Consider the following 57,671-nt stretch of genomic DNA (forward strand, 5'->3'; position numbering starts at 1 on the left):
ACCTGAATGCCGTTAATTTCTTTGGTAACATAAAAAACATTATCATGTTTGGCATTACCCAAACGATTCAAATGCTTAACATAAGAAGCCACGCCACCTTCAAAGTAAAAAGTGTGCTCTTTAAAATCACTTTTTACTCGCTGGTCCTTAACTACTATTTTTACACCTTTGGTTAAATAAGCCTGCTGTCTTAAATGATCCAAAATATACTTCCAATCAAAATCCAAAACCGAAAAAATTTCCGGATCTGGTTCAAAAGTTATGGTCGTACCAGTACCACGAGCCGGGCCGACAGCCTTTACCTTAGTTTCTGGTTTACCTCTTTGATATTCTTGCATCCATAATTTGCCATCTCTTTTAACTTCAGCTTTAAGATGGGTTGATAAAGCATTAACTACTGAAACACCCACGCCGTGCAAACCACCAGAGACTTTATAACCTTCGCCGCCGAATTTACCACCGGCATGCAATTTGGTTAAAACTGTTTCCAAAGCCGAAACTTTAGTTGTTTTGTGAATATCTACCGGTATACCACGTCCATCGTCAAAAACCGCTACCCGCGAATTAGGCAGTAAAGTTATAACTACATTAGTGGCGTAACCAGCCATAGCCTCGTCGATACCGTTGTCCACCACTTCCCAAATTAAGTGATGCAAACCTTCTTTGGCGGTATTACCGATATACATACCCGGGCGTTTGCGCACCGGATCCAAACCTTCTAACACGGTTATTTGTTCCGCTCCATAAGCGGCACCTTTTTTCTTTTTATCTTCCTTTTTAGTCATAATAAATTATCTATCAAAAAATATAATTAAATATCAAATTTAGCTTTAAATTTTTCCTGCAGTAATTTAACAACCTTCTTTTCCACCATGTCTGCTTCGGTCGAAGTTAAGGTTTTAGCCTGACTACGCAAAACAAGTCGCAAAGTCAAAGCATTTTTAAGCTGATAATAACCAAGATAATCCACGCTTTCAATTAATTCATCAGCCTTAATAAGCAAATCATAAATTGTTTGCCAATTAATTTCTGTCGGATACTCTGCCACATTAAAAGTTATATCCCTATCTATAGCTGGATAGGCTGGAATTTTTTTATACAATACAGTTGCTGTCTCAGCCGGCAATAAATCTAAATCTATTTCACAAAAAGCCATTGTATAACCAGCTTTTTGAATTTTACCACCCTGAACCACTTTTTTATCTGCTAAAAGTACTTCGAATCCTTCCAATGAATCCATTTGTTTATTGGCCCATTTAACCAACTCACCTAATTCTACCAAATTAAATATTTTTTTAACTGCCCCTTTTAATTCTTCAAAAATATCTTTATAGGTCTGTTCTGTTGAGCTAATTAAACAAAGAACTAAATGATGGGATTGAATTTTTGTTATGTCATCTGTTTCTATAGTTTTATTAAAAACTCGACCCATCTCGTACATTTTTATTATTTTATTTTCACCCAATATTTTAAAATTATTAGTCACTTGGTCTAAAACCAACCCGACTAACATCTGTCTTAAATAAGGTTGTCCAGCATCTACAGGATTAACTAATTCCAACCTAGCTTCTTTAACAGCTCCTAATAAATCTTTTTCCCCCACAAACGAATAAGTCATTGTTTCGTGCCAACCTAACGAAGCTAACAAATCTCTTATTTTCCAGCGCAGTTCTTGTTTAGGATCTTTAGGCGGTGGAGTAATGGGAAACTTAGGTAAAATTTTAGGCAATTTACCATAGCCATAAATTCTAGCCACTTCTTCCACTAAATCTTCAGGAATCGTTATATCGCGCGTGGCCCTAAAACTGGGCGGCGTAACAATTAGTTGGTCCCCTTTATCTTCCACTTTAAATTCCAAACGGCTTAAAATTCCTATAACTTCTGGTTTGCCAATATCGGCTCCTAACCTACGCCACAGCCATGGTAAAGATAATTCAATTGGTTTTATTTTTATGGGTTTAGGATATTCATCCACCACCCGACTTACCACCTTGGCGCTCGGTATTATTTCCATAATCAATTTAACCACTCGGCGCAAAGCTATTTCAGATAATTCTGGATCCAAAGATTTTTCAAATCTAACCGAAGCCTCGGTCCTAAGGCCTAGTTTAGCCGAAGTTTGCCGAATATTTATAGGTTCAAAATTAGCGCTTTCTAAAACTATGGAAATGGTATTATTATCTACTTCACTATTATTGCTGCCCATTACACCGGCAATCGCTATAGCCTTTTTTTTATCAGCAATCACCAGCATATCTTCAGTTAATTTTCTCTCCACACCATCTAAAGTAATTATTGTTTCGCCTGACTTAGCCGGGCGCACTAAAATATCCGGACTGGCTAGTTTGGCTAAATCAAAAGCATGCAAAGGCTGCCCCAATTCCAATAAAACATAATTGGTAATATCCACAATATTATTTACAGACCGCACACCTAAACAAGTTAAAATTTGTTTAAGCCATTTGGGTGACGGACCGACTTTTAAACCAGACATTACCACGCCCAAATAACGCTTAGCTTTGGCTTTATCTTTAAGACTAACCCTTAAAGCTACTTCTTTAACTGTTGACTCTATTGCTGGCGGCTCGGGTAAATTAAAAGGCACCTGCCAAATAGCGCTAAGTTCTCTAGCTAAGCCAACATGCCCCCACAAATCCGGCCGATGGGTTAAAGATTTATTTTCTATATCTAAAATAACATCATCATAAGCCAAAGCTTCTGCTAGCGGCGTACCTGGTTTAGCTTCCAAATCTGTTAAATCCATAATACCCTGCTCCACTGCCTGATCATCGGGTAAAGCTAACTCCTCGGCCGCGCAGGCCATGCCTTGGCTAGTCTGACCCCGAATAACTGCTTCTTCCAATTTTATAAAATCGCCTTGGCCATGCCACTTTACCATGGCACCAGGTTTGGCTAAGGCCACTTTCATACCTTGACGCAAATTCACCCCGCCGCAAACTATAGTTACGGATTCTTTACCAATATCCACTTGAGCCATTTTTAATTTGTCTGCCTGAGGGTGGCTATAAACTTCCGTTACCTGCCCCACCACCACGTTTTGCAATCTTTGCGACTGATTAACCACCTCTTCTACTTCCACCACGCTCATAGTTAAAGCCTCCATTAATTCCTGATCGGATAATGGTTTGGGTGGTTGAACAAATTTTTGCAATAATTGCCAGGAAATTAACATGTTATAAAAACAAAATTAAAATTGTTTTAAAAATCTTAAATCACCGCTTAAAAATAATCTAATATCATCTATTTTATAACGCATCATAGCTAAACGAGATAAACCTAAACCAAAGGCCAAACCCGAATACTTTTTAGGATCAATACCGCCGGCCTTTAAAACATTAGGATGAACCAAACCACAAGGCAAAAGCTCTACCCAACCGCGCTGTTTACACACACTACAACCTTGCCCGGCACAAATAAAACATCTGATATCCAATTCAAAGCCGGGCTCCACAAAAGGAAAATAACCCGGCCTAAGCCGAACCTCTACCTGACGTTTAAAAATACCAGCCAATAATTCAGACATAACAGCCACTAAATTAGCAATGGAAATATCGGTATCTATAACCAAACCTTCCATTTGCCAAAAAGTATGCTCGTGCGAAGCATCAGTAGCTTCGTACCTAAAAACTCGCCCCGGCACCACGGCTCTAAGTGGTGCTCCGTATTCCTTCATGGCCCGAATTTGCACCGGCGAAGTATGTGTCCTTAATAACCAACGATTAACTGGCTGACCGCCTTTAACATAAAAAGTATCTTGGGTATCGCGCGCCGGATGCCAAGCAGGAATATTAAGTGCTTCAAAATTATGATATTCGTCTTCCAACTCCGGACCATCCAATACCCTAAAACCCATAGACCTAAAAATATCTTCCAAGTCCCTTTGCACCTGCATTAGTGGATGAATTGAACCTACTGGCAATTTTTTACCCGGCACAGTTACATCAATTGCTGATTTATCTAAAGATTCACCAGTTAAGCCCTGAAGTAATCCCTGATAAGCTGTTTGCAATTCATTTTTTATCTGATTAGCTAATTGACCTAAAACCGGCTTTTCTTTTTCTATAGTGTCTTGGAGTAATTTTAAAAGATGACTTAATTCACCCTTACGACCTAAATATTTTTGTCGCCAAACTTCCACCTCGGCCGAGGATTTTATTTTAGCCACTTCTTGAAGAGCAGTCTCTTTTAATAATAAAAAATTATCGCGTAAGGACACAATTTTAATCACTAACCGTCGAGCGGCGGCCGGTTAAAGCCAAAAATTCCAATAAACTTAAAGTCAAAATCAACAATAATAAATTCCACCAAGTAAGCAAACCATTAACTTGCAAAAATAAAGAAATAATAACTATAACCGACAACCACACAGCTTGCCTAAAAGAAACCGAAATCTGTCTGAATAAAACCTCATCTTGGCGCCTAAAATAACGCCAAGTAAACCCCAACAAGGTTAAACTACCAACTAAACTTAAAAATAAAGCCAAATAAAAGAAAACCAATCCCATGGTGCCCGCCACCTCGGGATTAAGATAATTTATGACCAGGAGAAAAGCACCCCAGGAAACAAGGGTGCCTAACGACATCCATATAAGATAATACTTAAGCTTCATATTTGGCTAAAAATGCGAAAAAAGTATCTAAAGAACACTACTTAATTATAGCATGTTTTAGGCTTTGTTACAAGCTATGATTAAGTAACTAAAATTAGTTGCTTTATGGCTAAAATTAGGCAAAAATCCTTAATCGATAAACCTTACCATTAAGCTTAGATCTTAAACTGTCTATAATATCAATTTCTAACATTCTTAATTCACTAGCCAAGCCGGGCGAAGACAAAGAAACTTCCAAAGTATCACCCCTTAAAACAGCTCGGCGAACCGCCTCAGCCGCGCTTTTACCAAAGCGAGTAGCCACCTCTTGTTTAAAGGCCTCCGCCACCATAGAAGCCTCTACCGCACCAGCCACTCCTTGCTGACGCAGTCTATCGGCTAATAATTTCTTAATTTCTTGAAACATAATCAATTAAAAAAGACTATCTCTTATCGTTTTAAGATAACCCTATTTTACGATAATGACAATCATGATTTATTTTTTCATCTAACTGGGCAAAAGAATCATTTTTTATAGTGGCCACAACAGAATCAATCAAAGTTACATATTCTTCTTTAAAAGAACTAAGCTGTTTAGGGCTAGCCAAAAAGAGTTCAGTTAATTTATCGGGCTCTAAATACCAATACTGCCCACCGACTACTTTTTCCTTTAAAAAACTTTCAGCTGCCAACTGATAAATTATCAATTGATCGCGATCTACTTTTTCTAAATTTTTTATAGCGCTACCACCAGTTTTATAATCAATAATCACCACCCCATCGTCCACCCGATCCAAACGATCTATTTTACCAGTAAATTTATAAGGCCCCATACCCACTTTAAACATTTTTTCTAAATATTTAAGGTGAGGTTTGGTTTTTAAAAAATTTTGATAAAAATTATCCAACTGTTTGGGACCGCGCTGATTTCGATATTTTTCTTTATCTGTCTTATTATCATACCAATCATCTATCCAAGATTGCTGGTAATAATCCAATAATTGCTGCTTGGTTGGCAAAGCCGCTGGGGTAACTTTTCCTTGGGAAAACAAATCGCCCTGCTGTAAACCTTGACTTTGCCTATAAAAACGCAAAAACTTTTCCAAAGTATTATGAATTGTTATACCAAAACTCATAGCCCCAGAACCTGGCAAAGGTAAATTAAATAAATATTTATATTTGTATTCCAAGGGACACTTTCTAAAGGTAGACAAAGAACTGAAAGAATGACTTTTGGGCAAACGATAAGTTGCTTTGTTTAAACCAGCTAAATTAACCACCTCTAAGCTTTTATCTAAAGTTTTATTAATTACTTGTTTAGTCGGTTCAATTAACCCCAATTCATAAAGAAAACAAGAAGGCTTACGAACAATTTTACCAAAGTAATCCTTAGCCTGGGTTAAAAAAACTCCCTGCTTGGCCCTGGTTAAAGCTACATAAAATAAACGCCTTTCTTCCTGCAAATGCACATCCCCGTCCGGTAAAGTTTCTTTAATAAATTCCACGGGCAAAGCAATTGATTCCCGCCGCTGAGTACTGGGAAATCGACGATCAATCAGTTGAACAACAAAAACATACTTCCATTCCAAACCTTTAGCCGAGTGAACAGTAATTACTTTAACCGTATCGGGACCTTCTTCATAATCAGCTGGCAATTCGCCTTCTTCCCCGGCTTCTATTTCCAAAGACAAATAATTCAAAAAACCAATTAAGGATTTGTCGCTACTAGCTTCTTCAAAATTTTGTAACCGCTTATAAAAAGTGCCCAATAAAGTAGCTTCCCGTTCTGGGGAATCTATTTTAGCTAAACGGGTATTATAACCTAAATCATTTACTAAATTAACATATAGCTCGGCCACGCTTTTTTGTTTAGCTAAAGAACTGTGTTTGGCTAAAACGTCTAATAAGTTTTGGCAAATTGTTTCGGCTGCCGAACTTAAAGACAAGGTTTGCCTAACCTCTACAGCTTGGTACAAAGAAATCGTTTTCTTCTTGGTATAGGACAAAAGTATAGCCAAGTCGGCTGGCGGCAAAGAAAAAAACTGAATAGTTAAAACACGATACAAAGATTCACTGTCTTGATAATTACCTAACAACCTTAAATAACTAATAATTTCTAAAATAATCGGCTCTTGATACAAACCCTTGCTGGCCACATAATCAAAAGGCAACTGACTAGCTTTTAATTGTCGTAAAAAAACACCAGCCGAAGAATTGGCCCTGACTAATATGGCAAAATCACTCCAATTAATCTGCTCCTGCTTTTTTAAGTCTAATATTTTTTTAACCACCCCCTTAGCCTCATCATCGGCCGTCATAAAACTTAAATATTCTATATGACCTTTATCCAGACTGACGGATTTTAATTTTTTAGAAAATTTAGTTGTTTTATTACTTAATTTAGCCTCCAATCGATAAGGGTTATTTAACTGAATAAACTTATAAGCCAAATCCAAAATATTTTGTCGGCTACGATAATTGGTATTTAAAAATACTTCTTTAGATTTAGGATAATCCTTTTTAAATTCTAAAATATTAGACAAAGAAGCGCCTCGAAATTTATAAATAGACTGATCGTCGTCACCAACCATAGTTATATTCTGATGGGCGGCTAGTAACTTAATTAATTCATATTGAGAATGATTGGTATCCTGAAACTCATCCACCAAAATATACTTAAACTTTTTTTGAAAATATTCCAAAACTTTTGGCCGCCTCTTAAATAACTTAAGGGTGTAATTAATTAAATCACCAAAATCCAAATAACCCTTAGCCAATAAAAGTTGCTGATAAGTCTGATAAGCTCGGGCCACCTCCAAAAGTCGAGCCGCTTCCGCTTCATCGCCGGAATTTTGCTCATTAACAGTTTTTATTTTTTGTTTTTTAATTTTTGTTTTTTTGGCCTTTTTTAAATACTCTACTGAACCACTGTCTAAAACCCTATTCTGAGCTAAGTCCAAATATTGCTCCGGCCAAATTTCTTCATCCTTGGCCCGAGAAAAATGCTGCAATAAAGCATGAATAAATCTGGTAGGGTTACCCAAAGGGCGATAATAATCCAAATTAAACTTATCCAAATTATTCCTAACCAAAATCCACTGCTCAGTCTGATTTAACAATTTAAAATCACTCGGCAAGCCTATTTCCAAAGCGTAATCTTTTAATACTCTCTCAGCAAAAGCATGAAAAGTCATTAACCAAACATCCACATAACCCAAAGGCAATAACTTATCTACTCTTTCTTCGGTTTCCAAAGCTGCCTTGTCGGTAAAAGTTAAAGCTAAAATTTCATCTGATTTAGCTAAGCCCTGCTGAATTAACCAAGCCACTCGCTTAGTAATAACAGTTGTTTTACCCGTACCGGCCCCGGCCACAATTAACAACGGGCCGGACTTATGAGTTACCGCTTCAATTTGCTGATTATTTAAACCCACTAATAATTGATTATCAGACATTATTTATTATAAAAAACTGTGCCACTCCTGTAGTGTAACACAGCCAAAAATATATTTTAATGGCAATTATACCCTTTTAACCAACAACTGCCGACTGGTACCTGTTTCTTGCCAAAAAGCGTAATAATTTTCCACGGCTAAACCCAATAACTCAACCTCTAACACCTCCTGAGCAATTTCTAAATCAATCAAATGAGCTGTTTGTTCGGCTAATTGATCTTTAAAATTATTCTGCTGCCCATAAGCTGAACAATCGCTATGATTAATCAACGACACTTTACCGATTTTATCTACCTCCCTAGCCTTAGTAATTTGTTTCAAAACTTCTTCCCTTTGTCCTAAACCTTCTCTAGCTAATAATTGCCCGCCACCAGGCAAACTAAAACGACGGCTATTAACCAGCCAACCCTGCTCACTTAACCACTTATCTAAACCCGGCTGAATTTCTTCATCCGAACAATGAATAATAACTAGCTTCTTATCCACCATTTTGTCTATTGATAAATTATTCAACTTTTATACTCGGTCGCTTAGTATCATGATGACGACGAGCCACCTTAAGCCTAGCCAACTCTTTTTCCAATTTAGCAGCTAAAGCCGTGTAATCAGTAGCTTCGGCTGTACGAGATTGCTCCATAGTCTGTTTGGCTCTGTGCCTAGCTTCTTCAGCTCGCTGAATATCTATTTCATCGAATCTTTCGGCTGTATCGGCCAATACCACCACTTCTCCGGGACGAATATTTATAAAACCACCCGAAACTGCCAAAAATAATTCCTGATCTTTAATTTTTATCTTAACTTCTCCTGGTTGTAAATTAGCCACCAAAGGTAAATGGTTGGGTAAAATTGTTATTTCCCCCATTTGGGTAGGCAAAGTAACCGCTTCCACAGCTGGCGCGTCAAAAACTACTTTTTCTGGAGTGGCTATTTGAAAATGAAAAGTTTTCATAAAAATTCCTGATTGATAATTCCTAATACTATTTTTTATTCACCAACTTCCTCTATACCGCCTTTCATATAAAAAGCCTGCTCTGACTTACCATCGTGTTGACCAGCTAAAATTTCCTTAAAACCACGAACGGTTTCTTGCCGACTAACATATTTACCAGGTGTACCGGTAAAAATTTCCGCTGTAAAGAAAGGCTGAGAAAGAAAACGTTGAATTTTACGAGCTCGAGCTACCGTTACCTTATCTTCTTCCGATAATTCATCCATACCCAAAATGGCAATTATATCTTGTAAATCTTTATAACGCTGCAAAACACGCTGAACCTCACGAGTCACTTCATAATGCTCCTGACCAACAATAGCGGGGTCTAAAATGGTAGAATTAGAATCAATCGGATCAACTGCTGGATAAATACCAGATTCAGATAAAGCACGGGACAAGACAACTGTGGAATCTAAGTGAGAAAAAGTGGTCGCTGGAGCCGGATCAGTTAAATCATCAGCCGGCACATAAACGGCCTGCACTGAAGTAATTGAACCTTCTTTGGTGGAAGTAATTCTTTCTTGTAGTTCGCCCATTTCTGTGGCTAAAGTCGGCTGATAACCAACCGCTGAAGGAATTCTATTAAGCAAAGCTGATACTTCGGAACCAGCCTGAGTAAAACGGAAAATGTTATCAATAAACAACAAAACATCCTGTTTGGCCGAATCTCTAAAATACTCGGCCATAGTCAAAGCCGTCAAAGCCACTCTAGCTCTTACTCCGGGTGGTTCATTCATTTGACCAAAAACTAAAGAAGTTTTTTCTAAGACACCAGAGGTTTTCATTTCATAATATAAATCGTTACCTTCGCGCGACCTTTCACCGACGCCGGCAAAGACCGAAAAACCACCATGCTCTGAAGCAATATTCCTAATTAATTCTGTTATCACGACTGTTTTACCTACACCAGCACCACCAAACAAACCAACCTTACCACCCTTAACAAATGGACAAATTAAGTCAATAACTTTTATACCAGTCTCAAAGACTTCGGTTTTAGTGGATTGATCGGTAAATTTAGGCGATGGCCGATGAATCGGTTGGGTCTCAGCCGATTTAAGAGCTGGTTTATTATCCAAAGGGGCACCCAAAGCGTCCACCATGCGACCTAAAGTTTCCTTACCAACCGGTACCTGAATGGATTTACCAGTATCGATAACTTCCAAATTACGCGCCAAGCCGTCAGTCGAATCCATGGCAATCGTACGAACTAAACCCGAACCTAAATGTTGTTGGACTTCCAATACTAAACTGTGACCGTCCGCTTTAGTAACTTCTAAAGACTGGTAAATCGGTGGCACTTCTTTGCTAAAAAGAACATCCACCACCGGCCCAATAATTTGTGAAACTTTTCCTTTATTCATATAAGTATCCTTAATAACTAGATTTTAAATTAAATTATAAACTAACCAGCAATAGCCACTCGACCGCCGGTAATATCGGCTAATTCAGCTGTAATAGCCGCTTGCCGAGCTTGATTAAAGATTAAAGTTAAATCATCCATCATATCTTTGGCTGCATCTGAAGCATTACGCATGGCCATCATCCGAGCCGAATGTTCCGAAGCATCCGATTCTAACAAAGCTTGATAAAGTTGGGTTTCTAACAAACGAGGCATCAATTGATTCAAGACCTGTTCGGGCGACGGTTCAAATAAATATTTGTAATTAAAAGTCGCTGGTGTTTTTTTAACAGACGACTGAAGCGATTCTTTGGCTCCCACCTGGCCTAAATATAAATCGTCGGTTTCAATTTCTATGGGCAAAAGTTGTTTTAATCTAGGTTTTTGATTAATTGGAGAAATAAAATCAGTATAAGCCATAATTATTTTATCATAGCGACCGGATAAAAAATCGCTTATTATCATTTGGGCAATCGGTCTTATTTCATCCAACCGAGTGGTTAAATCAGCTTTAACAAATTCAGCCACTATAGTATGTCCGCGACGAAACATTATATCACGACCTCTTTTACCAACAGCAATTAAATCAGCTTCCAAATCAACCGACTGTTTTTTATGATTAGCTAAATACTGATGAACTTTATAAGTTAACTGATGGTTAAAGCCACCACATAATCCACGGTTAGAAGTTATCAAAATCAAACCAACTCGTTTTACCTGGTCAGTCTTTTTTAACAGGGGGTGATGAGACGATTTAGTGCGCTTAATAAGGTCACCTAACAATTCCCAGCCCAAATTAGCATAAGTTCTGGTAGCCAAAACATTAGCCACCGCACGCCTCATTTTAGAAGCTGACACCAATTCCATTGCTTTGGTTATTTGCCTAGTGCTTTTGATTGACCTAATTCGTCGTTTTATTTCTCTAGTTGCTTGGGGCATAAATTTACTACTAATCTATAGCTAACAGCTATAGATTAAATTACATTTTTTTAACATCAGTAATAACCTGTTTTAATTCGTTTTCTGAATCAGCTGTTAATTCTCCCTGTTCTTTAATCTTTTTTAAAACTGACTGATCTTTCAAATAATCAAGTAGCTTATTCTCCCAAATCCTAACCTCTTCTACTGGAATATCATCCATATAACCATTAACCAAAGCGTATAAAACTGCCACCTGGCATTCTACCAGCATAGGTTCATACTGACCTTGTTTTAAAATTTCAATGGTGCGTTTGCCTCGTTCAATTTGTTTTTTAGTAGCTTCATCTAAATCCGAACCAAATTGAGCAAAAGCGGCTAATTCTCGATACTGGGCCAAATCCAAACGCAAGCGACCAGCCACTTTTTTCATAGCTTTAATTTGAGCAGCCGAACCCACACGCGAAACAGACAAACCGGAATTAACAGCTGGTCTAATACCTTGATAAAATAAATCACTTTCCAAATAAATCTGCCCATCGGTTATGGAAATTACATTGGTTGGAATATAAGCTGAAACATCACCGGATTGAGTTTCGATAATCGGCAAAGCAGTTAAACTGCCACCCCCATTTTCTTTGGACATTTTAGCGGCCCGCTCTAACAAGCGGGAATGCAAATAAAACACATCACCCGGATAAGCTTCTCGTCCAGGCGGGCGCCTTAACAATAAAGAAATTTCCCGATAAGCCACGGCATGCTTAGATAAATCATCGTAAACTACCAAAACATCCTGGCCTTTATCCATAAAATACTCACCAATAGCACAACCGCTATAAGGCGCTAAATAAGACAAGGCCGCTGGATCCGAAGCACCAGCTAACACCACGGTGGTATAAGCCATAGCGCCGGCCTCTTCTAATTTAGCAACCAAACGAGCGACTTTAGATTCCTTTTGGCCAATGGCCACATAAATACAAGTTACACCAGCTCCTTTTTGGTTAATAATAGTATCAATGGCCACAGCTGTTTTACCAGTCTGCCTATCACCAATAATTAACTCCCTTTGACCGCGACCAATGGGAATCATTGAATCAATGGCCTTAATACCGGTTTGCAAAGGCGTATTAACTGACTGTCTAGTGATAACACGAGGAGCAATTCTTTCTACTGAATAAAAATCCTTAGTGTTAATAGTTCCTTTACCATCCAAAGGCTCACCCAAAGGATTAACTACCCGACCGACTAAAGATGGACCAACCGGTAAAGATAAAATTTTGCCAGTTGACTTAACTATATCACCTTGTTCAACAGTTAAATAATCACCCAAAATCATTACACCAACCTGATCAGTTTCCAAATTCAAAGCCACACCCATGACACCATTACCAAATTCTAACATTTCCGCAGCCATACAATCACTTAAACCAGCCACCTTGGCTATACCATCACCCACTTCCAAAACAGTACCAATCTTTTCCACAGTAACAGTTGATTGGAAATTCTTTAACTCCTCTTCTAAGGTCTTTAACAAAGTATCCTTAGTTGAATTTTTAATCGCATCTTTCATAAGCTTTTATAACAAATTAATAGAAAATTATTTAAGACTAATTATTACTCTGTCCAGATAAATTAAGGTACAATTTGTCTAATTTACCCTTTAAAGAGGCATCAAAACGAGTATCATCTATTTTCAAAATAGCGCCGCCTAACAAATGAGGCTTAATAACCGTTTTTAATTCCACTTCTTTATCTAGTTTCTTAGATAACTCTTGGCTCAACGATTCCAAAATTTTATCAGTCGTTGGACGACCCAAGGTTAATTCAATCGGTTTAATATTTTGGTGCTCATTCCATAACCGCTCAACTTCTTTAATAATTCTATCCCGCCAAGTAAAATGCTTATGGCGATAAACCAATTGCCAAAAATTTTTGGTCAACTTTATTAAACCAGTTGGCGACTGATTTTTAGACAATTCCAAATAAGTTTCAGCGTAATGACGTGGGGTGTATCTCATAAAAATTATTTCTTTTTTCCAGCCTCTTCCACTGCCTCTTTAATTAAATCGGCATCTACCGCCTGAGCCGGCGCCTTGCCCACAATTTTAGCTAAAGCCGAAGTTACTAATTTGGCGGCCTGCTGCCTTAAAACTTGTATTTGAGTTTGCTGTTCGGTGGCAAAAGCTTGCCTAGCTGATTCAATAGCCAAAGCCGCCTCTTGCTTCACCTTGATCATAACTTCTCGGCCTTTATCCACAGCTTCTTTTTCCGCTTGACTAATAATTAATTGAGATTGCTTTTTAGCTTCAATAATCATTTCTTCTTTTTTGGCTTCCAATTGTTTTAAATTTTCTTCCATTTGACGAGTTTGTTCTAAACTTGAACTTATGCGATCTTGACGTTTATTTAAAAAATCCATCAAAGGTTTATAAACAAATTTATACAAAACCGCCATGATTACCAAAAAATTCACTATCTGAGCGACAAGTAATTTCCAATCTATACCCAAAGCATTTAATAATTCCATAAAAATTCTTAGATTAAATTTATCAGTGTTTAATTCACACTTGTGGTCTACGGTTATAAAACAAAAACCGTAGACCAAAAACTATAAACTAAACAAACTTTATTATCAAAGCCATTACCAATGAATAAATAGCAATAGCTTCACAAAAAGCCACAGCCAAAATCATTGGGGTTTGAATTTTAGAAGCTGATTCCGGATTACGACCAATTGATTCCATGGCTTTAGCAGCCAATTTACCAATAGCTACAGCCGGAAACATACCCCCCAAAACTATGGTCATACCGGCGGCAATACTCTTGATTACTTCCGGTGTCATAGCTACAACGGTTTGAACCGCTTCGACTTCTGCTGACATATGTTTATTCCTTTCTAGTAGATTAAGAACCGCTACGGCTAATTATTTTTTTATTTTGGCCGTCAGTTAAATCTACCTGAACTAATTATTAAGTACTTAGCCTTTACTTTATTTAAAAAATAAACCAAAGGTCAAATACCTAGTGGCTGTGCTCAGCCGTAGCAATTGTTAAAAACACCAAAGTTAACAACGAAAACACCAAAGCTTGTACTAAACCAACAAAAATTTCCATAAATAAAAAAGGCAAGGGAGCAAAATAAGGAACTAAAGCCGAAACAACTATTAATAAAACCTCACCAGCAAAAATATTACCAAATAAACGGAAGGAGAAAGAAACTACTTTAGCCACTTCGGAAATTAACTCTAAGATGCCCACAAAAAACATTACCACTTTTTCCACACTAAAATGTTTTATTAAACCAACAAAATCCAAATATTTACCAACATGTTTAAAAAACCCTAAAATAACTATGCCAAAAAATTGGGTCCCCAGAACAGAAATTAAAGCGATCGCCAAGGTACCATTAAGGTCGGCCGAAGCTGATCGCAAAAAAGGTACTAATACCCTCTGACCATGATGAACTTCATAAATACCAATACTACCTACGCCGGGCAACAAACCAAACCAATTGGACAATAATACAAAAAAGAAAATAGTCGCCACCAACGGAAAAAACTTTTGGGAATTTTTTTCGTCACCAGTTACACTAGTCACAAACTTAACACCAAATTCAACTATACTTTCTAATAAATTCTGTAAACCTGTCGGCACTTCGCTTAATTTTCTAATTCGCAAAGAAATACTTATTACCAACAAAAAAATAGTCACCAAAACAGCCACTATCAACGAATTCGTTACTGCGAAGGACCCGATATGAAAAATTGGTTCAGCGGCCAATGAAATGTTCATAAACTAGGTTTAATTATGACTGCTATCCTGTTTATTATCAACTTTATTTGCTAGTTCTTCATCTTCTTCATAATGCATCAACTTTACTAATTTCTTATAAATCATCCAGGAAGTTACAAACATGGAAAGTACTACACCAATTAACATAAAAATCGGCGTTGAATCCAAAGCTTTGTCTAACCAGCGACCGCCTACCGCCAATATTATTAAAGGTAAAGCTATAGCATAACCCAATTCCCAAGCTAAACCTAAAGCACTGGCAAAAGATTTATCAGCTAAGGGCGCTTTGTTTTTCTGATTTTCCATAATTTAATATTTTTTACTGATTAATCGTTATTTAGTCAAACTAACGATGAAACATTATAGGCTTAACTGCGCCCAAAGTCAATGGTTAAACTTTTTATTGGCTAATACTAAACAAAAAAAGGCCTAAGGTAACCCTTAATTCAAATAAAGACTTTTTAAAAATACTGTATTATTCTTCTGTTTTTGGCTTTTCTAACAAGGTCGACTCTAAACCAACCGCTTGGCCGGAAATTCTTAAAATATCTTTATCAATTTTAGCCAGTTCTTTTGAAGCAAAATTATAAGCATTAACCGTGGTGCCCAAGTGTCCGCCCAATTTTTTCATATATTCTTCGTAACTTAACAAATGTCGGCCCAAATCTTCCACGTTCTTTCTTATTTGTTTAGCCGACTCTTCTATTTGCAAAGCCTTTAAGCCTTGCAAAACTGTTTGCAAATAAGCCAAAAAAGAAGTTGGCGAAACTATAATAACGTGCCGATCTTTAAAAGCATACTCAATTAAATCTCTGGTATTAACTTTAACTGTGCCGACTTGAGCTACCAATAAATCATAGTAAATCGCTTCGTGCGGTATAAACATAAAAGCGAATTCCATAGTATTCTCGCTGGGCTTTACGTATTTGGAAGTTTCATCAATTCTATTTTTTAAATCAGATTTAAATAGCTTTTCCAAACGTTCTCTTTCCACAGTATCCCTTTCTTCAGCCAAACGATTATAATTTTCCAAACTAAACTTGGAATCTATAGGAATTATTTTATCTTTAACAAAAACAACTGCGTCCACAATCGTCCCGTCTGCAAAAGCATATTGCATTTGATAACTACCTGGCGGCAACACATTTTTTAGTAAAGTTTCCAAATAATACTCCCCTAAAACCCCCCTTTGCTTGGGATTTTTTAATATATCCTGCAAACTTTTTAATTGATCAGCAAAATTTACCACCTGACGATTAGTCTCATCTAATTTAGTAAGTCTTTCCGTAACATCACGGATAATTTTAGCTGATTCACCAAACTGACTTTGGATAGCTCGAGCTGATTCACCCAATTTACTATCTAAAGTACGGGTTAATTCATTAAGTTGATTCTGCAACAACAACATACCACCATTATCGATTTTGGCTTCTGCTTTTAAATTATTTTTTATAAACCAAAATAAGCCAACAAACCCGGCTATTACTATAACTAATAAAACTATAAATTCTAGACTCATATCAATTATTTTAACATAAACTATTAACTACCGATAGATGCTTATTTAGACAAGTTAAATAAACCTTGAGCATTTTTTGTAGTCATTTTATCCACTTCTGCCAAACTTATTCCTTTAATGTCGGCTATTTTTTTAGCAACTTCCACCACATAAGACGGCTCATTGCGTTTACCGCGATAAGGCATCGGCGCTAAATAAGGAGCATCCGTTTCCACCATTATTTTATCCAGCGGCGTTATCTTAACAATTTCTAATAATTCAGTAGCCACATTTTTAAAAGTTATAATACCGGTAAAAGACAATAAATAACCTAAATCTAAAAAAATTTTAGCCTGCTCTTTATTACCTAAAAAACAATGGGCTACGCCTTTAGGCAAACAACCTTGGCGCTTGGCTTTTTCTAAAATATTAAGCAAATCATTGTAAGCTTCTCGGCAATGAACTATTAAAGGCAAATTAAGTTCATAGGCTAATTCCAATTGCTGCCAAAATAATTCAGCTTGCTTAACCTTCAATTCTTCTAATAACACACCTTTAGGACAATGATAATAATCTAACCCACACTCCCCTATGGCCACCACTTTAGAATAAGACTTGGCCAAATCAAAATATTTTTGTTTATTAAAAATTTCGGCTCTAGTAGTAAAATGATCTTCTTCCTCGTCCACCTCCTGCTCGTAAAGATGTATAGGATGAAGACCTACGGCAGCGTAAAAATTATTTTTGTCGTTTGTCATTTGCGCAGCCCGTAAACTGGTATCCCACTGACTGCCAACATTAATTATTTTGTCTACCCCGGCCTTAAGCGCTCGAATAATAACTTGATTTAAATCATCCTTAAAGGCCCGAAAGTTTAAATGACAATGGGTATCAATCATAAATAATAAAATTATGAAGCACGAATCAAGGATTAAGAGTGAAGTGCTAACCCAAACTTCTAATTCTTACTTGTTTATTCTAATTTATTTTGGTATTGGTAAATTTAAACTAGGTACGTAAGGCTGAATTTGTTTAATTATATCCGGCAACAAAGGCACCAACACGCTAGCAAAAGCAATCAACCTGGCAGCTACACCAGAAGCCGCAATAGAATTTTCCACTAACAAAGGTAAAGGCAAACGACTGGCAAAATAAAGAGTTAAACCTAAAACTAAGGCTCCTTCCAAAAACCCCAAAACAGCCCCGGCTAACCGGTTAACAGTCGCCAAGAATGGTATAAAACGCAAAAAATTAAAAGTTCGGTCCAACAAATAAAAAATAAAACCCACCAAACGATTAACTACTATAAAAATTATCAAAAAGCTGGCCAAGGTTACCCAACCACCACTAATACCCAACCAACTATTAAGCCAGGCGCTAAGCACGTCATAATAATGCCCAGCTAACCAAGCGCCGGCAATAGTGCCAAGTAAAGAACCGGCCATATGAATTATACCGAACCAAAAACCAAACCAAATAAACCCAAAGACAGTTAATATTAAAAGTAAGTCAAGAAGGGTCATAGAAGTAAAAATTAAAAAGTTAAAATATGAAATTAAAAAGTCTATTTTTTATCTAGCCTCGGAAATAATGGTTCGGACTTAACAATTTTTTCAGCTTTAAATACGTTTATAATTTTTTTGCTAGTTTCAGGCATAAACGGCTCAAGCAAACCAGAAATCATAATTAAAATACTAACCCAATTAGACAATAATAATTTAACGTCTAATAATTTACTTTCTTTTGCCAATTGCCAAGGTTTTCTTTCTTCTATTTCTCTATCTATTCTTCTAGTTTCAGTCATAATATAATCAAGGGCATCGTTAAAACGGAAATTATTTATAGAGTTAATTATTTTCTCCTTGGTGAGAGATAAATTTAAATTTTTATTTATAATCTCTTCACTATAGGGTTCAAATTTATAGTCACTAAAATATCTCTCCATCATATTTGTCACTCTAGAGAAAGTATTACCTAGCCCATTAGCTAAATCAGACTGATAACGTTGCCTGAACCTGCTTAAAGAAACATCTCCATCACTAACAAAAGGAACTTCGGCCATTATCAAGTATCTGGCCGCTTCTACGCCAAACTCTTTTACCAAATCGTTAGGGTCTATAACATTACCTAAAGACTTGGACATTTTTTGGCCGTCAATAGTAAAGAATCCATGGGCGGCAATAGTGCCGGGCAGGGGTAAATCAGCCGCCATTAACAAGGCCGGCCAAATAACCGCGTGAAACCATAAAATATCCTTGGCCATTAAATGCAAATTAGCCGGCCAAAACCCTTTACCTTGATGGGTAAACTTGGTGGCGGAATAATAATTTATTAAAGCGTCCACCCAAACATAAATAGTTTGCGATTTATCCCATGGCACGGCCACCCCCCAACTAACACCGACCCTAGAAATAGAAATATCTTGCAAACCCTTTATTATTTTACCAACCACTTCATTTTTTCTGGTTTCCGGAACAATAATATAATCTTTGTTATCCAAAGCCTGTAGTAATTTATCGCTAAAAGCGGATAATTTAAAAAAATAATTAGTTTCTTTTTGTTGAATAGGTTCGGCATTAGGATGTAAGGGACACTTTCCATTAACCAAATCATCTTCTTGCAAAAACTTTTCACAACCCACGCAATATAAACCCTCGTACTTATCTTGGTAAATGTAACCATTATCAAAAATCTTCTGCAATAACTCTTTAACAACTGACTCATGGTTAGAATCAGACGTTCTTATAAAATAATCGTAAGAGATATTCAAATTGGACCAAGCGTTTTTAAATTGCTCGGCATTTTGATTAGCAAATACCAAAGGCTCTAAATCGGCTTGAATAGCTGATTCCTGAACTTTAGCACCATGCTCATCTGTACCAGTTAAAAAGAAAACCTCTTCTTCTTTTTGCTTATGCCAACGCGCCAAGACATCAGCACATAAAGTCGTATAAGCGTGACCTAAATGTGGTTTATCATTAACGTAATAAATTGGCGTGGTAACAAAATATTTAGTCATAAAATTAATGGTTTCCTTCTATAACAATAACAAATTCTCCCTTAGTCGACGAATTTTTTAACTGCTCTATTATTGCAGCGGCTGAACCGCGATAAATAGTTTCAAACATTTTGGTTAATTCACGGCCGACCACCAACTGCCTATCCGGCATTATTTCCTGCAAAGCTGTTAAAGCTTTGATAATACGATGAGTGGATTCAAAAAAAACAATTACTGACGAATAATTTTTTAATTCTTTAAAAAAAGTCTGCCGACCTTTTTTGTGAGGTGGCCAACCCAAAAAAATATAAGATTGAGTGTTAAAACCGCAAACTGACAAAATAGTTGTAACAGCCGAAGGTCCGGGAATCGGTATTACTTTTAATCCTTGGGCGGTGGCAGCGGCCACTAGCTGTCCACCTGGATCCGCTATCCCCGGCGTACCCGCATCGCTGGCATAAGATAAAATATCGCCCGCTTGCAAACGCTTAATTATTTCCTCTGTTTTACCAGCAGATGAATGATGGTGCCAACTCAACAACGGTTTGTTTATTCCGTAATGATTTAATAATTTCTTAGTTACTCGAGTATCCTCACAAATAACAGCGGACGAAGCGGTTAATAACTTAAGAGCCCGAGCCGATATATCATCTAAATTACCTATAGGAGTGGCTACCAAATAAAGTGTACCAGCCATAACCATAGTAAATTTTAAACCTGCCCCTCAGCTTCAACTTTTTTGGCGGCCGCCCGCTTATCAAAAACATCAGAAAATATTAAAGCGCCAATCGTAGCCAAAGGAATGGAAATTATAGCACCCATTACACCACCTAAATTAAAACCAACCATAATAACCAGAATTGATACTATGGGGTTAAGACCAACCGACCGCTTCATTATCGTAGGCACAATAATATTATTTTCTAATTGTTGAACTATGATATAAAGAACCAAAACCATTAAAGCTTGAATAGGTGACACAGCCAAAGCAATAAAAACAGCCGGAATACCGCCTAAAATAGGCCCTAAATATGGAACAATCTCGGTTAAACCAGCCCAAAAGGCCAACACCAAAGCATATTGCATTACTGAACTAGACAAACCAATAAAATTCAAAATCCAAAATCCAAAATAAGTCATTAAACCGATTATTAACATTAGTAGTAATTGTCCGCGCAACCAGGCGCTCACCTTTACCCTAATGCGATTTATTAAATCAGCTGCGTAAGCTTGTTTAGCTTGAGGTGTAACAGAATAGATAAAACGTCGTAAACCCTGCTCATCAACTATTAAATAAAAAGTTATTACCAAAGCTATAATAAATTGAGCTAAACCGCCGAATAAACCAGCTACAGAAGATAACACTGAATTAGTGCCGCTAGCCAAAGTTGAACCTAATGATTGCAAAGCTTGCTGCAGAGCAGCAGCCACTTCGTCATGACTATTAGTTTGCAAAGCCGCCAAACCAGAAGCAATTTTATTATAGTAATAAGGAAAACTGCCAGCTAATTGAGTAAGTTGAGTAACTAAGGCTGGTACCAATAATAAAACTCCCAAAGAAATTATGGATAATAAAGCAATATAAATTATTACCACGCCTAAAGACCGAGGTACGCGATAACGATTCATCCAATCAACCCAAGGATCCAGAGCTGTTGACAAAACAATCGACAAAAGAATAATGCCTAAAATATCCAATACTTGATAAAAAACGTAAATCAAAAAAACTACCAAAACTATCCGCCATAAGGACATAAAAGATATATCTATAGTTCTTCCTTCGTTGATTGCTGTCATAAAATTATCGGTTAAATTTAAACAAAATATTTTAACATTTTTTGGCTTGATTTAAACGGCCCAATCAAAGCCAAAGTTAAACGCTTAAAATCAATTATTTTAAAGGCTGCTCTCTTAATATCCATAGTAGTCACTGCGTCGAATTCACGCAAATAATCCGGCCAAGTTTTTAAACTGTTTTCTAACAAATATTGGTGAGCCGACCACTCAGCCTGACGAGCCGAGTTTTCCATTAATAAAGTAATACTGCCCTTACCATACTCTTTAGCCTTGTTTAATTCTGCTTGGCTAACACCTTTTTTTAAAACTAACTCTAATTCTTCTTTTATTAAAGTTAGAGCTTTAGATAAACGACTTTTATCCAAACCGGCCATAATAGCAAATACCCCAGTATTATGATAGCGTTCCAGGTCCGTCCTAATGGAATAACACAAACCTTCTTGTTCCCGTAAACGCATAAATAACCGAGAACTCATGTTACCGCCCATAATAACCGATAACAGCTTAACAGCTGGTAATAATTTGTGACCAGCGCCCACGGAAGGAAAGCCCAAAGCCAGCTGGACCTGGGCTGTTTCTTTGTAATTAACCGACCAACGTGGCGAGCTATAATTAGGCTTAAAATTATTATAAACCACTTTTTTCCCTTGGGCCGATAAATGATTCAAATTGTCAGCCAACATTTTTTTTAAATTAGATGGCAAACGACCAGCTACTACTACCACCATGTTTCTAGGATTATAATTAGTCTGCCAATAATTCACCAACTGCCGACGATTCAGATCATTCACTGATTCTTTACTACCACTTACCAAAGGCGCCAAACTAGAACCCTTAAATAATTCCTGCTCTAATACGTCACCTATAAACATAATGGGATTATCTTGGTACATGTTTATTTCTTCAGCCACCACTTTTTTTTCTTTAACCAATTCCGCTGATTCAAAAATAGGACGAGTTATCATATCAGCCTGTACTTTCAAAGCCAAGGGTAAATGTTGGGCAGCAGTTTTAATATAATAACCAGTATATTCCTTACCAGTAAAAGCATTATATTCCGCGCCCACACTGTCCAAAACCTGAGTTAAATCTCGCGCCGTTGGATAATTTTTAGAACCCTTAAATAACATATGCTCCAACAAATGCGACAAACCCTGCTGATTTTTAGTTTCCAAACGGGAACCGGCTTTTACCATTGTCAAAACAGTGGTGGTGGCTGTACCCGACATCGGTGCCAACAAAATAGGTAAACCGTTTTTTAAACGGCTGTATTTTAATAAAGCCATAAATTAACTAACCAATTTGGCTTTTAAATAATCAACTAATTTTTCCAAAGTAATTCTCTCCTGCTTCATATTGTCCCTTTCTCTAACAGTTACCGCCCGATCTTGCAAAGATTCAAAATCAATAGTAACACAATAAGGCGTACCTATTTCATCTTGCCGGCGGTAACGTTTGCCAATGGATTGTGTTTCATCGTACTCTACCCGAAAATTAGGCCTTAATAAGTTTTCAATTTCCTGACTCAAAGGAGCCAGCTCCGTATTTTTAGAAAGAGGTAAAATAGCCACCTCAATCGGAGCTAAAGACACTGGTAATTTAAGAACAATTCTGGTTTCTGTAACGCCTTCTTTAGTTGTAGGCACTTCCTCTTCACAATAAGCTTCTAATAAAGTCACTAAAACAGTTCTCTCTAAACCCATAGAAGGCTCAACCACATGCGGCATTAAACTTACCTTAGTCACCGGATCGGTATAAGTTAAATCTTGATTGGCATGTTTAGCATGCTGGGATAAATCATAATCCGTCCGGTAAGCTAGCCCATAAAGCTCCTTTAAACCAAAAGGATAATGATATTCAATATCTACCGTACGTTTGGAATAATGTGCTCTTTCACCATCTTCTATTTCATGAAAAACCAACTTATCAGACCGAACGCCTAAAAACTTTAACCAATCTTTCATAACCTCAAGCCATCTGTCAAAAGCTTCGGCCCAATCTTGAGGATTCACAAAATATTCTAATTCCATTATTTCAAACTCCCGGGTTCTAAAAATCCAATTACCGGGCGTTATTTCATTACGAAAAGCCTTACCTTGTTGAGCTATACCAAAAGGTAATTTTTTTCTTAAAGTCTGCTGAATAATTTTAAAATCAGTAAACATACCAGCCGCTAATTCCGGGCGCAAATAAACTTCCGTACCTTCTTCGGCTACCGGACCCATATTGGTTTTAAACATTAAATTAAACTGCCGAACTGCTGTTAAATCGCCATTGCACTCCGGGCACTTAATATCCGACCATTCCACTGGCTTTTCTTTACTATAACCTGGCTCCAAACTTTTACCTTCTAACAAATTATCAGCCCTAAAACGCTTTCGGCATTTTTTACAATCCACTAAAGGATCCGTAAAATTCTGCAAATGTCCCGAAGCTTCCCAAACTTGGCTATTCATTATGATACTACTCTCTAAAAAAACCATATCGGCCTGTGAATAAACAAAATGTTTAAGCCAGGCCTGACGAATGTTATTTTTTAAAATCGCGCCGTAATGTCCCCAATCCCAACTATTAGCCAGTCCACCGTAAAGCTCGCTACCGGCAAAAATAATGCTCCGCTGTTTACAAAGCTGCATTACTTTATCTAACAAATTACTATCCTTTACCTTTTGATTATTAACCATAAAAATATCCGCCAACTAATGTGAATTATGGCTATACTGTAATAGATTTTCAGCCTTTTGGCAAGTTAATAAATTTTCAAATCACTTTTTTAAAACTCTCGTTTTAATCAAAATTTAAACCCAATTTAAAAATCAAAATATTAGTCAAAATAAACAAATAATATATACACCAATAACGTAATTATTATAAAAAGTACCTATTAAGAATCTGCTCTTAAAGGATACTTTTTGTGTATGCCAATCTGTTTATTTAGCCATAATTCATAAATTACGGTCAATATTTTGCCACATGGAATAAACTGCCTTAGTTTATAATTCTTAATTAAAAATTTTACTTCCCTTACAACTCCACGCCTTTTTCCACTCGGACTACGCCGCCCGGCTCCAGTACCACCACATCACGACGACGTAATTTACCAGTTAATAGATATTTAGCCAACGCACTATCCACATTATCTTGAATAGCCCGCTTTAAAGGACGAGCACCATATAACGGATCAAAACCTTTCTTGGCTAATTCTTTAATTGCTTCGGGTGTAGCCTTAAGACGAATATTTTTAACCTCTAACTGTTTGGCTAATTTATTAAGAAGTAAAACAGTAACTTTCTCAATCTCCTCTAGACTTAAAGGTTTAAAAACGACTATAGCATCAAAACGATTCAAAAATTCCGGCCTAAAATAATCTTTTAACTTTTGGCGCACCAACTGCTCCCGAATTTCTGCCAAAGATTGTCCAGCGCCCAAGCTATCTTGTATAAATTCCGTACCAGCATTAGAAGTGGCAATAATTATAGCATTACTAAAATCCACTAAACGACCATTAGCATCTTTAACCCGACCTTCGTCCAAAATCTGTAAAAAAATATTAAGCACATCGGGATGAGCTTTTTCTAATTCATCCAACAACAACAAACAATAAGGATTCCGCCTAATACTTTCCGTAAGATACCCTTCACCTTTCTTACCCTGCGGAGCGCCTAATAACAAATGAATACTATCCGAAGCTTGATACTCCGACATATCTAATCTAACCATTTCTTTATCACTACCAAAGTATTCACCAGTAACTACCTTGGCCAATTCAGTTTTTCCCACACCAGTCGGCCCCAAAAATAAGAAAGAGGCTACCGGTTTTTTATCGTCCCGCAGATTAACCCTGGCCCGACGCAAAGCTTCGGCTACCAAACGCACCGCCTCGTCTTGACCAATAATTTTACGATGCAATATTTCTTCCAAATTAATTAATTTGGCGCTTTCTTGTTCTGTTACCTGAGTTAAGGGCACATGAATCTTACCGGCTAATAAACTGGCAATATCCTCACCTTTAATGATTGATTTTTTACCACGTTGCTCCCTAATAAAAACCGCTGTTTCATCACATAAACTCATAGCCTTTTCTGGTAAGCGCCGGTCGGGCAAATAACGCTTGGTCAACTTAACAGCCGTTTCCAAAGCGCCATAACTAAAATAAACTTGGTGTTTATTTTCTAAACGAGGCACATATGATTCCAAAACCTGTATAGCCTCATCATCCTCTTGTTCATTAACTTCTATTTTTTGCAAGACTTGTCCTAAGGCACTATCTTCAAAATTATTATTCCAATCAGTCTGACCAATGGTCGCCACCACCAGTAAACCATATTTAGTAATAGCGTTAGCCATCATATCAGCCAAACTAACCGCTTCCGACCCTTGGCTAGTAGACCCCAACAACTGCCCAATATTTTCCACCACTAAAACAATATTACCAGCATGAACTGCCTCCATTAAAGCCTGCCATAAACGTTGAGCCGCTTGATCAGCTGAAGTATTGCCCAAAAGTTGTGGTAAAGATAAGGTAACCAACCTTTTATCTCGCAAAATAGGTGGCACCTCATCCGCCGCCATAGCTTGAGCCAAACCTTCCAACAAAGAAGTTTTGCCAACTCCAGGATCACCAGTTAAAACAACGCTATGCGACCCGCCTTCTATTAAACGGTATATTTCCTCCACTTCTTTTTCCCGACCAACACAAGGGGCTAAATAACCTTGAGCGGCTAAATAGGTTAAATCCCTACCTAAATAATTCAACAAGGGCGTAGCCACAGCCAAATAAGCCCTGTCCAAAGATTTTTTAGGTCTTAAACCAGCTAACTTCAACTGCCTTTGTCTTAATAATCTTAAGCGGCGCCGTAAGCTAAACCAAGCTGTAATATTAATAATTGATTGAGTAGTTACTGACATTTCTTCCCAAACATCACGGATATTACTTTCGCTTTGCGATAAAGCCACTAACAATTCCGTAACCTCTATTCGCCGACTGTGTCTAGTCAGGGCTAAAGTAGTGGCGGCCTGCCAAACTTTTAAACTATCAGCTGACAAACCAACCGCCTTGGAACCAGCAGTCGGACAATCATTTAAAACTTTTTTTAAAACAGATACAAATTTTACATTATCTAAACCTAAACGTCCTAACACCCGACCAGTCGTTGAATCCTCCAGCGCCCCAGCTAAAAAATGAATCGGCTCTACTTGCGAATGTTTTAATTTACCAGCATAGCGATAGGCTTTTTCCATAACACGCCAACAACCTTCACTTAAATATTTATCAACTTCTATTAAACTGGCCGAGGCTGGCAAAACTGGATACCAAGTATTTTCTCTGTCTATCCTGTACCAAACGTAACAAAATAACAAAATAGCCGCCCAAAAAAACTTAGCGCCAGTAGCCGGTGGCAATATAATTTGCCAACTAATATAACCAACAACAGCAATAATCGATTGTAAAAAAAATCCCAAACAAACTAAAGCGGCTAATAAAATTAATAAAACAACCAGACGATAAATTAAAATCTTCCAACGCCGGACTGTTAAAGCGTTCAAGTTATAATTTTTTTGCCAGATTATTTCTAAAACAGACATAATTAAATTAACAACCAATAAAAGGAAACGGGTAACAGTAAAAGCCAAAGTAATATCAATAACAAATACCAAACCACTATAACAACCAAGCGGATAATCTTAACCAACAAAATTAAAAAACGAGCCAATAAACTGATTAATCGACCCTGCCAGGAATAATCTTGATACATTGGCTTAAAAAAACTACGAACAAAAAGACCAAGGGCTAATTTTTGTCGATTAATCCTAAAAGATCTCCAACACCAAACTGCCACCTTAACCAAACCTTTTGAATACCACCAGACGGGAAAACGAATAACATCCAACAAAAATTCCAGCGGGATACTCATAAGTTGTCTAGCGGCCATATAATCTGCCATATGTTTCAGTGTAACTAGTTTTATACCTCAAACTAATAAATTTTATTATTTCTTTAATCTTGATTTTTAATTTTATCTAACTACTACCCCCTTACCTTGAGCAGCCAAATCATCTTCTAAATCAGTTGTAACTAATTTACTAGTGGCTATAACATCGGCTCCAGAAAAAGAATCCCGCCCGCTAGCTGTGCTAGTTTTAATAAGTACTAATATTTTATCAGCATCATACTCAGCCGGTGTCACAGCCACCTCAAACGAAGCCTCTGGCGCTGGTGATATATTTCCCGCCCAAGCTACTACCTTATCCAATCGCCAACTTACTTCTCGAGTATTCGGATTATAAGCCACATTACCTAAACTAGCCGTTGTTTGGCCGGTCCAACTAACACCTAAAGGTAAGGTAGCGGTTATTTCCGCTTTTTCTAAATCATTAAGGCTGTTGTTTAAACGCCAAAATAAAACATAAGTGGTCGTTTGATTCACCTGAGGTGGTAAGGGTCCCGAACCTAATTTAATAAGCTGGTCAGTATAATACCGCCCCTCAGCCGATAATTTTAAAACCGTATTAATTTTAGTGGTAATTACATTAGACTCAGATAAAACCGGCTGTAAATCTTTATCCCTTAACTGTTGTCCGGAAGCTTTAGCCTGGGTATTAAAACTAGCAGCTGTTCTTATGCCTGCTGGTAAAACCGATTTCAATTTTATACTCCATTTCAGAATAGCCCGACCGCCTGGCTGTAAAGCTTGTAAACTGGCTAATTCCCGTCCGGTCCAAACTATGGTTCCCTCGGCTCCCTCTGGCCGACCACCGCCTTCATCCTTCAAAGTAAGCCAATCCAAATAATTACCATCTATTTTTATTTCTACATTAAGATCGGTTACCGGCTTATCACTTTCGTTGGCTAATAATAATTGATAAGACATTTCCTGGCCTAAATCAGCCGAGCTTTTTAAAACTACATCGTTAACCGTTAGACTCACCTTAAGTTGCGGTTTAATAACGTTAACTTCTAAAATTTTTTCTTCTTGAACTATAAACTCAGACTGTTGACCATTTACACCCACTGCCAAAGCAAAAGGTTGTTCGCCAGGTACAGCGCTTAAGGTAAAACGTCCTTTAAATTCCACAATTGATTCTTGATTAGGCTCTAAATCGGGTAACAACCAAACATTATTACTGTAATCAGTTTTAATTAATTCTGGAATAGTTAATTCAAAACCACCAGGCGAAACAAACCTAATTAATAAACCACCAATCTCTTCTGAAGAACTATTACGATAAGTGGCTTTAAACAAAGCTTCTTGATCCAAAACCAACTCTTTAGGACCGGTTACTTCTAAATTTATAACTGAAGCTATTAACTCCGTGCCAAAACTTAAACTTTTAGAATATTGCGCCCGAACATTATCCGGCTCATAAGACAACAAAACTCCAAAATTTTTAGTTTCACCAACCTGACCAACTAATTGACCTTTTATAATTATTTCGCCTTTAGTTTTACCAGCAATCGTTGGTAAAATAAAATTAGTTCCTCCTTCGTTAACCGCCATAGGTTCAGACGCCATAAAAGTAAAACCATCCGGATAGCGTAAGTTAATATCAATAGCTTTAAGACCAACTGTTTGGTTATTATTATAAGTTAAACGATATTCCACTGTTTGCCCGGAAGGCACAGCCGAAGGACCAATTAATGCAAAATCTATCGCTTCTTCACCAAATTTATCAGCCCCACTAAAAACAAAAAAACCCGCCACAGCTAAAACTAAAGCGGTTGTTAACAAACCAATTAAATACCACCAAAAACGACGGCGCTTAGCTTCTTTTAAAGCCTCCGGCAAATCAACTTCTCCTGAGCGATTATAAAAATTACCTAAAGCCTGTTCAGCTTGTTTTAGGTCTTTAGCTTTGCTAATAGCCGACTGATTATCAGCTGGCGAGATGGTAAAATCGTTTACTCTACTAGGTTTCATAGCGTAATAAATTACGTAACACTTTTAGTGTAGCAATTTCTCGACCAACTTGGCCAGAAATATAATTAACTAAAAAAGGCAAAATGCCCGCCGCCGCCTTATCCTCAAAATTGGAATTATTACGACTAACCAGACCTTGTAAACCACTAACTGATAATAAAACATTTTTTTCTCCTTTACTTAAACAACTTTGATGATAAAAACCGTGCTGGACCCAGTTGTAAACTACTGGATTAACCAATTCTTTTTTACATTTATCACAACGGCTTAAGGCCACAGCTAAACCTTGGTGCTTTAACAAATGTAAAATATAACCAGCTAAAAGTTCTTTAGCTGCCGGACGCCAAAGCTTAACTTGTTTAGGTAAATAACTAATTAATTTAAAATATTTTTCCAATAACTCCAAAAGATAAGGATCACTTTGTCCCGGCTCGGTAAAAATATCCACTAATTCTAAAAGAGTCTGGCTCAAAATTAAACTAGGTAAATAATAAGGTGGCTTTAAATAAATTTCTTCCAAGCGCACCGAAGCTAAATGGTCGAATTGTTTACCATGCGCCCCCATTAAATAAATCTTATGACCCGGCCACAAATGTCCAGCCATTTTAGAAATAATTTTTTGGCTACCAGTGGCTAATAAATTTATTTTTCCCTGCTTTTCGGTTAAAATCGTATAAAGCCTATCCCTTTCTTTAAAGGGTCGCATTTTAATAACAAAAGCAGAAGTTAAGTAAGTGGACATTTTATTTAAAAAATATTTTAGGCAACTTCCGACTTAATAACCAAACTAAACGAGGCACCTTTAACATTAACTCATATTGATAATTAAAAAATATATCAAAAGCATCTGCTGGAGATAGTTTACCCAAACCCTCTATTAAACTATCCCAATCATCGTCAGTAAACTTATGATAAACTAATTTTGAAATTAAATAAGATTGATACCAACGTCTAGCAAAAATTTCTTGCCATTTAGTTTGATAAATATTCTTTAAAAAATTATTATCTTGCTTATTTTTAATAACTTCATTAATACTTTGAGCCGCTAAACGACCGGCTTTCATGGCATGACGAATTCCCTCATAAGCCAAAGCATTAGCTGTAAAAGCGGCATCACCTATTAAAATAATATTTTTCTGCCCATGATTTTTAACACCCGAATTCACATATCCACCACCACCATGTATTTCAATTGGCTCTAATTTTTTGGTATGCTCAAACTTCCTTAAAAAATTTTTTAATACTTCCTTGGTATTGTATTGCTTATCTAACTGCCCAATGGAACCAATCCCTATTTTAGAAGCTTTATTATCTTCCATAGGAAATACCCAACCATAACCCTGAGGCGCTTGGCTACCAACAAAAAAAGCCAACGTCTTTATAAAATTTTTCGGAATAGCAGTCACTTGGAGCTCAATTCCGCTAACTATATCATCGGCCAACCGATTATTAATATTTAATTTACTGTTTACAAAACCCCAATGACCGGTCGCATCCACAATAAACTTGGCTCGAACTTCTCCTTCTCCCAAAACACCTTTGTATTTAATCCCCACATAATTATCTTCCTCCTTTATAATTTCCATAGCAGCTGTTCCAACCATAACATCCGCCCCAAAATTAACTGCCTCGTTAACTAAAAATCTCTTCAAATCCGCAAAATTAAAAACATAACCTCTCGGATCATCATATTCCCAAATCGCTTTTTTATTTTTTGATTCAAAATAAATTTTATTCCAACTAGCCGATAAAACCGACTGCGGCAATTCAAACTCTGAAATAGTTTCTTTAGTGGTCCCTGCTGTAGAATAATTAGGTTCACCAATTTCTTGAGAATGTTCCAATAATAAAACTTTATAACCCATTTTGGCTAATTCTCTAGCGCATTGACCACCAGCCGGACCGGCACCAATTACTATAACGTCTATATTTTTTTGATCAACAGCTTCAGACATTTTAATAAAATTAAATAAATAACTGTTACAATACTACATTCTAAGAATTATTTTTTCTTTTTTCTAATATTTCCTTGAGCGCTGCCCGCAACATTTGCTCACTATTTCTGCTTTCTAATTTATTACTTAATTCATGAATTTCGGCAAAAGCCCCAGGCCTTTTTCTATCAAAATTTTCCAAATCTTCTATTTCTTGTTTAATAAACTCGTCAGACGCATTAGCGTACCTGGCTTCCATCTTACTAACATAGTCTTCCCACTCCTGTTTAATTTTTTTAATTTGTTCAGCTGTTGGCTCTACTCCAACACTACCATTTTCCTGAAAAACCAAACCAGCTCCTTCTTTTAACATTTTTCTCTTGTTAACTTCTCTGTCAATTTCCATCATCTGCTCCTCAGTATACGGCGCCGACCAGGCCTTTTCTTTTCTAACCTGTTTAAGTAAAACTAAATCCTCAGATTCTTCCTCCTTTTTTATTTCTGGTTGATTGATTGTTGGTTTTTCAAAATCCATAAAACTAATAACTAATGATAAAAAATTATTTTTTAATTTCCACGGTAATAATCTGTCCCTCAACTTCCACTTGCTCTGACAAAGGTTGGTCAGTAAAAAACACGGCTTTAGCCAAAATAGAACGTTTTAACCATTCTTGATCAGCCTTACTAACAACTTCTTTTAATTCTATTGAACAACTAATTTTAATTTCTACCAGATCATTTATGGTTAATTTCAGTTTCTTTCGCAAAGCATTAATCTGCCTAATAAATTCCCTTTGCAACCCTTCTGCTTTAAGTTCAGGGGTAATATTGGTATCTAGATTGACTGATAATTCCCCAACTGAAGTAAGGTCCACTTCTTTAACATTTATTTCGTCTTCTATTATATAATAATATTCTGATGATAAATCAAAACCAGTGATAGTAAGTTTATTTAGGGGCTGACGAATTTTTATTTTAGCCTCAGCTCGTTCGGCCAAAGCCAATTCTACTATTTTCCTTAAACCCGACATTTTGGTTAACATTTCATTATCAAACTTGGACAACTCATTACTTTGAGGCCAAACCGCCAAATGAACAGACTCTAAATCACCCTTTATTTTTTGATAAATATTTTCCGACAAAAACGGCGTAAACGGCGCTATAAGCAAAGTAAGCTGGTACAAAACATAACCCAAAGTACTAACAGCCGCTTGTTTATCCGGGCTTTCTTGCTTAAACCGATCGCGACTTCTACGCACATACCAAGTAGACAACTCGTTGATAAACAAGGACAAACTGCGACCAGCTTCGGTAACCTCGTATTTTTCCAAATTATCCGTGACTTTATTTACCAACTGCTGTAATAAGGCCAAAATCCATTTATCCAAAATATTATCAGTTGTTGGTTTAACTTTGGACAAAACCGCCTCAGCCGAGTACAACTGATAAAAAGACACTACGTTAAGCAAAATTAAAAAATTCTTTTTTATCACTTCCGCCACGGCCAGCGGGTCAAAATTCTTGGGTTCACCCGGCTGGTTCATAGTGTAAAAATGCCAACGCACCGCATCAACTCCGAATTTTTCTATCATTTCCCAAGGATCCACAATATTGCCTTTGGATTTAGACATCTTTTGCCCGCGCTTATCGTTGATATGGCCTAAACAAATAACATTTTTATAAGGCGGAGTTAAATTATCTTCCTTTAATTCTTTTATGGCACCGGATTTTTTAAGCAAAGTAGCCACCGCCAGCAAAGTGTAAAACCAACCTCGGGTTTGATCAATCGCTTCGGCAATAAAATCAGCCGGGTAATGGTTCTGTAAAGCCTCAGCACTTTTAGGTTTATGCGGATAACCCCACTGAGCAAAAGGCATACTACCGGAATCAAACCAACAATCAGCCACTTCTGGCACCCGTTTCATAATTCCGCTACCGCATTTTTTACAAGCCCAAGACACCTCGTCTATAAACGGCCGATGAACATCAAAATCAGCTGCTAAAGATCGACTGGATTTTTCGCTTAATTCCGCCAAACTACCTATTACTATTTTATTTTTACAATTCAAATTATCGCACAACCAAATAGGTAGTGGCGTACCCCAATAACGTTCGCGCGAAATAGCCCAATCCTTTATACCTTCTAGCCATTCACCAAAACGACCGGATTTAATATGCTCGGGTTGCCAATTTATTTTGGCATTGGCTTGTTTTAAATCTTCCCGCAAAGCCGACATCTTAATAAACCAAGACGGCTTAGCATAATAAAGTAAAGGCGTAGAACAACGCCAACAAGAAGGATAATCATGTTTGTATAATTCCTGTTTAAACAATAATCCTTTATCTGACAAAAAATTGATAATACTTTCTTCAGTTTTATTATCTTTAACAAATTGCCCGCCTAACCCAGGTACTTCTTCAGTAAATAAACCATTATCATCTACGGTATGATGTTTAGGTAACCCTACTTGATTGCCCAAGTTAAAATCGTCCTCACCGTACATAACAGCTGTGTGCACTACACCAGTACCATCGGTCGTGGTAACAAAATCAGCTGCGTAAACCTGATGCGACTTATCATTTTGCAAAGCTTTAACATTAAACAATGGTTCATATTTTAAATTAATCAATTCATTACCTTTGTATTCATGCACTTTTTCAATGGCTTGGCCAACTAAAACTTTATCTACCAAATCCGCAGCCAAAATTAAAAGCTCTGGCTGGTTATTTATTCTTACTCCCACATATTTTATATCTTCCCCCACCGCCAAAGCTACATTTCCTGGCAAAGTCCAAGGCGTAGTGGTCCAAGATAAAATATAAGTATTATCATCAGCTGTAAAATTGCCTATTTTTTGCCCAGACTCAACTTTAAATTTAACATAAACCGATTTGTCCTCAACTAACTTATAACCCTGGGCCACTTCGTGGCTAGACAAACTAGTACCGCATCTGGGACAATGGGGCACCACTTTATAATCCTGATATAAATAACCAGCCTTATCCACCTGCTGTAAAATCCACCACAAACTTTCTATATAACTGTTATCGTAAGTAATGTAAGGATTGTCTAAATCCAACCAAAAACCCATGCGAGTGGTTAACTTTTCCCATTCGCTTTGATATTTCCAAACATCTTCCTTACATTTAGCATTAAATTCTTTAACGCCGTATTTTTCTATATCCGGTTTGCCCTTAAAACCCAATTCCTTTTCCACTTGCAATTCCACTGGCAAACCTTGTGTATCCCAACCAGCCTTACGCTCCACCAAATAACCTTGCATGGTCTTAAATCTGGGTATTAAATCCTTAAATGACCGGGCCAATACATGATGAAGCCCAGGCTTACCATTGGCCGTAGGTGGACCTTCAAAAAAAACAAAACTGCCTTGAGGGCTGTCTTTTTGCAGGGTTTTTTGAAAAATTTTATTAGCCTGCCAAAACTTTAAGATTTCTTGTTCAACTTGGGAAAAATTTAACATAATTAAAGATATTATACTTATTTTTGCTAATATTAGCAAACTAAAAAACCTTAACCCATTTAAAATGGCTTAAGGCCTAATAACCAACCTTTTTCTTTATTTTAAATTCTGCTACATTTTTTCCACTACATTAATACCCAACAAAGACAAACCTTGCTTTATAATATCAGCCGACGTCTTAACTAACTTTAATCGGCTCTTTTTTAAACCAGCTGGCGCCTGTAAAACTGGCGCTTGTTGATAATAAGAATTTACAGCTGCTGATAATTCATATAAATACAAAGCCAGCAAATGCGGGCCCTGCTCTTTGGCAGCCCGAACAATCGCTTCGGGATATTGTGCCAGCTTACGTAATAATTTTTTATCCAACTCGTCAGTATAAACCAATGTTTTTTGACTAATTTTAGTGGCTGAACCAGCTTTACGTAAAATACTTTTTAAACGAACATAAGTATATTGCAAATAAGGTCCACTATTACCTTCCAAACTTAACATTTTTTTCCAATTAAAAGTAATATCGGTTTGCCTATTCTGCGATAAATCATTGTACTTAACCGCCCCCAAACCAACCACTTGAGCAATTTTAGTTTTAGCCTGCTTGGTCAATTTAGGGTTCTTTTTTTCCACAACTTCTTTAGCCAAAACAACCGCTTTGTTCAAAACTTCTTCTAATTTTATTATCTTACCTTCCCGAGTAGCTAATTTTTGTCCATCCTCCCCCAGCACTAAACCAAATTTAACATGTCTAAGATCAGTTTTGTCGGCATAACCTATTTTTTTAGCCAAGGCAAAAACTTGTTCAAAATGTAAGGATTGTTCATTACCAACCGCGTAAACTATTAAATTGGGTTTAAAGGTTTTAACTCGGTAACGAATGGCTGCTAAATCACGAGTAGCATACAACGAAGCGCCATCGCCTTTTTGCACCAAACAAGGAGGTAAACCTTCTTTGGTTAAATGAACAACAATAGACTCATCGGCATTTTTAATAGCCAACTTCTTTTTTAATAAATCTTTTACCACTCCTTGCAACATTGGCTCATAAAAACTCTCGCCTGTTAAATAATCAAACTTAACGCCTAATTGACGATAAATTTTGTTAAACTCTTTTAATGATTCCCTTTTAAACCAATTCCACACACGAACATTGGCTTTATCACCTTTTTCTAATTTTAAAAATTCAATTTGACCCTGCTTAACAAGCTCTGGGTCTAATTTCATAGCTTCATGAAAACGAATATACAATTTAAGTAGTTCCGCTATCGGATCAGCTTGAATGGTTTTTTTGTCGCCCCACATTTTATAAGCAGCCAATAATTTGCCAAATTGTGTTCCCCAATCCCCCAAATGATTCAAACGAACAACCCGAGCGCCCAAAGCTTCGTAAATATTAGCTAAAGCCTGCCCAATAAAAGTAGACCTAATATGCCCAATGTGCATCGGTTTAGCTATGTTGGGCGAAGAATATTCCACTATTATTTTTTGTTTTTTAAGTAAGGCCCGACTTTGACTTTTAGTAAGGGTTGATAATTGTTCAGCCAAAACTTTTTCTTTTATCCAAAAATTAATAAAACCCGACCCGGCAACTTGTATTTTAGTGACTATTTTATTTAAAATGGCCGAAGATTCTAATTCCTCCACTAATTGTTCAGCTGTTTGTCTAGGTGGCACACCCCAATGGCTAGCAATTTTTAAAGCCACGGTGGTCGTATAATCACCATTGGTTAAATCCTTAGTTGGTGTAACCTCAGCCACCAAAGGATTTAGTTGCCAATGCTTTTGCAAGACTTTAGCTAACTCTTTTTGAATTATTTCACTTAACATAATGGGGTTATTATACTACGAAAAGTAAAAAGCCAAAAGTAATCCCTCCAACCTAGCACCTTTAAAATTTTAATTCTTAAACTTTAAATAATTTATTGATTTAAATTACTAATTAATGAATTGATTCATATTTTATTTTCTATATTACAAAAACCCTCTATATTACTATAGAGGATTTAGATAATAACTAATCTTATTTACTCTCAGTCAAACTTTCAACCAATTTCTTAAACACTTCCGGATATTTTTGAGCCAACTGCGACAAAACTTTACGGTCTAAATCTATCTTGGATTTTTTAAGCAAATCAATAAACCGACTATAACTTATACCGTATTCGCGCACCGCCGCGTTTAATTGAACCTGCCACAAACGACGTTGAACTCCTTTTTTATCCCGACGATGGGCAAAAGCATAAGCTCCAGCCTTACGCACAGCTGGTTTAGCTAATTTTATTTTACTTTTTCTGCCCCAGCGGTAACCTTTAGTTTTTTTAAGAAGATTGGTTCGCCGCTTTAAATGCATGACACCCCGTTTTACTCTGGCCATAGATGTTGTTTAATTTAAAAAAATAAATATTAGGCGCCCTTAATAAGTTTGCGTACGGCTGGCACGTTGACTTTAGCCAACTCTGTGTCGCGTCGTTTACGCCTAGTCACGGTAGAAGTTTCCCGAGCATTAAAATGGCTCTGACCAGCCGTTCTTTTTAATAGCTTTTTTCTACCAGTAATCTTAAAACGTTTGGCTGTCGCCTTATGTGTTTTTACTTTCATATAGTTTTATAAACAATTTTACTAATTATTCTGCTTCTTCTGTTTTAGTCTTAACCGCCGACTTGCTTTTACCAATCTGCATATTCAACCGGCCACCCATTTTGGAAAGTGGCACTTCTACCACCGCATCGTCACCTATTTCCCTAACAAATTTCATCATATTTTCCCTAGCTAAATCCATATGAGCTCGTTCGCGCCCTCGTAAACCCATTTCTAATTTTACTTTGTGTCCTTCATCTAAAAATTTTCTAGCCTGCTTTAAACGCATATCTTTATCGTGTTGACCTATTTTAAAAGATAGTCTAATACCTTTTACTTCAATTTTTTTAACTTTAGCCTTTTGGGCTTGAACAATCTTACTTTGCTTATATTGAAACTGGCCAAAATCCATTATTTTAACAATGGACGGCCGAACTGTCGGATTTACTTCCACCAAATCCAAACCTTGTTCTTGTGCCAAAGCCAAAGCTTTAAAAGTCGGCATAACCCCTAATACCTTACTGTCGTCGTCTATAACTTGTACTTCGGGAATACGAATATACTGATTAATCCGATAACGCGGTCTAATTCTTTGGGGTTTGGCCCGGTTTGATCTACGTCTTAAAATAATGGTGGAGATTAATAATAAAATGATTAAACTAAAAAATTAAACCAATTAAAGTTAAATTTCTTTGTTTAATTTCTAATTCATAATTCTACTTTATGGTGGAGGTGACGGGGATTTGCACCCCATGTCTAGCTACTAAGACAATATATTGGCTCCAGGTTCAGTACCGCTAAGTACCAAAAACGAATCAAGCGGTACCAAAGTTCGTTTTTGGATTGCCTTGAATTATCAAATCATTAAACGCAAGACAAACGCTTAACAATCGGCCCGATAAATGACATTCCCTTAGATTATCAGACATGTGTCCAAAGGAACGGCTAAAGCTTAATTAAGCTAAAGCTGGCGCAAAATTCAAAGAAGCAAAAGCTCCCTTAAACTTGCTGACAAATGACTTGGCATTTGTAAGAGTGCGATTTTTTACGAGACCCGCCACTCGACCTGCTAACATATCACTTAATAACTATCGAATTGTAAACACCCCCCACTATTAGCCATTAGCTATTGGCTAATAGTGCCGAGTGTTTACTTTAAAATAGTTTACTTTTTTAATGAACGACTTAACTCGCGCTTGGTTTCACGTTTTCTTAAAGCGTCCCTTTTATCATAACGCGTTTTTCCCCGCGCTACAGCTATTTCAAGTTTGATAAACCCGTGCCTAGTATAAACAGAAACGGGTACCACTGTCAAGCCTTTTTCCCTTTGTTTACCCAACAAATAACCAAGCTCTTTGGCTTTAAGTAGTAGCTTGCGATCGCGAATCGGATCATAAGCCACTTGCCATCCCTTAGCGGGCGGATAAGCTGCAATATTAAGCCCGGTTATCCATAATTCGCCCTGTTTAGGTATTACATAAGCCCCATGCAAATTAATCCGACCGCCTTTAGCCGATTTTACTTCCGCACCTTCCAATACCAAACCGGCCTCGAATTTATCCAGGATTTGATAATCGTGTCGGACTTTTTTATTATCAGCTAAAATAGGCATAATTCTATTTTAAATTGTTTTACTTAAATAGGCTAACATTAAACCACAGCTCTCTAAACTTGACAATAAATTATATTTATTTAAAGATAGGCCTACTAAAACAAACTTAGGTAAAAAAATGGATTCTAAAACATTAATTGATTTACTCTTTATAGATATAACAATAGTAATAATAGTATTACTTGTGTATCTATACATAGAAAGACGCCGTAAAAAAATATTTTTATACGGCAAACAAAATGGTTTTTTAACAAAATATTGGGGCAATTTAAAAAATTACCGCTTTAATTTTTCTCTGTCTCTATCTCTGTCTAAATTTAAAAAATTTAGACTTCCCAAAATAGAACCCCTTAAAATACTTAATCTATTTAATCTTAATTTAAAAAAATTAAAACCTAAATTATTAATTAACAAAAAAAATACTGAAGAAATTATTAAAAAAGACTTACCTCCTCCAAATGACAAAAAATTACTAATAATAAGCTTATACTTAATAAGTATAGGAATAATGAGTTTAATTTATTTAATAATTTAAATGAGGGTTAATAAAATGGGACTTAAAGATCTTTGGGAACCAATAACTTATATTGCCGGGGCTGGAATATTAGTAATATTCTGTTTTTTTATAAAAGATAAAATCAAAAAAATAAAAAACAACAAATTGCCACGGTTCTATCGCCCAGAAAAATAACATTGAATTGTTTAAACTAGACTCCGCACTTCCTTTGGTTGTGCGGAGTATTTTTTTATGGAACCACACAACTTAACAACTGTGATATCTCTCCATACCCATCCAGTCTGCCATGCGACATCCGCCGAAGCTAACTTACGTTTATAGCTGGCAACTAATCCACACCACCTTCACCCACTTCCTTAACTAAAGAGCGTTTTTAGACGGAGGCGGATAAATATTCAACATTTTAAGATATCCTAACCTCATAGCCACCTTATCGCCAAAGCTCTTAAAAACTTGCTTGCGGGGATTTATGTCCACGTGGACATAAATCCCCGCAAAGGCTTTTTACCATATAACAAGTGTTCTTTTGTCATTGCGAGGGAGCACAACGACCGAAGCAATCTTAAATCAGATTGCCACGTCGGCTTTACAATCTCCTCGCAATGACAGGCTAATTAATTTATAAATTTTTTTGACAAAATAAATAAGCCGTACAATTAATAATTATAATTAATGTACGGCTCTTTTAATATTTTAGAGAAACGTTTTCAGGCTGTTAATAAATGCTGGAGAAAAACGTTTTTTATCCTCCTGGATTAATTTTGCTTTTTTCGCCAGCAAATCATTAAAATTAGAAATTGCTTTGCTTAAGCCTCCTACCACAACAGCCAAACCGATAACCAAATACGCCAAACCTTTAAAAAACAAATATATAAGGGTAAAGAGATTATAAAAACCTCTGGCATAATTGGCACGGACATTTAGATATTTAATACAGATAATTACCGACAAAAACAGAAACAATAACAAGAACATATTCAGAAAATCTGTACCTAGTAAAACGCCTGCGTTAAATGGTTTGGTAATATTAAACCTTGGATCCTGACCAACCTCATAAAGCACCATTAATATAAGATTAATAAATGCTACAAAGGTTATAATAGCGAATAACAGGAGAAAAAAATCAATAATTGTTTTTTTAATAAACAACATTGCCTTTTTCATTTTTTTGCCTTTTGGTTGTTAAAGTTATTTTTTTATTTTAATTTTTTAACTATCTATCATACACCCAAAACCGCCTTTTGTCAATACTTAAAGAACAAAAAGGCTAATACTAAACAAATATAGGTAAAACCAAATGTTCTACAATCTATTATAAACTATTTTTAATAAAAACATTAATAAATACAACCAAATGTAAATAAAATGTCTTGGGTCCAGCTATTGACAAAATCAACAGTTATGCTATGATATAACGTTACAGTTTTTTACTCTAGAACCTTAAAAAATAGTTGCTTGTCATTCTGAACAAAGTGAAGAATCTTATATTTGTTATTTTTGTATATTGCTTAAATTTAGAGATCCTTCGCTACGCTCAGGATGACAAATACTAATAAACAATAATAAAGCCCGGTGTTGGCAGGTTTAACTACCCCGTCGACGGGTAGTGTTTTTATGAACCTGCCAGGCGTCGCCGGGTATAAAATTCAAAAGCAGACTGCGCCGTCTGCAACATAAGGAGTACAAATTGAAAAATCTACTAACAACCATCGTCGTCATCTTTTTGATGACTGTATCCGTTTTTGCTCAAACAAAAACGGATAAGGCTATCCGATTTTATCCCAGCTACATATTTGTGGCTGGTGTACGCGCACATAACGGACCCGGCTTGGTAATTTCCTTGCCAGGAGAAACCGGCAAATTCCGCGTAATGTTTTTTGCCAAATCTCTAGCTTGGGGCGTTTATGAAGAACGAGGGCTAGGTCTTGAATATTCTAAGTTATTAAACCAACCCACTGACAACCCTCGGTACCGTATTACTGGTGGTACAATCTACAGCGTCGAAAATCTATATGGTGACGCTAGGTTGCCGGAAAAAATGTTAACCCTATATTGCGGCGGAAGCATGGTGTACGATATAACTTCATTCTTAACAACTGAGGTCGTACTGGCACCAGCATTTACCACTCTGGTGAGTTTACCATCGGATTATTGGTTCCGTACGGATGGCTCACAATTTGGTTTATCCGGACGTATCGCTTTCAGGTTTAAAATGTAAAAAGGAAAAACAGTAAAAATAATTAAATAATTAAAAACCAATTAAAAAGGTGACAAAATGACTAACCTTGAAATAATATTAATCGTAATTGCAAGTTCTTTGGTAATGTCTGGTTTAATCGGCCTAGCAATTTATCTTACACGCCGACAAAACCAAGACGATCTTAATAACACCAATCCTTGCCACGGACCATTACCAGTACCCAACTCAAATATACACATACCGGAACAAAATATTCCATTAACAGCCTGGCTAAATATGTGCAACAGAAGACGTATGCCAGTTTGGGGATGGTTCATGATTGGATTATTATTTGTTCTAACCGTTGTATTTTTATCATTATTTACTTTGGGCAACCAAACATCAGCCACTAACACTGAAAAACCTGAAGCTGTCACTACTATCAATACTCCAGTTCCGGCACCATTACCTGTTCCACAATTTCCAAATGATTATGCAAAAAAAGCCGACGTTGATTCTGCAACAGCAAAAATAACCGGTGCGATATCGCAACATGATAAAAACTTAACTGACCACCGTCAATCTTCCGGCCGCGGATACGCCGCTGCCAAAAAACAACGCGAAGAAATTCTCACTGTTGTTAATGCAAATGGCGGTAAATTAGACAACATCTCAAAACAAGTCGCTGACCTTGACGCCAGTATCACCTTACTTAGGGGCGAACTCATCATAATGGTAGATGAATTAAAAACCGCACTAGCCGATTCATCTACTACCCAAAAAATCAATTCCTTAACGGACGAAATTAACCAGCTCCGTTTACGAATTGAAACTTTGGAAAAACAAAAAAATAATCTAGTCGGCGACCCCGATTAATCTACAAAAATATAATATTGACAGAGACTGCTCACAAGGCAGTCTCTATTTATTTACTTAAATAACTGTATTAGAGATTCTTCGCTACGCTCAGAATGACGTTAGACAGTCATCCTGAACGAAGCGCTAGTGAAGTGAAGGATCTCGCTATTCAATTAAATCTCTAAATTCCGGATTAATCGTTTTAATTAAATCTATTTTTCTTTGCCTAGTCCAACCTTTTATTTTCTTTTCTACAGTAATAGCCTGCTGTGGCGAACTAAACTCTTCAAAAAAGACTAATTTATTTACTTTATATTTATTGGTAAATCCAGGCACTAACTTATTCTTATGTTCATGCATCCGCCTATCTAAATTATTAGTCACTCCGGTATACAAAACCGTATTGCTTTTATTAGTAACAATATACACATAACAACGTTTAATCATACCCTCCTATGATTAATTATTAGACTGTTTTTTTAAAATTAAGATTCTTCGCTACGCTCAGAATGACAATGAAAATAAACGCAACGAAGAATAATAATAAAAATATAATACAGCTTAAAATGACAACAAAAAAACCTGGCTCAGAATGACGACACAAATAAACGTGACTAAGAATGACATCAAGACAAACTAAGGAGGTAAAATTACTTTTCCTTTAATAATTTTTCGGCTTTTTCTATAGCATCTTGGGCTTTAAGCCTAGCTTCCAATTCCTCAGCCTGGCGAATAGCCTCCTGAGCGGCGATTTTAGATTTTTCTAAATCCGAATTAAGCTTAACAGATTCAACATTATTAATTTTATCATCTACAACAGCTGGCTTATCCACAATCTCAACCTGACTAACTGTTTGCTGAGGAGTTATTGACTGTTCCACTGCCTGAACATTATCACCTTTAAAATGCCAACTAGCTAAAACGCCCTTTTTATCTACAAAATACTGATGCAAGTTCTCCCCAACCGTGCCACTATTAGCTCCTTGTAATTTAGGCTCCATATCATGAAACCAATTTTCTATGGTGGAATTATTATTAAACATTAAAAAACCTTTACCAAAATGATTTTCCAAACTAGAAAGTTTAAAATCTTTTACATCCATAGACATTATTTGTCTGGCTTCCTCGTTACTAAAATCCGCGCCTAATTTACTTAAAACAACCTGCTCATTCAAAGCTATGCGATTGGCTATTTGTTTATTATCTAAATAAAAACTTTCATTAAAATGAGATTTATCTGCTATAGGCAATTCCACCGCCTTATTTAACAAAGGTGTTTTAACATCAGCAATAAATTTATCTCCCTCAACAGTCCAGCCCAAATTTTTATCTGAACTATAAAACATTTTATCCACAAACCTGTAATCCACCGACTTAAAACCATTACCTTTTATAGTTTGGCCTATTTCCCATAACTTATTAGCTTTGGTTGGTGATAAATCCGCTAAATTTGTTTTAGTTGACAAATAACTACCAAAATCCGTATCCCGCAAATACTGCGGCGCTTTACTACCCACGTGTTCGGCCAATTCAGTTATACGGCCGCTCTTAGCGCTTTGTAGGGTGGTTATTATATCGGCCTTATCTAATCCAGTATGACCAGCTGACCACTCAGCCACCAACAACTTATCGGCCGCTCCCCAATTTTGACCAGCTTCGCCTATAGCCTTGTCTACCTTATCGATTGTTTGGTTAAAAATTTCATAAGATGATTGAACTTGGTTAGCATAATCATCACCATAATCAGCCGCATCTACTGAATAAAGTATTTCGTGACTTTGACTGTCCACCAATAAACTACCTTTAGTGCCATCTTGACCCAAAAACTCATAAGCTGTTAAACCGCTATTACCGCCAGCTGGCATAGCCGTTTCCACTAAACTTCCTTGTTTATATTCGCTGTTCCACCAATCTAGGTTTTCAGTTTTTATAGGCTCAACCTCAATAGTTTTAGGAATCGGCGCCTGCTGATACACATCTTGACTATCTAAACCCTGGCCAAATTCGTAATGGGCCTTGCCATCAGCCCCTATAACAAAACGAATTTGCTCGCCTTGAGCTGAACTTTTTAATCTTAATTCCCCTTGTTCAGTAACATAACCTTCATCTATAGCTGTTTGATGCGCTAACCTATTGGCAAATTCTCTAACAGCTTTGCTATTAGTTAAATCACCGTCAAAACCGAATTTTTTAGGATTATCTAAAATCTGCTCAATAGCTTTGTGTTCTATACCCTCGCCCGAACCAACAGTTGCTATGTCTATATCTTTCTGCCAACGGACAGTTATTTCTTCAGCTGTTGGCACCTTATTACCAGCAAACATTTCCGGATGGTTGGCTTTAAAATTCTGTAATAATTCCGGTGTCATTGATTGGCCATTAATTTTGGTATTTGATATTGCTTCATCCAAGGCGCGCAAATAATCAGCCTGGGTTTTTATAGTAGTCGCATCCGCTGTTTGTAAATCAGGAATCTTAAAACCATATTTATGAGACAAAGCATCTATAACCGCACCGTCCTGCAAAGTACTTTCTGAAAATTGAGGCGAACTAGATTGATTTATTATTTCCGAAACATCTTGCGTTTTTGAACCACTGCTAAATAAATGCCCAGCGCCTTCTTTAACTAAACCACCCAAATAGGCAAACCCAGCACCTAAGGCAGCACCTTTGGTTATCTGCCATAATAATTTAGAGGCTTTGCGACTACCTACTATATCTTCATGTGTTTTAATAAAACTTTTTAGTCTTTGCTCAATAGTTAAACCATCCACATCCACCAATAATTTACTATCGCCAGCTACAACCGTCGTTTCCGCCAAACTTAAATATTTTAATAGTTCATATTTATTAAACAAATTTTTATCATTGGCGCCAAAATCTATCAAACCCTTATCCAGTTTATCTTTGGTATAAAAAATTCTAGTTTTTAACAAACCTCTTAATTCCTGTTTCTTTTCCTCGTCAGCCGACTCGTAATCATTTAATAATTTTTCTATTTTCCCCTTAGCCTGTTCAGCTGTGACAAAAGCCTTATCAGCTTTTTTTAAACCAGCTTCATATAATTGAGCATTTAAACGGCTACTTTCTTCTATGGCTTGCAAAATATTTCCATGTAATTCTCTTACTTCCTGGGGTATTTCGTGAGTGGGATCGTCTATATCGACCACATTACTAACCAATTGTTTAACTTCCAGTAATTCTCGAGCCCTTACTAATCTTTCTTTATTAGCTTTAATTTTTTCCTTTAAATTTTTTTCGTCTTTAGAGGTAAAATCCACACCGCGTCGACGAGCTGATTCTGTTTCCGCCATATCCTGCTTAAACCTGCGCCAAGCCAAAGTAGCGCCTGAAGCAGCCGCTACCACTGGCGCTGCCCAAACGCCTAAAGCACCCGCTACTAAGGCCCGACTACCCAAACCACCTAAAAAGTAAGTACCTCTTTCTGTGGCCACATTACCTAAAGCTTTAACCCAAAATTTATTCGAATCAACCTGCTTTAAAGCTTTCTCTATATTAGGGTTAGCTTTAAATAATCTTTCCATTTGTACCTGATAATCAATATCCTTGGTTGCCAAAGCGGCTTCTTTGTCATTACCCAACTTATCTTTTTTTAACTGCAACAAATCAGCTAAAGCCTGTTTGTAATCTTTCTTGGCTTGGCTGAATTCTTTTTGCTCTGTGCGACTAGCGGCTGGCAAAGACCATTCATAGGGTATTTTACTAAAAATCGTGGCTGCTTTATTAAAATTGGCTAATTTGGCCTGGTCAGTTGAATTTAATTCTTGACGGCTACCACCAACCGCAACTTTAACATAGTCCTCAGCTCGACCCCCGTAAGATACTTCTATTTGCCCTAAACTATTAATTGTTGCATCCAATCCACTATCCTTTATTATTGTTATTAAAGCTTCCATATCAGCCCGCTGCTCGGCCAAACCACCCTGTTTGGACTTGGTATATTTAACCTTGGTTTCCTTGGCTACATAATATTTTTTAAGCAGGTTTCTTTTAATTTTAGTAAAAAATTTAGATTCACCTGTTTCCTTCTTATAATCATCTAAAGCTTCACTTTTTATTCTGGATAAAGTCGTTTGCTTTAAATTTTCCAATAACAAAGCTTGCTGACCAACAGTTAAATCAACAAAACCGGGAACACTATTTAATTCTTCTGGTTTTATGTTAAAAAATTTGGCAAACTCAACTGCTAACTTATCTGCTCTAACAACCTCTGGCGCCATTACCGGCTGAACCGGTTCGGCCTCCACAACCGACTGATCCATTACTACTGGCTCCACCTGAGAAGAATTGTCCGTTTTTTTATCTACTGACGGCAAACCAACTTGATTTTTATATTCTTCCATAAAACCTTTTAAGGCTTTTCTAATCTCACTATTGGTAGTTCGCTTAATTTTATTCTTATCCAACCAATCTAAATCGTCTTTATTTAATTTACTTAACCCACCTTTTTTTAATATAGAAAAAGATTGATTATAATTTTCCTCGGTTAAAGGAATAATATTTATAACCCCTTTTAATTTCTCTGGCTCTTTCTCTTGACTAATTTTGGTAATATTATCAGCGGCCTGAACAAAAGCCTCATCAAAATCAGCCGGATTTACTTTGTCCACAGAACCACTGTTGGCAGAATCTTCCTTACCTTGATTAAGCAATTTGTTTATCTCGTCTTGTGATAATATCTCAACCATATTATTTATTACTTAATTATCTTAACAGATAATACTACAACTAAAATAACTATTTGTCAATAATTAAAGGTAAGTTAACGGCCAAACACTTGCTTTTTTTCTGTTCCAAAATCTTTGGATGACTCATACCGTTAGCTATCTGATCTTTTAATAAAACAGACTGTTCAACTGGATTTAAATGACTGTACTTTTGTTTAATAACCTGGCTAACCGATTCGGTAATGTATTCCTTAACTTCGGCGTCCAATATGTTTAAATGGGTTAATTCCTCTTCGTTTAAAGCCCGACTAAACCGCAAACCGTTATATTCAAATTTCTCTTGGGTAGATTCAACTTCTTTAGATTTAACCTGATTTTCGCCTGATAATTGGTAATCTGGTACTACAGCTTTAAGTAATTGTTCTAAACTAACTTTTTCTCCACCATTACCCGGACGCATAACCATTTGTTTATTTACTTTAAGGGCCCCGGGTAAATCAATATTAGCCAATAAATCGCTATTAGGTTTAAAACTGGTTACCAAATAACCACCTCGCTCAATATCATAATTTATAAAACCATCAAAACCATAGGCCCGGGCGGCCACAGCGCCACCAAACGATTTATCGCCTCTTTTATGTTGATTTAAAAATAATCTCCCCCAATCAGCCGCTACAATTAACTGCTTATTTTTAATAAGCTCCTCGTCTGATTTGTTTAAAACCTGATCAGCTTGTTTAATTATACTAACTTGTTCTTGACCTACTTTATCTAACTTTAACAATACTTCTTCTTTTTTATCGTTATTAATAATTTTTTCCAATAACGTTTTATCTAGCGGTTCGTTTAACAATTCACCATCCAGCTCCACTTGCTGTTTTTTGTTTAAAGGTAATCGCCATTTTTTTAATTCTAAAAACCTGTTTATTCTCTCCTTAACATAAAGATACTCCTGCTGTTGATTAAGCGCCCGGTGCAACCCACGCAAACTTAAATTACTACTGCGCCAATCTTCCTTGGTTTTTATTAAGTCATAATGCATGGACTTAGTGGCCAAATCCACTATGACCCGCAAAGCCTCATCTTTATTTTTTAAAATACCTTGCTCCTGTAAAACCTTATATAATACTTCAGCCGAAGAAGTTTCTTGAGCCGCTTTAACTAAACCATTATTTAATTCATTTAGCTCTTCATTATCACTAGTTAATTCCGGTTTAGTCCAATTATTAAGTAAAGCATTTTCTAAACCAGTTTTTTTTATCAGCAATAAAACCGCTTTGGCATTACTATCAGACGTATCTTTAAGATAAACAATTGGCTGATTATTTCTTTTTTTATCAACTGTTTTTTGCCAGCGGCCACTATCAACAAAATAACACCACAAACTCTCGGTGGCTCTAACAGTTTTGTCCAACAATTCCGGTTTTTCTTTAAAGGCCGCTTGATTAAATTCTTGGCCCAACCAAGCCGACATTTTTTTATTTAGATTAACCAAAGAAAAATCTGCTTCCGGCTTAATGGCTGGCGATTCTTTTTCCCTGATTGTATTCATAAGCTCCTGCCGTCTAGCCTCCCAAGGTAATTCTTTTGCAGTTGGCTCAGACCGAAGATTTTCGTAATAAGCTGCTTCCTCAAACAAAGCCGCAGCTTGATCACCTAAAACATTCCTACCTTGTCTTAATTCTTCGATCTTAGTTTGATAATCCGTATAAAATTGTTGTTTAACTTCTACGGGAATGGTTTGGGCTTTATCAGGCCCAAAAACCGTTTCTATAAATTTATCAACTGATTCATTATTAACGCTTAAACCAGTCCAAAGGTTATCATTAAAGGATGTATCTAAAGAATCAACCAACCAAGCATATTCCGAACTTTGTCTAATTTGTTCAGTGGTTTTATAAACTTCCTGATTGTCTAAATTTTCTTTTTTCATTAAAGGAATTTTAAACCTATTATCTTCTCTAATTTTAGCCTATTACCATAAGACAGGCAATTATTTTACACGCTTTTCCAAAAGGCTTGAAAGGTTTAAAAACCTATGCTATATTGGCAAAGCTTATTTAGTTTTTGCCCCATTTTTAAAACTAGATAAATTCCATACTAAACGGGATTGAATTTAAAAAATAAATACTTACGTACTAAGCGGGCTCGTGGTGTAGCCCGGTTAACACGTCTCCCTGTCACGGAGAAGATCGCCGGTTCGAATCCGGTCGGGCCCGCTTAGTACGTAAAACCAAAAAAAGGTTCTAATTAACCTCTTTTTTATTTAAAAATTTAAACCAAGTCAATTTAAGCAACCACAATAAACCAATAACCGTTGTTAACCCGGCCAACCACCAGCCGGCTCTTAAGCCTAACCAAAGTGACTGCTCATCTAGTCTGATAGTTTCCAAAATTATTCTCAATAAACCACTTAATAATAAATACCAAGCTATTAACCAACCAGCTGTTTTTTTACTCTTAAAACATCTTAATAAAAATAAACCAATAATTAACAAGCCAATAAACTCATAAAAAAATACTGGGTGAAAATAGCTAAAAGACTGGTAAATTTCCGGCCGCAATTGTTGAACAATTGGGATACCCCAAGGCCAATTAGTTGGTTGGCCAAATAATTCCTGATTAAAATAATTTCCCCAACGCCCAATAGCTTGGCCAATAGCCAAGCTAGGCGCTAGTAAATCAGCCACCACCACAAATTTAATTTTTTTAATTCGGCTATAAAGCCAAGCAGCCGCTATTCCGCCAATTAAACCGCCCTGCCAAGCCAGACCGCCCTGCCAAAAAAACGGTATCGCCGACCAGTGATCTTTAAAATACCACCACTCAAAATAAAAAACATCCACTAATCGAGCACCAATTAAACCAACTAATAAAAGCCAAAAAAATAAATTATCCAAATCTAAAAAAACAATTGGCCGTTTTTTAAGCCTCAGTCTAGCTATAAAATAAGCCACCGCCACAGCTAAACCAAACAACAAACCATACCAATGAAAAATCAACGGTCCGATAGTAAAAATTATTGGCGAAGGAATAAAATCGTGAAAAAACATAATAACTGGAATATAGAATTAAGAATCCAGAATCATGGATAAATCCACTAGTTATATCTACCGTCTAATATCAAAGGTAAACTAACTATCCGCCGATCAATTTGCTTTGTATAATTTCTTTTAATTTGGTCCAATCGACCACTGGCTCACCATTTAACAAAAAAGTCGGCGTAGCATTAACCTGGCGCCCGTCACCCTCTTTTATATCCTGCCTAACTTCATTAGTTTTAGCCTTACTAAGTAAACAGGCAGAAAATTTTTCTTTATCTAAATTAAGCTCACCCGCGTAATTTATTAATTCTTCTTCGGAAAAATTAGGTTGGTTATCAAATAATTTATCATGGTACTGCCAAAACTGTTCCTGATCATTGGCACATTCAACTGCCAAGGCCGCCCGGAAGGCTTGAGTGTGAATCGATATCAAAGGGTAATGCTTAAATTCCAAACGTAATCGGTCGCCAAAAGTAGCCATTAAATCTTTTAATAAAGGCTGAGCAGCCTTGCAAGCCGGACACTGAAAATCAGAAAATTCTGTTAAAACCAAACTAGCTTGCTCATTACCCGCAATAGGCCGAGGTGACTGAATATCTGGATAATTAGGCACCGACAGTTTAAGCCACCAAACTACCAATAACAAAACTACCACCCCGACCACAATAAACAATATTTTCTTTACTGACATTATTTTACTTATTTAAAATTTGATCAACTACCGACTTTACCTGCTCATAAGGCAAAGCGCCTTCCAAAGGCTGGCCGTTAACAAAAGTGGTCGGCGTACCGCCTACGCCATAAGCTGAACCTTCTTGTAAATCAGTTTGAACTTTCTGAGCCATTTCACCACTATCCAAACAAGTTTTAAACTTAGCTTCGTTAACCCCCACTTCTTTGGCCAAAGCCGGTAACTTATCTAAAGCAAAGCCCGTGCCAGTAGCTGTAGTACGTTCAAAAATCTTATCAATAAACTGCCAATATTTATCGGCTCCGCCCAATTTACCCACACATTCAGCTCCTTCAGCTTCTTTTTGAGCGTTAGCATGGAAAGATAAAGGGAAATGCCGATAAATCCAAGCGATTTGCCCAGGATAATCCGCCATTATTTTTTTCATACTGTCATGAAATTTTTGACAAAAAGGACATTCCAAATCAGAATATTCGATCATAACAATAGGTGCGTCCTTACTACCTCTTAGATAATCACTATCCTTAACAGCAATATCAACCGGCCCTAAAGATGGTTGCTGAGATGGATTATTATCAACCGGTAAATTAGCTGACGGATTACTGGTAGCTGTTTTTTTGCTAAAACTTCCACCAGAAAAGGAAAAAGCTACTGCCACGATAAAACCAATTAAACTTATAGCGGCTACCCCCACCACTAAACCCATAATAAAGCTTAGTTTAGGAGAAACACCATTAAAAATACTAGGTCGATCTGTCATAAACTTAATTAATAAATAATTATACGATTAAAGTTGTTTAATTGTAGCATAATACTAACCAGTCAGTCTAAAATAACACTATAACTACTGTTTACTATTAACTGGCTTATCTTTGCTAAAAAATTTTTATTTTTTTAGATCCTCTTTCAAAATCGCTGTAATTAATTTTTCCCAAACTTCTAAAGGCAAAACTCCTTCTACTTTACGACCATTAACAAACCAAGCTGGCGTGCCTTGAACCCCAGCCTTTAAACCAACTGCCAAATCCTCTTCTATTTCTTTAACTATTTTCGGATCATTCAAGCAGGCCTTAAAATTGTTCATATTCAAATTTAAATCAGTCGCCAAATTAAGATATAAAGAATTTCCTAATTCATTCTGCCGATCAAATAACTTGTCATGATATGGCCAAAAATTATTTTGCTGATAAGCGCAATTGGCCGCTTGAGCGGCCGGTAAAGCCTGTGGATGTATACTACTAACCGGAAAATCTCGATAAATTAACCTTAAACCATCTGGATATTTTTCTAACAACTGCTTAGCAATACTATAAGATTGCCGACAAAAAGGACATTCAAAATCACCGAATTCGACTATAGTAATAGGCGCATAAGCCGGACCTAAAGAGGGATCATCTTGGCTTATAACTTTAACTTGGCTAATTGGAGGTAAATTACTAGCCTGACTACCAGACAAAGATTCGGTCGTTTCCGAAGATAAATTAGGCTGACTTAACCAAGAAAAACCCAACCAAACAATTGCTAGTAAAATTACCAACCACCAAACAATTTTTTTATACCAAGGTTTTTTAATATTAATAATCGGGTTATCTACCTGCTGAGTGGAAAAATTATTAACCATATTTTTTAATTTAAACAATTAACTCTGATTTCTTAAAAAACGTTTAAATAAAGATTGGAATAAAATTATTAGTATTAAAACTAATATCAAAGATAAAGTTATATCACGCAAAACATGTTTCATTAAATAAAAACTGGCCCCTAAAATCTTACCCAAAAAAACAAATAACATTGACCACAATAAACTGGCTGGCACATCTACTTTAATAAAATCTCGCCAAGACATTTTAGCCAAACCAGCCACAATAATTGAACTATGACCAAAAGAATAGATGAATTTAGTTAAAAACAAAGTTTTTTTACCGTTCTTGTTAAAATGCTCCTCCATTTTGTTTAACCTAGCTGGTTTTAAAAAAAACCACTTACCGTAGCGCTCTATAAATTTTCTACCCCAATGACGAGCGGCAGCAAACCATAATAAATCACCGACTATCGCGCCAACGAAAGTTACGCCAATGGACCAATAAAAATTCATTATAAACAAAGAAGACAAAAAGCCGGCAGCTAAAGGAAAAATTTCGCCTTCCACTACTACACCCAAAAACAATATTAAATAACTATAAGACACTAATAACTCCAATAACTGATCCATAACTAATCTAATTTAGGAAAATTAGCCTGCCAAGGCACTGCTTGTTCGTAAGCTTTAGCTAAAGATAAAATTATTGATTCTTGCCAGTGTCGGCCAATTAACTGCCAACCAACAGGCAAACCATCAATTAAGCCACAAGGTAAGGAAATGGCCGGTAAACCGGCAATATTAGCCGGCACAGTATAGACATCTTCTAAATACATAGCTAAAGGATCCTGATTGCGACTACCAAAAGCAAAAGCTGTTGTGGGCGAAGTAGGAGCAGCTAAAGCGTCAACCTCTTTAAAAACCTGAGTAAATTCTTTTTTAATCTGTTGGCCGACTTTAACAGCTTGCTTATAATAAGCTTCATAATAACCGGCTGATAAAACATAAGTACCTAAAATAATGCGCCGTTTAACCTCAGCACCTAAGAAATCTCCTCTGGTTTTAATATATTTACTAAACAAATCGTCAGCTACTTGAGACTGCCCATACCTTAAACCATCAAAACGAGCCATATTAGCGCTTATTTCCGCTGGAGCCAAAACATAATAAGTTGGTACGGCATACTTAACTGTTGGCAAACTAACACTTTGCACCTGGACCCCCAAACTAGTTAAAACATCTATAGCCTGACGAACTGACTGAGCCACTTTTTTATTCAAACCGTCACCAAAAAATTCTTTAGGTACTCCCACCCGCAAACCTTTAATGGATTTTTTCATCTCTGAAGATAAATCAGATAAGGGATAATTAACTGAAGTAGCATCGTGCTTATCTGGACCGGCAATCACTTGCAAAACAGCAGCCGCATCATCAACCGTCCTAGTCATTGGGCCGATATGATCTAATGAGGAAGTCATGGCAATAAGTCCATAGCGAGAAACCCGGCCATAAGTCGGTTTAAGTCCAACGATGCCACAAAAAGCCGCTGGCTGCCTAATTGATCCAGCAGTATCACTCCCCAAAGACAAAGCACACTGCCCCGAAGCCACAGCAGCAGCTGAACCACCAGAAGAACCGCCTGGCACATAATCAAGATTCCAAGGATTACGAGTCGGCCCAAAACCAGATTTTTCATTAGAAGCACCCATAGCAAACTCGTCACAATTGGTCTTACCTAAAATTATAGCGCCAGCCGACACTAATTTTTCCACAACCGTTGCCTGATAGGGAGGCAAATAATCTTCCAAAACTTTAGAAGCGGCCGTAGTCTTTATACCTTTGGTAATAATTACATCCTTAATAGAAACAGGCACACCAAATAAAGGTGTTAGTTTCGCTCCGGATTTTAACTGATAATCTAATTCCTCAGCTCGCTGGATAGCCTCAACAGCTGTTACTGTTAAATAGGAATGCACCTTATCATCAGTTTTTTTTATTCTAGACAAATACCACTCCACCACCTCTTTAACCGAAAAATGTCTAGCCACATAGCCCTCTAGTAAATCTTTAATATTTAAACGACTAAAATCCATAATATTAATTTTTAAAAACCGGCGGCACCACCAAAAAAGGTTGCTCCTGGTCAGCTGATTGCCCTTTAAGTAATCCTTCTGTGGAGTCAAAGGGCACAACTTTGTCCCCTCGACCAACTGATTTAAAATCCTGAGCAACTAGAGTGTCAGTTATTTTAAGTTCTTTTAACTGGTCTAAATAACCCAAAATAGCCTCTAAATCTTTTTGATAAACTAGGGCCTGTTGATCAGTTAACTCTAAACGGGCCAATTTAGCTAAATGATGAATATCTTTAAGTTCCATAATTTTTAGTATAAACGATAGACAAAATTAAGAATAGAGCTTAAGTAAAAAATTTAACTTCTTTTTACTATTTTTAAAAATTCTTGCTCATTAATTATTTTAACACCTAATTTTTTAGCGTTAACCTGCTTACTACCTGGTTTATGTCCAACCACTAAATAATCCGTCTTAGAGCTTAAACTATCACTAACCATTGCACCAGTTGATTGTACTAAAAACTTAGCTTGCTGACGCGATAAATGGCTTAAAACACCAGTAAAAACAAAGACCTCCCCAGACCGAGGCCCAACAGAACTAATCAATAAATTGATCGGCTCAACCCCCTTAGCTTTTAATTTAGTTAACAATTTTTTTGAATCTGATTGATTAAAATATTCAGCCAAACTGGCAGCCACGACGTGCCCAATTTCTTTAATTTTTAAAAAATCTTCTTGGCAAAAATTTAACAACTTCTCCAAACTACCAGCTTGTAAAGCCACCTGCCGAGCGGTAATTTGCCCAACATGTCTAATACCCAAAGCAAACAAAAAATTATCCAAAGGTATCTTTTTTCTGGCAGCTATAGCCTTAAGTAAATTATCCGCTGATAAATCGGCAAAACCAGGTAACTGACTTACCTTGTCGGCTGATAAACTAAATAAATCACTTAAATCTTTAACTAAACCAGTTTCTAATAATTGATCAATAATCCTCGGCCCCAAACCAACGATATCAAAGGCCCCTTTAGCTACAGCATGACGCAAACTTTGGCCTAAAACAGCCGTACAATGACTATTACCACAATAATAAGCTACTTCTCCTGAAGGCTTATTTATTTTAGAACCGCAAGAAGGGCAAGTAGAAGGCATGCTAAACACCTTTTCCTGACCGACTCTTAATTTAGGTAGAACTTTAACAACATCTGGTATAATATCACCAGCTTTTTGTAAAATAACAGTATCACCCACCCGAATATCCAATCTTTTTATTTCATCATAATTATGAAGTGTGGCCCGTGAAACAGTGGTACCAGCCAATTTAACCGGCTCTAAAATAGCCACTGGAGTAAGCACGCCAGTCCGACCAATCTGAATTATTATATCCTTAACTTTAGTAGTAGCTTGTTCGGCAGGAAATTTAAAAGCTAACATCCAACGATCGGCTTTACCTACACTGCCTAAAATTTTTTGCTGTTTTATGTCATTCACTACTAAAACAACACCATCAGTTTGATAAGGTAAAATAGATTTTTTATTTTGCCACACAGTTAAATAATCTACCACCTCTTTAGTCCCTCGTAAAATCTTAGAATAGGGATTAGTTTTAAAACCGTATAATTTCAGCCAATCATGAACCTGACTATGTTTAGCCTGACCTAAATCAGACAATATTTCAAAAGCATAAAAATCCATTTTTCTAGAAGCCGCCACTTCCGATTGTAATTGACGCATCGTACCGGCAGCTAAATTCCTAGGATTAACAAACAAAGGCAACCCTTTAACCTGTTGCATCTTATTTATTCTCGCTAATTCTTTAAGACTAATTACCACTTCACCTCTAATGTCTAATCGCTCCGGCCAAACTAAATCTTTTGTTGTTTCTAAACGCAAAGGAACTCCCTCAATAGTTCTAACATTAGCCGTAACATTTTCTCCAATTCGTCCATCACCTCGAGTTACAGCACTAATTAATAAACCTTTAACATAAGTTAAAACTATAGCCAAACCATCCATTTTCAATTCCCCATAATATTCTGTTATCTCAATTTTTAAAATTTTTTCATTCCTCTCCTGCCAAGCTTTAATTTCCTCTAAATTAAAGGCGTCTTCAATAGATAAAATCGGTTGACTATGCTTAACCTTAACAAACCCCGGCAAAATTCCTCCCGCCACCCGTTGGCTGGGCGAATCAGAAGTTATTAAATCGGGATAATAATTTTCTAGTTTAACCAATTCATGCTTTAAAGAATCCAAAGCTGCCTCTGATATCTCCAACTTATCCAAAACATGATACTGATAACGATAATGATTTATTACTTGGCGTAATTTATTTATTCTTATTTTAGCAGCCGCTTTATTCATAATAATTAAAAACTAATCCCAAATTACTAAAAGGTTCTTATTCTGTGCTTTCCTAGGTCAACTAATTTAATAACAATCTGAAGTAAAACCAGTTCCCTTAAATATTGAACACTGGGAAAAAATAGCATAATCAAAAACTGCTGCTTGTGGTGGTAAAGCCGGCAAAGTAACTGACAAAGATTGTTGAGTATTAGCTAATCGACCAACTGAAGTAACAATAACACGTCCAGGTAATTCATAAATTTCTCCCACCCCATTAGGCTGGCGAAAAGCTTGGACAGTTAAATCACAAACATCACTATACAAAGCTCTTAAACGTAAACGATAGTTAACAAAGCTAGGATCCAAATTAATAACCACTCCACTAGCTTGGCTGGAAGAAAAATAACGACGCTCCACATCGTAATCAAGTGTCGCTGCACCCAACCAAGCTGACCAACCTACTTCCAACCATTCACTACCGGCTCCCGGACAGGAGTTTACATTATTATCCCAAGATAATTTTATGGATTGAGCTTTAACTGCACTATCCAAAGAATCTTCTGGATTAAATAAATCTATTTGCCGGCTGTCATTCTTTTTAAGAGTAATGATTTCCGAAGATTCACTTAAAACACTCGACCGCCACCAAGTTGCTTGGTTACCAGCTAACACTACGCTACTTGATTGACTAACTACCAAATCAGCACCTTTTTTT

Annotated in this window: 52 protein-coding genes, 1 tRNA gene and 1 other RNA gene (2 of these 54 running past the window's edge); 4 read left to right on the forward strand and 50 right to left on the reverse strand. The window is 36.7% G+C overall.

The genetic code is table 11. From position 1 onward, the window contains the following. The 37 genes from gyrB to smpB form a co-directional block, all read right to left on the reverse strand. Window positions 1-785, reverse strand: partial view of a DNA topoisomerase (ATP-hydrolyzing) subunit B gene (gene gyrB, locus KKC17_04220; protein MBU1039397.1) — the start only. The gene continues 1,237 nt to the left of window position 1, outside the view; 785 of the gene's 2,022 nt are visible here — the first part of the coding sequence; it begins with the start codon at window positions 783-785; its stop codon lies off the left edge, out of view. Between the two features lie 26 nt (window positions 786-811). Beyond that, window positions 812-3,193 (reverse strand): phenylalanine--tRNA ligase subunit beta, encoded by a 2,382-nt coding sequence (gene pheT / locus KKC17_04225; protein MBU1039398.1) that lies wholly within the window; start codon window positions 3,191-3,193, stop codon window positions 812-814. Between the two features lie 15 nt (window positions 3,194-3,208). Further along, window positions 3,209-4,237, reverse strand: a complete 1,029-nt coding sequence (gene pheS / locus KKC17_04230; GenBank protein MBU1039399.1) for a phenylalanine--tRNA ligase subunit alpha — start codon at window positions 4,235-4,237, stop codon at window positions 3,209-3,211. Between the two features lie 4 nt (window positions 4,238-4,241). Then, window positions 4,242-4,631 carry a hypothetical protein gene (locus tag KKC17_04235; protein MBU1039400.1) on the reverse strand — a complete coding sequence of 130 codons (390 nt, stop codon included), beginning with the start codon at window positions 4,629-4,631 and terminating at the stop codon, window positions 4,242-4,244. 115 nt (window positions 4,632-4,746) lie between these two features. Next, window positions 4,747-5,037 carry a DUF721 domain-containing protein gene (locus KKC17_04240; protein ID MBU1039401.1) on the reverse strand — a complete coding sequence of 97 codons (291 nt, stop codon included), beginning with the start codon at window positions 5,035-5,037 and terminating at the stop codon, window positions 4,747-4,749. Between the two features lie 31 nt (window positions 5,038-5,068). After that, entirely contained in the window at window positions 5,069-8,065 is a 2,997-nt protein-coding gene (locus KKC17_04245; protein MBU1039402.1) for an ATP-dependent helicase, read from the reverse strand. A 66-nt stretch (window positions 8,066-8,131) separates the two neighbouring features. Further along, window positions 8,132-8,554 (reverse strand): hypothetical protein, encoded by a 423-nt coding sequence (locus KKC17_04250; protein ID MBU1039403.1) that lies wholly within the window; start codon window positions 8,552-8,554, stop codon window positions 8,132-8,134. A 16-nt stretch (window positions 8,555-8,570) separates the two neighbouring features. Then, window positions 8,571-9,014 (reverse strand): ATP synthase F1 subunit epsilon, encoded by a 444-nt coding sequence (atpC, locus tag KKC17_04255; GenBank protein MBU1039404.1) that lies wholly within the window; start codon window positions 9,012-9,014, stop codon window positions 8,571-8,573. A 35-nt stretch (window positions 9,015-9,049) separates the two neighbouring features. Then, entirely contained in the window at window positions 9,050-10,420 is a 1,371-nt protein-coding gene (gene atpD, locus KKC17_04260) for a F0F1 ATP synthase subunit beta (GenBank protein ID MBU1039405.1), read from the reverse strand. Window positions 10,421-10,461: 41 nt separating this feature from the next. After that, on the reverse strand, window positions 10,462-11,397 hold the full coding sequence (atpG, locus tag KKC17_04265) for an ATP synthase F1 subunit gamma (GenBank protein ID MBU1039406.1): 936 nt from the start codon (window positions 11,395-11,397) through the stop codon (window positions 10,462-10,464). 40 nt (window positions 11,398-11,437) lie between these two features. Then, a complete protein-coding gene (gene atpA / locus KKC17_04270; protein MBU1039407.1) occupies window positions 11,438-12,946 on the reverse strand; it encodes a F0F1 ATP synthase subunit alpha in 1,509 nt (502 codons plus the stop codon). A gap of 37 nt (window positions 12,947-12,983) precedes the next feature. Next, window positions 12,984-13,394: a F0F1 ATP synthase subunit delta gene (locus KKC17_04275; protein ID MBU1039408.1), complete on the reverse strand. Its 411-nt coding sequence runs from the start codon at window positions 13,392-13,394 to the stop codon at window positions 12,984-12,986. A 5-nt stretch (window positions 13,395-13,399) separates the two neighbouring features. Continuing rightward, complete coding sequence (gene atpF / locus KKC17_04280; GenBank protein ID MBU1039409.1) at window positions 13,400-13,903, reverse strand: F0F1 ATP synthase subunit B; 504 nt, start codon at window positions 13,901-13,903, stop codon at window positions 13,400-13,402. Between the two features lie 88 nt (window positions 13,904-13,991). Next, on the reverse strand, window positions 13,992-14,219 hold the full coding sequence (gene atpE, locus KKC17_04285) for an ATP synthase F0 subunit C (protein MBU1039410.1): 228 nt from the start codon (window positions 14,217-14,219) through the stop codon (window positions 13,992-13,994). 178 nt (window positions 14,220-14,397) lie between these two features. Then, complete coding sequence (gene atpB, locus KKC17_04290) at window positions 14,398-15,168, reverse strand: F0F1 ATP synthase subunit A (GenBank protein ID MBU1039411.1); 771 nt, start codon at window positions 15,166-15,168, stop codon at window positions 14,398-14,400. Window positions 15,169-15,177: 9 nt separating this feature from the next. After that, complete coding sequence (locus KKC17_04295; GenBank protein ID MBU1039412.1) at window positions 15,178-15,474, reverse strand: AtpZ/AtpI family protein; 297 nt, start codon at window positions 15,472-15,474, stop codon at window positions 15,178-15,180. Between the two features lie 169 nt (window positions 15,475-15,643). Next, the gene (locus KKC17_04300; protein MBU1039413.1) at window positions 15,644-16,687 is read right to left on the reverse strand and encodes a DNA recombination protein RmuC; all 1,044 of its coding nucleotides are present in this window, start codon (window positions 16,685-16,687) and stop codon (window positions 15,644-15,646) included. Between the two features lie 41 nt (window positions 16,688-16,728). Continuing rightward, window positions 16,729-17,565 (reverse strand): TatD family hydrolase, encoded by an 837-nt coding sequence (locus tag KKC17_04305; GenBank protein ID MBU1039414.1) that lies wholly within the window; start codon window positions 17,563-17,565, stop codon window positions 16,729-16,731. A gap of 84 nt (window positions 17,566-17,649) precedes the next feature. Then, a complete protein-coding gene (locus tag KKC17_04310; GenBank protein MBU1039415.1) occupies window positions 17,650-18,189 on the reverse strand; it encodes a CvpA family protein in 540 nt (179 codons plus the stop codon). A gap of 41 nt (window positions 18,190-18,230) precedes the next feature. Then, the gene (gene metG / locus KKC17_04315) at window positions 18,231-19,685 is read right to left on the reverse strand and encodes a methionine--tRNA ligase (GenBank protein ID MBU1039416.1); all 1,455 of its coding nucleotides are present in this window, start codon (window positions 19,683-19,685) and stop codon (window positions 18,231-18,233) included. 4 nt (window positions 19,686-19,689) lie between these two features. Beyond that, window positions 19,690-20,361, reverse strand: coding sequence for a 16S rRNA (cytidine(1402)-2'-O)-methyltransferase (rsmI, locus tag KKC17_04320; GenBank protein ID MBU1039417.1), 672 nt, complete (start codon window positions 20,359-20,361; stop codon window positions 19,690-19,692). Between the two features lie 14 nt (window positions 20,362-20,375). After that, on the reverse strand, window positions 20,376-21,461 hold the full coding sequence (locus tag KKC17_04325; GenBank protein ID MBU1039418.1) for an AI-2E family transporter: 1,086 nt from the start codon (window positions 21,459-21,461) through the stop codon (window positions 20,376-20,378). A 17-nt stretch (window positions 21,462-21,478) separates the two neighbouring features. Then, window positions 21,479-22,747: an insulinase family protein gene (locus KKC17_04330; GenBank protein ID MBU1039419.1), complete on the reverse strand. Its 1,269-nt coding sequence runs from the start codon at window positions 22,745-22,747 to the stop codon at window positions 21,479-21,481. Window positions 22,748-22,750: 3 nt separating this feature from the next. Further along, on the reverse strand, window positions 22,751-24,145 hold the full coding sequence (locus KKC17_04335) for a glycine--tRNA ligase (protein MBU1039420.1): 1,395 nt from the start codon (window positions 24,143-24,145) through the stop codon (window positions 22,751-22,753). 340 nt (window positions 24,146-24,485) lie between these two features. Then, window positions 24,486-27,047, reverse strand: coding sequence for an ATP-dependent Clp protease ATP-binding subunit (locus KKC17_04340; protein MBU1039421.1), 2,562 nt, complete (start codon window positions 27,045-27,047; stop codon window positions 24,486-24,488). A gap of 2 nt (window positions 27,048-27,049) precedes the next feature. Next, window positions 27,050-27,406: a hypothetical protein gene (locus KKC17_04345; protein ID MBU1039422.1), complete on the reverse strand. Its 357-nt coding sequence runs from the start codon at window positions 27,404-27,406 to the stop codon at window positions 27,050-27,052. A 72-nt stretch (window positions 27,407-27,478) separates the two neighbouring features. Further along, entirely contained in the window at window positions 27,479-29,380 is a 1,902-nt protein-coding gene (locus tag KKC17_04350; protein MBU1039423.1) for a hypothetical protein, read from the reverse strand. Continuing rightward, the gene (recO, locus tag KKC17_04355) at window positions 29,370-30,122 is read right to left on the reverse strand and encodes a DNA repair protein RecO (protein MBU1039424.1); all 753 of its coding nucleotides are present in this window, start codon (window positions 30,120-30,122) and stop codon (window positions 29,370-29,372) included. Before recO ends, KKC17_04350 begins: the two co-directional genes overlap by 11 nt. A 1-nt stretch (window position 30,123) precedes the next feature. After that, window positions 30,124-31,335: an NAD(P)/FAD-dependent oxidoreductase gene (locus KKC17_04360; GenBank protein ID MBU1039425.1), complete on the reverse strand. Its 1,212-nt coding sequence runs from the start codon at window positions 31,333-31,335 to the stop codon at window positions 30,124-30,126. 40 nt (window positions 31,336-31,375) lie between these two features. Next, a complete protein-coding gene (locus tag KKC17_04365; protein ID MBU1039426.1) occupies window positions 31,376-31,849 on the reverse strand; it encodes a hypothetical protein in 474 nt (157 codons plus the stop codon). A gap of 25 nt (window positions 31,850-31,874) precedes the next feature. Further along, window positions 31,875-34,796 carry an isoleucine--tRNA ligase gene (gene ileS / locus KKC17_04370; GenBank protein ID MBU1039427.1) on the reverse strand — a complete coding sequence of 974 codons (2,922 nt, stop codon included), beginning with the start codon at window positions 34,794-34,796 and terminating at the stop codon, window positions 31,875-31,877. A gap of 111 nt (window positions 34,797-34,907) precedes the next feature. After that, a complete protein-coding gene (gene argS, locus KKC17_04375; protein MBU1039428.1) occupies window positions 34,908-36,620 on the reverse strand; it encodes an arginine--tRNA ligase in 1,713 nt (570 codons plus the stop codon). 193 nt (window positions 36,621-36,813) lie between these two features. Next, window positions 36,814-37,167, reverse strand: a complete 354-nt coding sequence (rplT, locus tag KKC17_04380) for a 50S ribosomal protein L20 (GenBank protein MBU1039429.1) — start codon at window positions 37,165-37,167, stop codon at window positions 36,814-36,816. 29 nt (window positions 37,168-37,196) lie between these two features. Then, window positions 37,197-37,391 carry a 50S ribosomal protein L35 gene (locus tag KKC17_04385; protein MBU1039430.1) on the reverse strand — a complete coding sequence of 65 codons (195 nt, stop codon included), beginning with the start codon at window positions 37,389-37,391 and terminating at the stop codon, window positions 37,197-37,199. Between the two features lie 25 nt (window positions 37,392-37,416). Next, the gene (gene infC, locus KKC17_04390) at window positions 37,417-38,025 is read right to left on the reverse strand and encodes a translation initiation factor IF-3 (protein ID MBU1039431.1); all 609 of its coding nucleotides are present in this window, start codon (window positions 38,023-38,025) and stop codon (window positions 37,417-37,419) included. A gap of 69 nt (window positions 38,026-38,094) precedes the next feature. Further along, window positions 38,095-38,480: a transfer-messenger RNA gene (ssrA, locus tag KKC17_04395) on the reverse strand. A gap of 55 nt (window positions 38,481-38,535) precedes the next feature. After that, the gene (gene smpB / locus KKC17_04400; GenBank protein MBU1039432.1) at window positions 38,536-38,982 is read right to left on the reverse strand and encodes an SsrA-binding protein SmpB; all 447 of its coding nucleotides are present in this window, start codon (window positions 38,980-38,982) and stop codon (window positions 38,536-38,538) included. Window positions 38,983-39,100: 118 nt separating this feature from the next. Here smpB and KKC17_04405 point away from each other — a divergent pair, with 118 nt between their 5' ends. Further along, window positions 39,101-39,517 (forward strand): hypothetical protein, encoded by a 417-nt coding sequence (locus KKC17_04405; protein ID MBU1039433.1) that lies wholly within the window; start codon window positions 39,101-39,103, stop codon window positions 39,515-39,517. 675 nt (window positions 39,518-40,192) lie between these two features. Here the strand turns inward: KKC17_04405 and KKC17_04410 are convergent. Further along, window positions 40,193-40,663: a hypothetical protein gene (locus tag KKC17_04410; GenBank protein ID MBU1039434.1), complete on the reverse strand. Its 471-nt coding sequence runs from the start codon at window positions 40,661-40,663 to the stop codon at window positions 40,193-40,195. Window positions 40,664-41,222: 559 nt separating this feature from the next. Between KKC17_04410 and KKC17_04415 the strand changes: the two genes are divergently transcribed. Both KKC17_04415 and KKC17_04420 read left to right on the forward strand, forming a co-directional pair. Continuing rightward, window positions 41,223-41,717 carry a hypothetical protein gene (locus KKC17_04415; GenBank protein MBU1039435.1) on the forward strand — a complete coding sequence of 165 codons (495 nt, stop codon included), beginning with the start codon at window positions 41,223-41,225 and terminating at the stop codon, window positions 41,715-41,717. 57 nt (window positions 41,718-41,774) lie between these two features. After that, on the forward strand, window positions 41,775-42,554 hold the full coding sequence (locus KKC17_04420; GenBank protein MBU1039436.1) for a hypothetical protein: 780 nt from the start codon (window positions 41,775-41,777) through the stop codon (window positions 42,552-42,554). Between the two features lie 147 nt (window positions 42,555-42,701). Here the strand turns inward: KKC17_04420 and KKC17_04425 are convergent, their stop codons facing one another. The 3 genes from KKC17_04425 to KKC17_04435 form a co-directional block, all read right to left on the reverse strand. Beyond that, a complete protein-coding gene (locus KKC17_04425; GenBank protein MBU1039437.1) occupies window positions 42,702-42,983 on the reverse strand; it encodes a GIY-YIG nuclease family protein in 282 nt (93 codons plus the stop codon). 203 nt (window positions 42,984-43,186) lie between these two features. After that, window positions 43,187-47,245, reverse strand: coding sequence for a hypothetical protein (locus tag KKC17_04430; GenBank protein ID MBU1039438.1), 4,059 nt, complete (start codon window positions 47,243-47,245; stop codon window positions 43,187-43,189). Window positions 47,246-47,294: 49 nt separating this feature from the next. Then, a complete protein-coding gene (locus KKC17_04435) occupies window positions 47,295-49,157 on the reverse strand; it encodes a hypothetical protein (protein ID MBU1039439.1) in 1,863 nt (620 codons plus the stop codon). Between the two features lie 211 nt (window positions 49,158-49,368). Here KKC17_04435 and KKC17_04440 point away from each other — a divergent pair. Beyond that, window positions 49,369-49,443 (forward strand) — tRNA-Asp (locus KKC17_04440). Between the two features lie 27 nt (window positions 49,444-49,470). Here KKC17_04440 and lgt read toward each other — a convergent pair. The 9 genes from lgt to KKC17_04485 form a co-directional block, all read right to left on the reverse strand. Further along, window positions 49,471-50,277 carry a prolipoprotein diacylglyceryl transferase gene (lgt, locus tag KKC17_04445; GenBank protein ID MBU1039440.1) on the reverse strand — a complete coding sequence of 269 codons (807 nt, stop codon included), beginning with the start codon at window positions 50,275-50,277 and terminating at the stop codon, window positions 49,471-49,473. 85 nt (window positions 50,278-50,362) lie between these two features. Further along, window positions 50,363-50,959: a DsbA family protein gene (locus KKC17_04450; protein ID MBU1039441.1), complete on the reverse strand. Its 597-nt coding sequence runs from the start codon at window positions 50,957-50,959 to the stop codon at window positions 50,363-50,365. Between the two features lie 4 nt (window positions 50,960-50,963). Next, entirely contained in the window at window positions 50,964-51,719 is a 756-nt protein-coding gene (locus KKC17_04455) for a DsbA family protein (GenBank protein MBU1039442.1), read from the reverse strand. 126 nt (window positions 51,720-51,845) lie between these two features. Further along, window positions 51,846-52,580 carry a DsbA family protein gene (locus KKC17_04460; protein MBU1039443.1) on the reverse strand — a complete coding sequence of 245 codons (735 nt, stop codon included), beginning with the start codon at window positions 52,578-52,580 and terminating at the stop codon, window positions 51,846-51,848. An 18-nt stretch (window positions 52,581-52,598) separates the two neighbouring features. Next, on the reverse strand, window positions 52,599-53,171 hold the full coding sequence (locus KKC17_04465; protein ID MBU1039444.1) for a DedA family protein: 573 nt from the start codon (window positions 53,169-53,171) through the stop codon (window positions 52,599-52,601). Between the two features lie 2 nt (window positions 53,172-53,173). Then, entirely contained in the window at window positions 53,174-54,631 is a 1,458-nt protein-coding gene (gene gatA / locus KKC17_04470; GenBank protein ID MBU1039445.1) for an Asp-tRNA(Asn)/Glu-tRNA(Gln) amidotransferase subunit GatA, read from the reverse strand. Window positions 54,632-54,635: 4 nt separating this feature from the next. After that, complete coding sequence (gene gatC, locus KKC17_04475; GenBank protein ID MBU1039446.1) at window positions 54,636-54,914, reverse strand: Asp-tRNA(Asn)/Glu-tRNA(Gln) amidotransferase subunit GatC; 279 nt, start codon at window positions 54,912-54,914, stop codon at window positions 54,636-54,638. Window positions 54,915-54,967: 53 nt separating this feature from the next. After that, window positions 54,968-56,974 carry an NAD-dependent DNA ligase LigA gene (ligA, locus tag KKC17_04480; protein ID MBU1039447.1) on the reverse strand — a complete coding sequence of 669 codons (2,007 nt, stop codon included), beginning with the start codon at window positions 56,972-56,974 and terminating at the stop codon, window positions 54,968-54,970. Between the two features lie 66 nt (window positions 56,975-57,040). Next, window positions 57,041-57,671, reverse strand: partial view of a hypothetical protein gene (locus KKC17_04485; protein MBU1039448.1) — the 3' portion only. Its footprint extends 209 nt past the window's final position; only the last 631 of its 840 coding nucleotides appear in the window; the start codon falls outside the window, past its right edge — the gene reads right to left on this strand; the stop codon is at window positions 57,041-57,043.

The sequence above is a fragment of the Patescibacteria group bacterium genome, from assembly GCA_018817715.1.
Taxonomy (GTDB): Bacteria; Patescibacteriota; Patescibacteriia; order Veblenbacterales; family UBA10138; genus JAHITT01.

Bases quoted from the DNA above. Each gene is read 5' to 3' on its own strand.
- KKC17_04275 (MBU1039408.1), bottom strand. From the start codon at position 13,394: ATGAGATACACCCCACGTCATTACGCTGAAACTTATTTGGAATTGTCT.
- KKC17_04460 (MBU1039443.1), bottom strand. From the start codon at position 52,580: ATGGTTAATAATTTTTCCACTCAGCAGGTAGATAACCCGATTATTAAT.
- KKC17_04340 (MBU1039421.1), bottom strand. From the start codon at position 27,047: ATGTCTGTTTTAGAAATAATCTGGCAAAAAAATTATAACTTGAACGCT.
- rsmI (MBU1039417.1), bottom strand. From the start codon at position 20,361: ATGGCTGGTACACTTTATTTGGTAGCCACTCCTATAGGTAATTTAGAT.
- rplT (MBU1039429.1), bottom strand. From the start codon at position 37,167: ATGGCCAGAGTAAAACGGGGTGTCATGCATTTAAAGCGGCGAACCAAT.
- smpB (MBU1039432.1), bottom strand. From the start codon at position 38,982: ATGCCTATTTTAGCTGATAATAAAAAAGTCCGACACGATTATCAAATC.
- gatA (MBU1039445.1), bottom strand. From the start codon at position 54,631: ATGGATTTTAGTCGTTTAAATATTAAAGATTTACTAGAGGGCTATGTG.
- KKC17_04465 (MBU1039444.1), bottom strand. From the start codon at position 53,171: ATGGATCAGTTATTGGAGTTATTAGTGTCTTATAGTTATTTAATATTG.
- KKC17_04365 (MBU1039426.1), bottom strand. From the start codon at position 31,849: ATGGATTTTGAAAAACCAACAATCAATCAACCAGAAATAAAAAAGGAG.
- ligA (MBU1039447.1), bottom strand. From the start codon at position 56,974: ATGAATAAAGCGGCTGCTAAAATAAGAATAAATAAATTACGCCAAGTA.
- KKC17_04350 (MBU1039423.1), bottom strand. From the start codon at position 29,380: ATGAAACCTAGTAGAGTAAACGATTTTACCATCTCGCCAGCTGATAAT.
- atpC (MBU1039404.1), bottom strand. From the start codon at position 9,014: ATGAAAACTTTTCATTTTCAAATAGCCACTCCAGAAAAAGTAGTTTTT.
- ileS (MBU1039427.1), bottom strand. From the start codon at position 34,796: ATGTTAAATTTTTCCCAAGTTGAACAAGAAATCTTAAAGTTTTGGCAG.
- KKC17_04410 (MBU1039434.1), bottom strand. From the start codon at position 40,663: ATGAAAAAGGCAATGTTGTTTATTAAAAAAACAATTATTGATTTTTTT.
- lgt (MBU1039440.1), bottom strand. From the start codon at position 50,277: ATGTTTTTTCACGATTTTATTCCTTCGCCAATAATTTTTACTATCGGA.
- KKC17_04300 (MBU1039413.1), bottom strand. From the start codon at position 16,687: ATGAGTCTAGAATTTATAGTTTTATTAGTTATAGTAATAGCCGGGTTT.
- metG (MBU1039416.1), bottom strand. From the start codon at position 19,685: ATGACTAAATATTTTGTTACCACGCCAATTTATTACGTTAATGATAAA.
- atpA (MBU1039407.1), bottom strand. From the start codon at position 12,946: ATGAAAGATGCGATTAAAAATTCAACTAAGGATACTTTGTTAAAGACC.
- atpF (MBU1039409.1), bottom strand. From the start codon at position 13,903: ATGGAATTATTAAATGCTTTGGGTATAGATTGGAAATTACTTGTCGCT.
- KKC17_04435 (MBU1039439.1), bottom strand. From the start codon at position 49,157: ATGAAAAAAGAAAATTTAGACAATCAGGAAGTTTATAAAACCACTGAA.
- KKC17_04360 (MBU1039425.1), bottom strand. From the start codon at position 31,335: ATGTCTGAAGCTGTTGATCAAAAAAATATAGACGTTATAGTAATTGGT.
- atpG (MBU1039406.1), bottom strand. From the start codon at position 11,397: ATGCCCCAAGCAACTAGAGAAATAAAACGACGAATTAGGTCAATCAAA.
- KKC17_04295 (MBU1039412.1), bottom strand. From the start codon at position 15,474: ATGGAAAATCAGAAAAACAAAGCGCCCTTAGCTGATAAATCTTTTGCC.
- KKC17_04455 (MBU1039442.1), bottom strand. From the start codon at position 51,719: ATGACAGATCGACCTAGTATTTTTAATGGTGTTTCTCCTAAACTAAGC.
- KKC17_04450 (MBU1039441.1), bottom strand. From the start codon at position 50,959: ATGTCAGTAAAGAAAATATTGTTTATTGTGGTCGGGGTGGTAGTTTTG.
- KKC17_04430 (MBU1039438.1), bottom strand. From the start codon at position 47,245: ATGGTTGAGATATTATCACAAGACGAGATAAACAAATTGCTTAATCAA.
- KKC17_04385 (MBU1039430.1), bottom strand. From the start codon at position 37,391: ATGAAAGTAAAAACACATAAGGCGACAGCCAAACGTTTTAAGATTACT.
- atpD (MBU1039405.1), bottom strand. From the start codon at position 10,420: ATGAATAAAGGAAAAGTTTCACAAATTATTGGGCCGGTGGTGGATGTT.
- gatC (MBU1039446.1), bottom strand. From the start codon at position 54,914: ATGGAACTTAAAGATATTCATCATTTAGCTAAATTGGCCCGTTTAGAG.
- KKC17_04425 (MBU1039437.1), bottom strand. From the start codon at position 42,983: ATGATTAAACGTTGTTATGTGTATATTGTTACTAATAAAAGCAATACG.
- KKC17_04420 (MBU1039436.1), top strand. From the start codon at position 41,775: ATGACTAACCTTGAAATAATATTAATCGTAATTGCAAGTTCTTTGGTA.
- argS (MBU1039428.1), bottom strand. From the start codon at position 36,620: ATGTTAAGTGAAATAATTCAAAAAGAGTTAGCTAAAGTCTTGCAAAAG.
- KKC17_04330 (MBU1039419.1), bottom strand. From the start codon at position 22,747: ATGGCTTTATTAAAATACAGCCGTTTAAAAAACGGTTTACCTATTTTG.
- KKC17_04335 (MBU1039420.1), bottom strand. From the start codon at position 24,145: ATGGTTAATAATCAAAAGGTAAAGGATAGTAATTTGTTAGATAAAGTA.
- KKC17_04325 (MBU1039418.1), bottom strand. From the start codon at position 21,461: ATGACAGCAATCAACGAAGGAAGAACTATAGATATATCTTTTATGTCC.
- recO (MBU1039424.1), bottom strand. From the start codon at position 30,122: ATGTCCACTTACTTAACTTCTGCTTTTGTTATTAAAATGCGACCCTTT.
- KKC17_04235 (MBU1039400.1), bottom strand. From the start codon at position 4,631: ATGAAGCTTAAGTATTATCTTATATGGATGTCGTTAGGCACCCTTGTT.
- KKC17_04250 (MBU1039403.1), bottom strand. From the start codon at position 8,554: ATGGTGGATAAGAAGCTAGTTATTATTCATTGTTCGGATGAAGAAATT.
- KKC17_04305 (MBU1039414.1), bottom strand. From the start codon at position 17,565: ATGATTGATACCCATTGTCATTTAAACTTTCGGGCCTTTAAGGATGAT.
- KKC17_04310 (MBU1039415.1), bottom strand. From the start codon at position 18,189: ATGACCCTTCTTGACTTACTTTTAATATTAACTGTCTTTGGGTTTATT.
- KKC17_04245 (MBU1039402.1), bottom strand. From the start codon at position 8,065: ATGTCTGATAATCAATTATTAGTGGGTTTAAATAATCAGCAAATTGAA.
- KKC17_04240 (MBU1039401.1), bottom strand. From the start codon at position 5,037: ATGTTTCAAGAAATTAAGAAATTATTAGCCGATAGACTGCGTCAGCAA.
- KKC17_04345 (MBU1039422.1), bottom strand. From the start codon at position 27,406: ATGGCAGATTATATGGCCGCTAGACAACTTATGAGTATCCCGCTGGAA.
- pheT (MBU1039398.1), bottom strand. From the start codon at position 3,193: ATGTTAATTTCCTGGCAATTATTGCAAAAATTTGTTCAACCACCCAAA.
- atpB (MBU1039411.1), bottom strand. From the start codon at position 15,168: ATGAACATTTCATTGGCCGCTGAACCAATTTTTCATATCGGGTCCTTC.
- atpE (MBU1039410.1), bottom strand. From the start codon at position 14,219: ATGACACCGGAAGTAATCAAGAGTATTGCCGCCGGTATGACCATAGTT.
- KKC17_04405 (MBU1039433.1), top strand. From the start codon at position 39,101: ATGGATTCTAAAACATTAATTGATTTACTCTTTATAGATATAACAATA.